Origin of the sequence: Scytonema sp. PRP1 (assembly GCF_036697665.2) — a bacterium.
GTDB lineage: Bacteria > Cyanobacteriota > Cyanobacteriia > Cyanobacteriales > Nostocaceae > Kalymmatonema > Kalymmatonema gypsitolerans.
In genome coordinates, this window is sequence record NZ_JBAHYJ020000096.1 from 173,015 (window position 1) to 230,685 (window position 57,671).

General features: G+C 42.8%; 40 protein-coding genes and 3 pseudogenes (1 of these 43 cut by a window edge). 9 read left to right on the forward strand and 34 right to left on the reverse strand.

The window, feature by feature from the left end:
* Nucleotides 1–148 precede the first annotated feature (148 nt).
* The 3 genes from V5G28_RS25720 to V5G28_RS25730 form a co-directional block, all read right to left on the reverse strand.
* Entirely contained in the window at nucleotides 149–1,570 is a 1,422-nt protein-coding gene (locus V5G28_RS25720; RefSeq protein WP_332995843.1) for a DUF2079 domain-containing protein, read from the reverse strand.
* Nucleotides 1,571–1,616: 46 nt separating this feature from the next.
* Nucleotides 1,617–2,891 carry a mannosyltransferase family protein gene (locus tag V5G28_RS25725; protein WP_332995845.1) on the reverse strand — a complete coding sequence of 425 codons (1,275 nt, stop codon included), beginning with the start codon at nucleotides 2,889–2,891 and terminating at the stop codon, nucleotides 1,617–1,619.
* A 175-nt stretch (nucleotides 2,892–3,066) separates the two neighbouring features.
* On the reverse strand, nucleotides 3,067–4,350 hold the full coding sequence (locus V5G28_RS25730) for a mannosyltransferase family protein (protein WP_332995847.1): 1,284 nt from the start codon (nucleotides 4,348–4,350) through the stop codon (nucleotides 3,067–3,069).
* A 469-nt stretch (nucleotides 4,351–4,819) separates the two neighbouring features.
* Between V5G28_RS25730 and V5G28_RS25735 the strand changes: the two genes are divergently transcribed.
* Both V5G28_RS25735 and V5G28_RS25740 read left to right on the forward strand, forming a co-directional pair.
* Nucleotides 4,820–6,016, forward strand: a complete 1,197-nt coding sequence (locus tag V5G28_RS25735; RefSeq protein ID WP_332995849.1) for a 1-deoxy-D-xylulose-5-phosphate reductoisomerase — start codon at nucleotides 4,820–4,822, stop codon at nucleotides 6,014–6,016.
* A gap of 706 nt (nucleotides 6,017–6,722) precedes the next feature.
* Nucleotides 6,723–6,920, forward strand: coding sequence for a hypothetical protein (locus V5G28_RS25740; RefSeq protein ID WP_096568094.1), 198 nt, complete (start codon nucleotides 6,723–6,725; stop codon nucleotides 6,918–6,920).
* Nucleotides 6,921–7,268: 348 nt separating this feature from the next.
* Here V5G28_RS25740 and V5G28_RS25745 read toward each other — a convergent pair whose 3' ends face one another.
* Nucleotides 7,269–7,775, reverse strand: coding sequence for an acyl-CoA thioesterase (locus V5G28_RS25745; protein WP_332995936.1), 507 nt, complete (start codon nucleotides 7,773–7,775; stop codon nucleotides 7,269–7,271).
* A gap of 614 nt (nucleotides 7,776–8,389) precedes the next feature.
* Here V5G28_RS25745 and V5G28_RS25750 point away from each other — a divergent pair.
* Nucleotides 8,390–10,480 (forward strand): CHAT domain-containing protein, encoded by a 2,091-nt coding sequence (locus V5G28_RS25750; RefSeq protein ID WP_332995852.1) that lies wholly within the window; start codon nucleotides 8,390–8,392, stop codon nucleotides 10,478–10,480.
* A 322-nt stretch (nucleotides 10,481–10,802) separates the two neighbouring features.
* Here V5G28_RS25750 and V5G28_RS25755 read toward each other — a convergent pair whose 3' ends face one another.
* From V5G28_RS25755 to V5G28_RS25765, 3 genes and pseudogenes are all read right to left on the reverse strand, one after another.
* Nucleotides 10,803–11,147, reverse strand: coding sequence for a DUF1815 family protein (locus V5G28_RS25755; RefSeq protein WP_096568111.1), 345 nt, complete (start codon nucleotides 11,145–11,147; stop codon nucleotides 10,803–10,805).
* A 957-nt stretch (nucleotides 11,148–12,104) separates the two neighbouring features.
* The gene (locus V5G28_RS25760; protein WP_332995857.1) at nucleotides 12,105–12,320 is read right to left on the reverse strand and encodes a DUF2839 domain-containing protein; all 216 of its coding nucleotides are present in this window, start codon (nucleotides 12,318–12,320) and stop codon (nucleotides 12,105–12,107) included.
* A gap of 125 nt (nucleotides 12,321–12,445) precedes the next feature.
* Nucleotides 12,446–14,029: pseudogene (locus V5G28_RS25765) on the reverse strand (ATP-dependent DNA helicase).
* A gap of 163 nt (nucleotides 14,030–14,192) precedes the next feature.
* Here V5G28_RS25765 and V5G28_RS25770 point away from each other — a divergent pair.
* Together V5G28_RS25770 and V5G28_RS25775 are read left to right on the forward strand one after the other, a co-directional pair.
* Nucleotides 14,193–15,164, forward strand: coding sequence for a M48 family metallopeptidase (locus tag V5G28_RS25770; protein ID WP_096568117.1), 972 nt, complete (start codon nucleotides 14,193–14,195; stop codon nucleotides 15,162–15,164).
* Nucleotides 15,165–15,354: 190 nt separating this feature from the next.
* Entirely contained in the window at nucleotides 15,355–15,537 is a 183-nt protein-coding gene (locus tag V5G28_RS25775) for a hypothetical protein (protein ID WP_332995862.1), read from the forward strand.
* Between the two features lie 530 nt (nucleotides 15,538–16,067).
* Here the strand turns inward: V5G28_RS25775 and V5G28_RS25780 are convergent.
* Nucleotides 16,068–16,307: a DUF2283 domain-containing protein gene (locus V5G28_RS25780; protein WP_073627430.1), complete on the reverse strand. Its 240-nt coding sequence runs from the start codon at nucleotides 16,305–16,307 to the stop codon at nucleotides 16,068–16,070.
* A gap of 311 nt (nucleotides 16,308–16,618) precedes the next feature.
* Here V5G28_RS25780 and lysS point away from each other — a divergent pair, with 311 nt between their 5' ends.
* A complete protein-coding gene (gene lysS, locus V5G28_RS25785) occupies nucleotides 16,619–18,145 on the forward strand; it encodes a lysine--tRNA ligase (protein WP_332995866.1) in 1,527 nt (508 codons plus the stop codon).
* Between the two features lie 628 nt (nucleotides 18,146–18,773).
* On the forward strand, nucleotides 18,774–19,613 hold the full coding sequence (locus V5G28_RS25790; protein ID WP_332995868.1) for a PEP-CTERM sorting domain-containing protein: 840 nt from the start codon (nucleotides 18,774–18,776) through the stop codon (nucleotides 19,611–19,613).
* Between the two features lie 476 nt (nucleotides 19,614–20,089).
* Here the strand turns inward: V5G28_RS25790 and V5G28_RS25795 are convergent, their stop codons facing one another.
* The 18 genes and pseudogenes from V5G28_RS25795 to V5G28_RS25880 all read right to left on the reverse strand — a co-directional run bounded on the left by V5G28_RS25795 (nucleotide 20,090) and on the right by V5G28_RS25880 (nucleotide 41,248).
* Complete coding sequence (locus V5G28_RS25795; RefSeq protein ID WP_332995870.1) at nucleotides 20,090–21,211, reverse strand: ABC transporter permease; 1,122 nt, start codon at nucleotides 21,209–21,211, stop codon at nucleotides 20,090–20,092.
* 67 nt (nucleotides 21,212–21,278) lie between these two features.
* A complete protein-coding gene (locus V5G28_RS25800; protein WP_332995872.1) occupies nucleotides 21,279–22,385 on the reverse strand; it encodes an ABC transporter permease in 1,107 nt (368 codons plus the stop codon).
* Nucleotides 22,386–22,430: 45 nt separating this feature from the next.
* On the reverse strand, nucleotides 22,431–24,440 hold the full coding sequence (locus V5G28_RS25805) for an ATP-binding cassette domain-containing protein (protein WP_332995875.1): 2,010 nt from the start codon (nucleotides 24,438–24,440) through the stop codon (nucleotides 22,431–22,433).
* A 5-nt stretch (nucleotides 24,441–24,445) separates the two neighbouring features.
* Nucleotides 24,446–25,813 (reverse strand): HlyD family secretion protein, encoded by a 1,368-nt coding sequence (locus V5G28_RS25810; protein ID WP_332995877.1) that lies wholly within the window; start codon nucleotides 25,811–25,813, stop codon nucleotides 24,446–24,448.
* Nucleotides 25,814–25,912: 99 nt separating this feature from the next.
* Nucleotides 25,913–26,551 carry a hypothetical protein gene (locus tag V5G28_RS25815; RefSeq protein WP_332995879.1) on the reverse strand — a complete coding sequence of 213 codons (639 nt, stop codon included), beginning with the start codon at nucleotides 26,549–26,551 and terminating at the stop codon, nucleotides 25,913–25,915.
* Nucleotides 26,552–27,077: 526 nt separating this feature from the next.
* Nucleotides 27,078–27,332 (reverse strand): hypothetical protein, encoded by a 255-nt coding sequence (locus tag V5G28_RS25820; RefSeq protein ID WP_332995881.1) that lies wholly within the window; start codon nucleotides 27,330–27,332, stop codon nucleotides 27,078–27,080.
* Between the two features lie 78 nt (nucleotides 27,333–27,410).
* Entirely contained in the window at nucleotides 27,411–27,674 is a 264-nt protein-coding gene (locus tag V5G28_RS25825) for a hypothetical protein (RefSeq protein WP_332995883.1), read from the reverse strand.
* Between the two features lie 443 nt (nucleotides 27,675–28,117).
* Nucleotides 28,118–28,369: a hypothetical protein gene (locus V5G28_RS25830; RefSeq protein WP_096568144.1), complete on the reverse strand. Its 252-nt coding sequence runs from the start codon at nucleotides 28,367–28,369 to the stop codon at nucleotides 28,118–28,120.
* Nucleotides 28,370–28,904: 535 nt separating this feature from the next.
* Nucleotides 28,905–29,195: a hypothetical protein gene (locus tag V5G28_RS25835; protein WP_096568146.1), complete on the reverse strand. Its 291-nt coding sequence runs from the start codon at nucleotides 29,193–29,195 to the stop codon at nucleotides 28,905–28,907.
* Between the two features lie 95 nt (nucleotides 29,196–29,290).
* A complete protein-coding gene (locus tag V5G28_RS25840; RefSeq protein WP_332995886.1) occupies nucleotides 29,291–29,518 on the reverse strand; it encodes a hypothetical protein in 228 nt (75 codons plus the stop codon).
* 301 nt (nucleotides 29,519–29,819) lie between these two features.
* Nucleotides 29,820–30,110: a hypothetical protein gene (locus tag V5G28_RS25845; RefSeq protein WP_332995888.1), complete on the reverse strand. Its 291-nt coding sequence runs from the start codon at nucleotides 30,108–30,110 to the stop codon at nucleotides 29,820–29,822.
* Nucleotides 30,111–30,204: 94 nt separating this feature from the next.
* On the reverse strand, nucleotides 30,205–30,435 hold the full coding sequence (locus V5G28_RS25850; protein WP_332995890.1) for a hypothetical protein: 231 nt from the start codon (nucleotides 30,433–30,435) through the stop codon (nucleotides 30,205–30,207).
* Between the two features lie 535 nt (nucleotides 30,436–30,970).
* Nucleotides 30,971–31,753: a peptidylprolyl isomerase gene (locus V5G28_RS25855; protein WP_332995892.1), complete on the reverse strand. Its 783-nt coding sequence runs from the start codon at nucleotides 31,751–31,753 to the stop codon at nucleotides 30,971–30,973.
* Between the two features lie 40 nt (nucleotides 31,754–31,793).
* A complete protein-coding gene (locus V5G28_RS25860) occupies nucleotides 31,794–33,347 on the reverse strand; it encodes an HlyD family efflux transporter periplasmic adaptor subunit (RefSeq protein WP_336231339.1) in 1,554 nt (517 codons plus the stop codon).
* Between the two features lie 93 nt (nucleotides 33,348–33,440).
* Nucleotides 33,441–36,506 (reverse strand): annotated as a pseudogene (locus tag V5G28_RS25865) (peptidase domain-containing ABC transporter).
* 1,812 nt (nucleotides 36,507–38,318) lie between these two features.
* Entirely contained in the window at nucleotides 38,319–39,050 is a 732-nt protein-coding gene (locus V5G28_RS25870; protein WP_096568160.1) for a peptidylprolyl isomerase, read from the reverse strand.
* Nucleotides 39,051–39,876: 826 nt separating this feature from the next.
* Nucleotides 39,877–40,373, reverse strand: a pseudogene (locus V5G28_RS25875) (HetP family heterocyst commitment protein).
* A 140-nt stretch (nucleotides 40,374–40,513) separates the two neighbouring features.
* Nucleotides 40,514–41,248 carry a hypothetical protein gene (locus V5G28_RS25880; protein WP_332995897.1) on the reverse strand — a complete coding sequence of 245 codons (735 nt, stop codon included), beginning with the start codon at nucleotides 41,246–41,248 and terminating at the stop codon, nucleotides 40,514–40,516.
* A 1,478-nt stretch (nucleotides 41,249–42,726) separates the two neighbouring features.
* Between V5G28_RS25880 and V5G28_RS25885 the strand changes: the two genes are divergently transcribed.
* Nucleotides 42,727–42,957 (forward strand): hypothetical protein, encoded by a 231-nt coding sequence (locus V5G28_RS25885; RefSeq protein ID WP_332995899.1) that lies wholly within the window; start codon nucleotides 42,727–42,729, stop codon nucleotides 42,955–42,957.
* Nucleotides 42,958–43,021: 64 nt separating this feature from the next.
* Here the strand turns inward: V5G28_RS25885 and V5G28_RS25890 are convergent, their stop codons facing one another.
* The 6 genes from V5G28_RS25890 to V5G28_RS25915 form a co-directional block, all read right to left on the reverse strand.
* Nucleotides 43,022–46,243 (reverse strand): cysteine peptidase family C39 domain-containing protein, encoded by a 3,222-nt coding sequence (locus tag V5G28_RS25890; protein WP_332995901.1) that lies wholly within the window; start codon nucleotides 46,241–46,243, stop codon nucleotides 43,022–43,024.
* Nucleotides 46,244–46,594: 351 nt separating this feature from the next.
* A complete protein-coding gene (locus V5G28_RS25895; RefSeq protein WP_332995938.1) occupies nucleotides 46,595–49,141 on the reverse strand; it encodes a GH116 family glycosyl hydrolase in 2,547 nt (848 codons plus the stop codon).
* A 65-nt stretch (nucleotides 49,142–49,206) separates the two neighbouring features.
* Nucleotides 49,207–49,395 (reverse strand): hypothetical protein, encoded by a 189-nt coding sequence (locus V5G28_RS25900; protein WP_073627266.1) that lies wholly within the window; start codon nucleotides 49,393–49,395, stop codon nucleotides 49,207–49,209.
* A 761-nt stretch (nucleotides 49,396–50,156) separates the two neighbouring features.
* A complete protein-coding gene (locus V5G28_RS25905; protein ID WP_332995903.1) occupies nucleotides 50,157–50,570 on the reverse strand; it encodes a hypothetical protein in 414 nt (137 codons plus the stop codon).
* Between the two features lie 388 nt (nucleotides 50,571–50,958).
* Nucleotides 50,959–51,504, reverse strand: coding sequence for a GIY-YIG nuclease family protein (locus V5G28_RS25910; protein WP_332995905.1), 546 nt, complete (start codon nucleotides 51,502–51,504; stop codon nucleotides 50,959–50,961).
* A 200-nt stretch (nucleotides 51,505–51,704) separates the two neighbouring features.
* The gene (locus tag V5G28_RS25915) at nucleotides 51,705–52,034 is read right to left on the reverse strand and encodes a hypothetical protein (protein ID WP_096568177.1); all 330 of its coding nucleotides are present in this window, start codon (nucleotides 52,032–52,034) and stop codon (nucleotides 51,705–51,707) included.
* Between the two features lie 534 nt (nucleotides 52,035–52,568).
* Between V5G28_RS25915 and V5G28_RS25920 the strand changes: the two genes are divergently transcribed.
* On the forward strand, nucleotides 52,569–53,624 hold the full coding sequence (locus tag V5G28_RS25920; protein ID WP_332995907.1) for a threonine aldolase family protein: 1,056 nt from the start codon (nucleotides 52,569–52,571) through the stop codon (nucleotides 53,622–53,624).
* 121 nt (nucleotides 53,625–53,745) lie between these two features.
* Here the strand turns inward: V5G28_RS25920 and bcsA are convergent, their stop codons facing one another.
* Nucleotides 53,746–56,343: a UDP-forming cellulose synthase catalytic subunit gene (bcsA, locus tag V5G28_RS25925; protein WP_332995909.1), complete on the reverse strand. Its 2,598-nt coding sequence runs from the start codon at nucleotides 56,341–56,343 to the stop codon at nucleotides 53,746–53,748.
* Nucleotides 56,344–56,448: 105 nt separating this feature from the next.
* Nucleotides 56,449–57,671, reverse strand: the 3' portion of a protein-coding gene (locus tag V5G28_RS25930; RefSeq protein WP_332995912.1) for a cellulose biosynthesis cyclic di-GMP-binding regulatory protein BcsB. Its footprint extends 1,156 nt past the window's final position; only the last 1,223 of its 2,379 coding nucleotides appear in the window; its start codon lies off the right edge, out of view; the stop codon is at nucleotides 56,449–56,451.

Here is a 57,671-nt window from a genome sequence, read left to right on the forward strand (position 1 = left end):
TAAATAAAATTTATAGGCTAATAAAATTTTGTATTTTAAAGATACTATGAAGTCAAGTTCAAATAAAGTTCAATAACATCGCCCTAAGTAACAAATTTGGCTTGATGATAGTGCTAGTTAACCTTTAAGCATCCCTAGCTGCTTGCTGTTAAATACTATTGCGAAAAACTTCTTTGACAAACAGATATACACCATCGCGTTGGTAACGCAGTTGAAACAACTGAGTATTGTTGAGTTGATTGACTAAGTTAGTCGCAAACTCTCGATTGCTTTGCCAGCCAGGATGAGTTACATCCAACAGTATATAATCAAACTCTGCTAAATTATGTGGTGGTGAGTAGACACTTGTCAACTTGACCACTGGTCTCTGGGTGAGATGCGGGGCAATCTCAGCAGTTGTCAAAACAGCTCCTTTTGTTTGAACGAGGGCAACTGCTTGCCGTGTGGCTTGCCAAGTATCCAATGAATCTACGTAAATAGAGGCGAAGTAGCCGTATTTAGCTAAAGCCATAAAAGCTACTAAAGACCACAGTATAATTTGTCGTTTGTTGCGTAACCATCCCCGACCCGCTGCTAGAGTAGAAATGACGGCTAACACAAGAAATGGAACGAGTGGTAGAGAATACTGGTGGATCAAGTTTTTTTGTGTTGCAAAGTCAGAGAGAAGATTGATCCCCAAAGTGGGAATAGCACCTACTAAAGGCTGTATCCCTTGTAGTGAAAGTCCCCATATCACAGGTGCTAATAAAAGCAGCAAATATTCCAGATTTCCTAATGAAAAAATTTGTCCCAACACAAGTCCTGGTTTGAGGAGTAAATTTTGAGCCATCTCTGAAAAAGAGTTTCCCAAATAAGCATATCGAGCAATATGACGTTCCACTGACGCCTCTTGACCACCAAAAAAGGGAATGACGATTTTGGTTGCAATCACAAACCAAACTATACCGCTTATTAGAGCGATCGCACCGTATCGCCGCTTCTTTTCAAATACCAGCAGCCAGACTCCCATTGCTGCAACTGTCAGAGACAAAACAGCTTTACATCCCAATGTTAGGACAATACATAAACAAAACCACCAAATGCGATTCACTCTAGCTGCTAAAACCGCCCCTAACAATGCTGGCACAGCTATCACTTCTGGGTGGAAATCAAAAAGATTAATATTATACACCAGTGGATACAGCAGGTACACCGCTGCGACTGCTATAGATTGCTGCACCGTTAGACCAGCATGACGGGCTAAATGCCATGTAGGTAAAGCACCTAACGCCAAAGCTGCTGATTGCACTGCAAACAACCAGTAAACACTGGGGTATATTTTATAAAATAAGGCTAAAAGATAAAAAATCCAAGCAGCATGGTCACCAAGAATGTGGAAACCGAGGAAAGAGGAAATGGCTGATTGCCCTTGACTAATTAAGTAAATTGCCTGATCAAAAATTCCTAAGTCATAAGCATTTGATTGAAATAGCTCATGTCTTAAACTGCTGCACGCAAATAAAATGAACGCACTCACGCCAATCATCCAAATTACAGGATTAGGCTCGATCAGTTTTTTCTGCCACTCCATTTGTTCATCTCCTTGTCCCCTTCTCCCCTAGTCCTCTACTCTCGATCTACCCTGCCCAAAGTTCTTGGGCAAATCGAATAGAGAAGCTTGCAAGTAAAATGGTAAAAAATAACAGCGTTAGGTAACCCCAACGAGGATACCGACAAAATAACATACCGAGAGCTACACTTGGAGACACAATACCGTACACGAGACGACTCAAAGAGATAGTACTTCCAGACGCTAGCAACAAACCTATACCGCAGAAGCCATAGATCACAGTGACTGGAGTCAATTGAGTGCGTAATTTCCACAACAGGTAAGCACTCCCAAAAACAGCGACAGTGTTAATCAACGGATCGCCTGCTAGTATCCACAAAAGAAAGAATAAAGCAGCAAAGCCGTAGTCCACTTTCTGTGAACCTAACTGTTTACGGAAGTGCCATAAACAATAGCCGATGCCAATAATCATTGTTAATAACAAGGGATGCAGAGGGTCTTTGATCCCGCCATGCTTCCAATTAAATGTCCCAATTGTCACTTGCATGATCATTTTCCACCAACCCTGCCAATCAAAACCAAGCGTTGGTCGCCATGCCTGTTGTGCGTGGATAAACGCCAAAGGATCGCCAAATTGAATCGTACAGTATATGCTGAAAAAAACTAGTCCAGTAGCAGCGGCAAAAGACGCAAGGTAAGCAATAGGGGGTCTGCGTTGTTTCCAAGCTGCGATCGCAAACGCCCCAATCAGTGCGATACCTGTCGGACGTGTTGCTGTTGCCATTGCACCCCAAAACGCAGTCCAGCCATACTCCTGTTTATCAAAGGCTCGCAAAGCTGCCGTACTCAATAATAGATAGAGCCCCTCGGTGTAAATTACCGCTGCAAATAACGATAATGGACACCAAGCCACCACAGCAGTGACCCACCGCGCCACACTTTCACCATATTGTTCCTTAATCCAAAAGTATAAAAAGTAAAGCGCCGCGAAAAAAGCCAGGTTGTTGATTAACGTCCCAGCCACTTCAAAAGGTAAACCCAAGTTCATCAAAACTCGGATAATTAAGGGAAACAGGGGAAAGAAGGCAAGGGTATGTGTCTTGCCATCGTTAACGAATTCATACCCAGAGGTGGCAATTATGCGGTAATGTTCACTATCCCAAGCATGAAACACCCCCCAACCAAATGTGGGAGCAATCACTCCTGGTGGTGCTGGTAGCATAGGCGCAATCAATAACATTGCAATCCAGATTAGGAGTCGGCTGGCAAGCCACATTGCTGCTGGAAACAGGAGAGCTTTTGTCCATAAAGCTTTGCTCAAAAATATCTGACCTTTAGTCATAAGTGGGGTGTAATACCGTTTCACTTTAAGGTTAGAAGATGGTGGGCAGTAGTTCTTGAGCAGTTCTTGAGCAGTTTTTTAGCAGGGGAAAAAGAATTTGTATCAGGCATTTCGTGAAATGATGTAAAGGAATATTTTTTTGAATTTTGAATGAGCGAATTTTGGATTGTTAAACTTACCCTACCCAAAGTTCTTGGGCAAATTTAAGAGCCAGCCTGCCAAGTAAAATAGCACACACGCCCAGACTTAAATATCCTTGACGAGGATGGCGAGACAAGAACACACCAAAAGCTATACTCAGTGACACAATACCGTAAGCCAGACGACCCAAGGAAATTGTACCTCCAGAGGCAAGCAGCAAACTTATGCCGCACAAGCCATACATCACAGTGACTGGAGTTAATTGAGTGCGTAAATGCCATAACATATAACCGCCGCCCAATATCACAGCCGCGTTCAGTAAGTTATAGATAAACCAATCATCTGCCAATATCAACAAAAACGAGATTAAAGTATAAAAACCGCAGACAACAGGAAAACTAAGATGCTTGCCCAAGCGCCATAAATAATAACCATAGCCGACAACAATGCCAAAAAACAGGGGATGTAAGTAGTCTTTTATCCCAAGAGACTCCCAATCAGATGTGCCTAGCGTGATTTGCAGCAGCATCTCTAACCAACCCTGCCAATAAAACCCTAATGTCGGTCGCCATCCGCGTTGTGCATGGAGAAATCCCAAAGCATCGCCAAATTGAATTGCACAGTATAAGCTAAACAGAAGTACTCCAATTGCAGTGGCAAACCCAGCAACGTAGGCAATAAAGGGTCTGCGCTGTCTGTATGCTGCTAACAAAAATCCAGGTATCAACGCTAACCCTGTGGGACGTGTTGCCGTTGCCATTGCACCCCAAACGATAGTCCACTGGTATCGCTTTTGTTCAAAGGCTCGCAAAGCCGCCGTACTCAAAAGTAAATATAGCCCCTCAGTGTAAATGACCGTCCCAAACATGGACAACGGACACCAAGCCACCACAGCTGTTGTCCAACGCGCCTCCTTTGTGCCGTAATTTTCATCTACCCAAAAGTAGATATAATAAAGCGCTGCAAAAAATGCCAGGTTGTTTATGAGCGTACCTGCTATTTCAAATGGCAACCCCAGCTTGATGAAAACCCAAATCAATAAGGGAAATAGGGGAAAAAATGCCAAATTGTGTTGTTTCCCATCATTGGCAAATTCATAACCGGATGTGGCGATCGCCCGGTAATGGACACTATCCCATGCATCAAACACCCCCCAGCCAAATTCCGGGGTAATTCCTTTTGATGGTGCTCCCAAGTGTGGAGCAATCACTAACATAGCAGCCCAGATGAGTAATCGGCTGACAAGCCAGATTGCTGCAGGGAAAACAAAGTCATTTTTCCATAAGACTTTTTTGATAAATATTTGAATTTCAGCCATAAGCTTGAGTGTTTTTCAAACTCCTCTATGCATCCATGTTCCTATGGCTGTGACCTGGTACTTTATTAGTAATATTTCGCACATACCACTCTTCCACCAACATAAGTAACCACCTGAAAACAAACATAGCTAACAAAGTTTCAACTATTGACTATCATATGACCCAAGTAATAGAGGAGCTTATTGATTCGTTGCCAACCATAGAGATAGACAAAAAGAGCGCTATTCCCCGAACTCGTCAACCGATAGTTGACATTGGTCGGGAATGCAGACTTTTTGTCCGGGCATTCATGAGGACAGTACTGCAGGAGGGTTTCCCTCCGTAGGTAACTGTCCGTCCGACGCTCCCCTACGGGTGAGACGTGGGGCTTCTGCCCGAACTAGCTAAATAATAAATTAGATACCAAGCTGCATATTTGTGCATCCCTGGCAATTTATATTAATGTAGTCTGTCAATCCTTAAACAATTGTGAAAGCAATAACTCTTCTTGGTTCCACTGGCTCTATCGGTACTCAGACTTTAGACATTGTGGCTCAATACCCCGATCAATTTCGGATTGTGGGGTTGGCATCTGGGAACAATGTAGAATTGTTGGCTTCTCAGATTCGGCAGTTTCGACCAAGCATAGCAGCTATCTGCTCTGAGGAGAAATTGCCAGCACTGAAAGAAGCAATCAAAGACCTTGCTCCCCAGCCGATTATACTGGCTGGCAAAGCGGGAGTCATAGAAGTTGCTCGCTACGGAGATGCCCAAACCGTTGTTACGGGTATCGTTGGTTGTGCTGGGTTACTACCTACCATAGCAGCCATTGAAGCTGGCAAAGATATCGCCTTGGCGAACAAGGAAACCTTAATTGCTGGGGGTCCTGTAGTTTTACCCCTTATCAAAAAACATGGTGTAAAGTTATTACCTGCTGATTCTGAACATTCTGCCATATTTCAATGCCTGCAAGGTGTTCCAGATAAAGGTTTGCGACGTATTTTACTGACTGCATCCGGTGGTGCTTTCCGTGACTGGGCAGTAGAAAAGTTAGCCGAGGTGACAGTTGCTGATGCCCTCAAACATCCCAACTGGTCAATGGGACGTAAAATTACTGTTGACTCTGCGACTTTAATGAATAAGGGGTTGGAAGTGATTGAAGCTCACTTCCTCTTTGGGTTAGATTACGAAAATATCGAGATTGTCATTCATCCCCAAAGTATTATTCACTCGCTGATTGAACTGCAAGATACCTCGGTACTCGCCCAACTCGGTTGGCCTGATATGCGCTTACCCTTACTGTATGCTTTATCTTGGCCTGAGCGCATCTACACCAATTGGGAACGCCTAGATTTAGTCAAAATTGGAAGTTTAACCTTCACGGAACCAGATCATCAAAAGTATCCTTGCATGAAATTAGCTTATGCAGCCGGTAGGGCTGGTGGTTCTATGCCAGCTGTATTAAATGCGGCTAATGAGCAAGCCGTGGCTTTGTTTTTAGAAGAAAAAATTCGGTTTTTAGATATTCCTCGGTGCATTGAATGGGTGTGCGATCGCCACGCAAACGATAACCATCCAAATCCTTCTTTAGATGATATTTTGGCTGCAGATCAATGGGCAAGACAGGAAGTTTTAAAAGCAACTGAAAAGCTGCAAACTCCTTCGCGTATAATATCTTTGCGATAAAAAGCTACTAGCAACGGTCGGTTTTTACTGCCTCTGTATTTAGCGTTCAGCACTCAGTTGAACGCTAAATTATTTTGATGCGTAATTTTTACTTGCTAGCTGAGTATAACAAGACAAACTAGCCATTCACTTGGGGATTTCCAACAAATAAATTATCCAATCTTGTGTGGGGGAGACCTCCGTTCAGACTTCTCTCCATCCCACAAGAAAAGTTGGATATTTTTTACTTTGGAAGTTTCTTATCGCTCATTTTATAGTAGAACTACCTAACGAGAGATTGGGAGTATTTCTCCTCTGAACTAATTTATTCCTGCTACAAGATTGCGTATATTATTTCTTAATACACTTTTCAAGTATCTTTTTCAACTGACTTAATATTAAAATTTCTTATTTTAAATAATAGGATAATAGGATTTTTTTTATACTTTTTGTCGTAAACAATTCCTATATACATTGTATCAAAAAACTGTAGCAAACAATCAAAATATTTTTTTTAATTATTTTTTAAAGAAGGTTTTACGGCATACTAATTTTTTCATTGTTTTATTGTATAGTGAGCGCAGAACAATTACAGGAAAAAGCCCAAGTAAAATTTTGGTTTTACTTGGGTAAAAGAGCGTTTACATCTGTAATTGTTACATTCACTAAATTTTTTCTCCTCCAATACCTTCATTGGTAAGACTATTCTAAAGGAAGCGGTGTATCTATGTTTGCGACCGTAATTGTGTCTTGGATTGTCTTCACCTTATTACTAAAAGTCGTGAAAACGACGATGAAGACTGCGTTTATTGCTGCCGTTACTATTGTTTTATTGGATGCTGCTTTTGGTATTACTCCTCAAGATATTTGGCATCAAATAATACTGGTGCCTCAAACATTGTCCCAAGTTGTTAGGGTTAGGTAATACCATTTTTTTAGTGTTAGTAGTTAGTAGTTAGTTTTGAAGAAGAACTCAGAAAGCAGAACGTAAGAATTCAGCAATGCTTTCAGTGGGGTAGCTGCAGAATTCTTGCTTCCTCAAAAAATACTACTAACTACTAATACCAATTGTTTTTAAAGATGCATAGAATGAGCCTGGATCGCCACAGAAAAGTCCTGCAGGCGGGCTTCGCGGCTCGACTGAGCTTCGCCGAACGTCCGTGAGCGCTCAGTTGAACGGTTTCCCAACAAGTGGGAACTGAGCGCAAAGCGTCTCGTGAGGGATACGGAGCTTTGTTGGTTTAAGCCCAGGGTAGGAATAACCACTAATAATCTAAGATGGTTGATTTTTTGCTCCTGAAAGTCGTGCCAAAGCATCCTTGACAGTTGTAGGCAACTGACGCATAATTTTGCCTCTTTCACGATCTACCGCGACTAAAGTCACCTTGGCAGTAACATATAACTCTTGCCTATCTAGCGATTCAATTGCATAATCCCAGTTGATGCGGACGCCAGTCACCTCAGCCATGCGCGTTTTGACTACCGCTGCCCTACCCAACTGAAGAGGACGGTGATAGCGGATCGAGAGTTCTACAACAGGCAAATCACACCCCAAAGCTACCAAATCAGCATATTCGATCCCAATAGCTCGCAAGCATTCCACTCGGGCTTCTTCCAACCAAGCTAAGTAGGAACCGTGCCAGACAATGCCTGCATAGTCCGTATGATGCGGGCTGACTCTTATAGGATATTCAAACCAATTTTCCAAGGAACTGCTTGCTGGAGTGTCAATGGCACTGGTTGGTGAAAGTTGCGGTTGTTGTGATTTTTCCTCTGACATATTAAAGTTTTTTGCAGCCAAAAATAGATTTTCCAAATCTGGAATAGCATAAAGTTAGATATTGTGTGCAATTTGTTTATTTAGCTCCCTCACCCTCGTGCCGACTAGGAGCAATGCTTGAGTGTGTCATTTTTAGAACTTACGCACTTTACAAAAAAATCGTTGTGTGGATCAATGACTCAACGTGTCAAGAGCGCGGTTGCATAATCTTGAAAAGTGTGTACGGCGTCTAAGGCTGTTTGTTCTGGCTAAGACACTTATTCGATCAGCAACTGGCTGACATTCTTTCTTATTTCTATTTCCAAGCGTGCATAAGCTGATTTTGCTCACCCTACTAAGAGTACAGCAAGGAAAGCTCAGGAAGGCTTAACTTCCATTCCACTAATCAAATCATTTTTAAAGCACATAAGTAAGATTATGTCAATATATAAATTGTAATTTTTTCTTTTACAGTCTCCCGAGTAAAAAGCGTTAAGGAAAAGGGGTCTTACACCGTGAATTTATTCATGGAGAATAAAGACTCTTTTTCCTTGTTGTTCAATCCCCTGGATTTTTTCGTGAGGATTTAATCAGCACTCAGCACTAATGAATTACAGACACAGGAAGGTTTTTTTATGCATGTTCCTAATCGGTTTTTTAGAGTTGTTTTTGTTACACTACTGATTTCTCTGAGTTCTGGAATGGCATTCCCAGGAACTCGTCTGATGACTGCAAATGCAAAGGCACAGCCAGATTCGAGAAAAACCGTTCAGGCTTTACCCCAAAACAATAACCAATCTCAGGTCACGCGGCTCAACCAAGAGGGGATCAAACTCTCTGGGCAAGGTAAATTTGCACAAGCATTGCAGATATTAGAAAAAGCGTTAGCCATGAGCCAAGAAAACGAAGAACGCTCTGTACATGCTGCAACGCTCAACAACATTGGTAGAGTTTACCAAAATCAAGGTCAATATTCGCAAGCACTCAAATATTATCTGCAAGCCTTACGCATTAACAAAGAACTCCAGCTTAACGAAAAAACTCCAGGACAGGCTCATATTGCTTTGGGCAAAACCTACAGCAATTTAGGTTACTTATTTGAGCGACTTCAAAAACCAGAGTTAGCAATTTTCTTCTACAAACATTGCGTTATCAATCGTGAGAAAGTTCGTTTGAACCCAGCAGCGTTTTCTGTACCGCAAATAGATGCCTACAACTTGACTGTTGCTCAGACATACCGCACTCTAGGTGAAGCATTACTAAAGGGCAAGCGTATCAAGGAAGCGCTAAGGATTATGGATTTGGTGAAAGTGGAAGAACTCGAAGAGTATCTCCACAACGTGCAGGGTAATCAACTAACTGTCAAAGGCATTGAGATCGTGCCACCAGAACGACAAATTAAACAGAAGTTGGATAAAACCCTGGATGATGCTGTTACCCAAGGTAAAGAACTGGTATCACTGCGCGAGATTCCTGCAGAATCGCGAACACCGCAACAGAAACAGCGGATTCAAGAATTGGTGGCGACTCAGCAAAAAATTATGGATGAATTCTATGATTTCATCTCTAGTCCCGCAGTGACGGCACAGGTAGACCAAATCAGCCGCACAGCAAGGCAGCAAAATTTGGATTTAGAAAGTCTCAATGCGATTCGGGATAATTTGGCACGATTGCCAGAAAAATCTGTACTTCTGTATCCCCTTGTTTTAAAAGACAGTTTGGAATTAATCCTGGTCACTCCAGAATCTCCGCCTATTCATCGCACTGTCGCTGTCAAACGAGAAAAGTTATACCAGACAATTGCGGCTTTTCGCCAAGGTTTAGAAAATCGCACTACAGAAGATGTCAAAACACCCGCAAGGCAGTTGTACGATTGGCTGATTAAACCGATAGAAAACGACCTTAAGCAAGCAGGTACACAAACCCTGATTTATGCACCAGATGACCAGTTGCGCTACATTCCTCTAGCTGCTTTGTATGATGGCAAACAGTGGCTTGTGCAACGCTTTGGTGTCCATCATATCACCGCAGCCAGCTTGACTAACTTTAACACCCCAAGGAAATCTAATGTGCGCATTTTAGCTGCTGCTTTTACCAAAGGTACTTATAACGTTAAAGTAGCTAATCGTCAGCTGACGTTTTCTGGGTTACCATTTGCGCAACGGGAAGTGGAAACTTTAGCCGCTAGTGTCCCAGGAACAACGAAAATTTTAGATGATGCTTTTACCCTCAAAACGACTGTGCCGCAAATGGACGATCATACAATTGTTCATCTAGCAACTCATGCGGCGTTTGTCGTTGGTAAGCCGGAAGATTCTTTTATCTTGTTTGGGAATGGCGATCGCGCTAGCCTCAGAGATGTCGCTACCTGGTCTTTACCTCGTGTTGATTTAGTTGTGTTGAGTGCTTGCGAAACTGGCTTAGGAGGAAAGCTAGGTAACGGTGAAGAAATTCTCGGCTTTGGTTACCAGATTCAAAAAACTGGTGCCCAGTCTGCTATTGCTTCGTTGTGGGCTGTAGATGATGGCGGTACGCAGTCTTTAATGAGTTCTTTTTATGCCTTGCTACCCTCAGGCAAGTTGACAAAAGCTCAAGCTTTACGACAGGCGCAAATTGCTTTGATTACAGGAAATTTTCCTGTAGCTGTTCAACAGCAAGGCATCGGTAGTAGCCTCAGTCACCCTTACTATTGGGCACCGTTTATTTTGATTGGAAATGGTTTGTAAGTCTTTTCGCTTACTTGCTGATTTGAATTGACACTAAAAATGACAATTATCAAGATGCTTTGGATACTTACCAGATACTAGTACTGAGCGGCGGAAATAAAGCTACCATATCCTACAAGCTGCTTTGCGTCTACACAAAGGAAGCCGAAAGTTTGCGCTCTCTCGCATTTTGAATGCGTTAATTCCAAGGTAGCGGTACTAGGCAGCAATGCTAATGAGCTTTGAAATAAGGTATTCAAGTTATGAGTTTCGAGTTAATGAGTTACTAGTTAGGATTTCTTAACTTTTAACTTTTAACTCTGAACTCCTAACTTTTTAATCTCTAACACCGCTTGGCTAAGGTTTTATTACCTACATTGTTTTGCATGGGATGCTTGACTATATTGGCAAGTTCCTGTAGCTGATTAACTGCCTCTGCACCCTCTAACTTCATTAATTCGCGATCATCCCGCATTTCCGTCCAAGTGATCCCGTAATCGGACACTAAAAACCGAATGAGATGATTTTCTCCCAGGCTAACCATAAACGAAGCACTATTCATTTGGTCGCCGCAGGTATAGCAGGAGGCAGGATATCCACGCCTCTCCAGGACGATTGCTAAAGCTTGCAAGTTCATTACTAAGTCCTGGACAAATTGCCGATGTTGTTGTGCGAGTCTCAGAAACACTTTTTCCCTCCAAACACCACAGTCATTTGAGTTGCTTTTATATTTTCTTTAGATTTTCCTACCAACTGGTATTGTAAACTATTCATTACAATTCATAGATACATATATATTCATGAATTGGCTACCAAACTTAGGGTAGTCGATATAGTTTTTGCGTGTCGTATCAAAATATTCAGTTTGCAGACCTAAAATATCGGACAGGATTGCTAGCCTTTATATTGTCTTTACATTCACTCAGAGTAGATGGTAATTTTAAAGCAATCCGATTTAAGGGTAACTCATATTCGGCACAAGTCAACTCCCGAAAATACCGAATATTGTATTTTTCTTGGCTACTTTTAGGTTAACTTGCCACCCTTCCTTGCTCCCAGGAAGCTGGACTTCTTTTCAGAATCTTTAACTATGTATATATCTTGTCAAATTTGTGTCAACCGCTAAGCAGTGCAAAAATTTTGAGGTATATACACCAACTTCTCTAGGCGATATGGCGAAACTGGTAGATGACCATGTGTAGATTGAAATTCTCGATTGGGATAAGTAACTGGTTTGACAGTGACTATCTATACAGGAAAATTCCCTAATCCACAATTTCAAGTGTAAACCCAAATCGTTTGACTTAACACTGACGATAACTAAACTCAAGATAACCATGTTGCCATTTAGGCAGATATTTTTTTGACTTCTTTTAGTTATCGATTTATACTTAGTTGAATAACGGCTTAAAAGAATTAGGCATACGCTTTTTCAATAGTCTCAACCCTCAAAAGTACGAAAAAGCGTTGGTAACAATAGGTTTTTTACATACAATAGGATCGAATAGAATTATTTCACCAAGTATACTTTATATACTAGATTCGATAGAACGAATAGTAAATAAATTAACAAAGAAGAAACTAAGACAGCCTGGGGTAAGTACCCAGGCTGTCTGTTGTGTAGGGAAATTATCTAAGCTTGGGTTTAGACAACTTGCCACCAACCGAAGGCTGGACCAATGAAACGAACTGTCACCCAAGCTACAACCAACCCGCCAATACCAACCCAGGTCAGACGGGTTGACAATTCTACAAGTTTTTCTGCTTGGGTTTTGGTAATAGGAACCCATGGCAAGATGCGAGTTGTATCTTGACCGTATTTTTCTCCCAATGTGGCTTTACGACGCTTTGCTTCACCCATAGTGTTAAAAATGAATCTCTGCTAAGGGTGATGATAGCGCTTGGTTGGAAGCGAGTGCTAGAAAATATGCAAAACTCAAAATTGTGAATTCCTGGCTTGCGCAAGAAGGCAAGCAGGGAAGAACCTCAAGCGGAATCCTCTTCTGTTGCAGAGGAAAACAGATTGGGATCGAGGTAGTTAATGCGTGCCAAGGGACTGAGGGCAGCCAAAATTTGAGCACCGTAGCTACGGTTAATCACACGGTTATCAAGCAAAGCAACGATCCCTTTACTTTCTCGCAATGGGGCTACAGCCCGTTGCAATTCATTCAAAGCAGTTGGCAACAAGTACAAACGGAACCAATCTTGATGCAAGCGCTTGTAGTGCGCCACTCGCCCTGCTACTACGGGATTTTCTAGAGATGGCAGAGGTAAAGTCGCGATCGCCAGAAGTTGGGGAGCAGGCAAAACCTTTTGATGCTCACGCCAAAATTCCCAACCGGTCACCAAAATCCCATTTCATCCAAACAAGTTTTTTCCACCTGCACCCGTGATCCAAACTCGGAGGCAAAGATTTGCCCCCACTTGAGCTTTCAGCGGCACATCTCCCACAAGGACAACTGTCAATCCTGATGCTGTAGCGCTGAGGCACACCAGTGTCATAAGTTTGTGAATAAATGCTGATTGAAACTCTGGAGTGTTGGGTAGGGGTAACTGGTAGGGTATATACAATTGAATCGCTTCTGTTTGGGTATCTGAGGAAAACTTTAGGCAGGTTAACTCATCTTCCAACCCTAAGCGATGACGGAACAGGGGAGCTTCAGTTTCCGGTTCTAAGGCACTGCCAACAAACACCACAGGCTGGCGCTGCCAAATTGGCGATAGTATTTCTCCTAATTCAATGGGAGCACAGTGCAAAGAAAATAATCCTTGACGACGGGCAATCGTTGTCCAAAGTAGGGATGAGGGGGATGGCGGGGATGAGGGGGATGGGGGGGATAAGGGAGAAATTTGGTTTCTGTGTTGAAATTGCTGCCAGAAGTTTTTCCAGCTATCAGGTAAGCTGGATATTTCTAAAGCCGAATACAGACGGGTCAAAATTTCTTCTTCTGCCAGAGAAATGAGATAACATTCGTAGGGATTTGCAGGGCGCTTGAACAGTTCGTGTGTGAGTTGCGCCCGTGCAGAGCGAATGACCTCAGCTATCGTTGGGCAAGCAAGCATAAGTTGATCCCAATCATGTGCTTCCAAGCTCATAGTCAGCTCTTGACGCACCCAGTCTTCTAAATCGTCCACTCCATCAATAATTGTGGGAATGCCACTCGGGAAATGCTCACAAGAACTCAGCTGCGCTTTTAACCAAGCTTGGGGAGAGACTAGGAGCAGTCCTTGGAATTCACCACCAGGCCAAGCGTCACCTGTTCTAATTGGTTTATTAACTTGTAGCCACTGCTGTAGGCGGGGTATTTCCACTTTCGCAAGTCGTTGCTGTACGGTTTGTGGGGCAACAATAATCACAGGACCGTGCCACATCAACGCCGAGGCAACAAAGCTGGTACGATACCGCCCTTGATAGCCGCAAGCCGCCCCGACTTGAATCAGGGCGCTACGTCCTAGCCGCAAGGCGCGAGCTACCAACCGTGCCATCGTCAAATGATGTGGCCACGAAGGGAAACCCGCCTGCGATCGCAGGAAGTTATGTAGTGACAAATGAACTTCTGCTTCAATCACACGCTTTTAATCCCATACAAAGTGATTTTTTAGTTGCTTTTAGCCCCATTACTATTATGTTGTTACTTTCAGGAGTGAGTTGTGATGTGTTAGTTGTTGGTTGTTATATTAACTACTAACTACTAACTCCTAACTCCTAACTAGTAACCAAATACCCCTAATTATGCCAACTTACAAAGGAATCTCCAGCGAAGCCTTCAGGCATCCTCTGGATCGCCAAGCAGAACTTGCCTTACGCAGTTTACCCGGATTTGATTTTGTCGCCCGTAAATTTGTGGAATTTTTCGTAGAACGCCCTCAGTTAATTTATTTAATGGGCAACACCATCCAAGTCGGGCCACGCCAATATTCCACTATTTACCAGATGTTTCGGGAATGTGTGCGGGATTTGGATATTTATCCAGAACCTGCACTATTTGTTGAGCAAAATCCCCTAGCAAATAGCTATGCGCTGGGGCAAGAGCATCCTTATATAGTCATAAATACAGGGGTATTGGACTTGCTAAACGAAGCCGAAATTAGGGCGGTGCTAGCCCATGAGCTGGGGCATATTAAATGTGGTCATACTATTTTAATTCAAATGGCGATATGGGCAATGAGTGCTGCTTCTGCGATCGGGGATCTAACCTTCGGCATAGGTAATTTTGTCACTCAAGGTTTAATTTACGCTTTTTATGAATGGCGGCGTAAAGCCGAGTTATCAGCAGACCGCGCCGCGTTGTTGGTGATGGATGACTTAAACCCCGTGATGACTTCTATGATGAAAGTCTCGGGAGGTAGTATCAAATATGCCAACGAATGCAGTTTACAAGAGTTTATCCGTCAGTCAGAAGAGTACCAGGCACTCGATGCAGATGGGCTCAATCAAATATACAAATTCTTAATTTACAACGGCGGTCGTGGCACGATGCTCAGTCATCCTTTCGCCGTGGAACGTATACACTACCTGCGGCAGTGGGCAGAATCAGAAGAATATCAGCAAATCAAGAGAGGAAATTATCAGCGAGCAACCGCTGCGGGAGCAGTCAATGTAGAAGCGCAGACTGCCCAAAATCAAGAAGTGGAAACTTTGCGCCGCCAAATTGAAGAATTGCAAAAGGAAATGGATCGCATTAAAAGGTCTAAGTCAGAGTAGGGTTAGGTAAATTATCCTCAATTGTGGGGTGGGCAGGAAAGCCCGCCCTGAATACAAAGGACGGGTGGGGACACCCATCCCACAAGAAAATTTGGGATATTTTTTTATTTGGAAGTCCCTAAGAAGTAGATTTTTCCAGATAGCCTGAAAAGTCACCAACAGGACTTATATCATGTGCGGCTAATTAGTTATGATTCCCACGTTGACTGCACCCCACACGCCAGTCGCCTCTGTCGGGAAAGCCGTCATTCGCGCTGGCTCCCCTTTATCCCCTCCCCTCCGGGTATGCCTAGTACATGACGGCGGAAATAAAGCTACCATTACAAATCAGCAAAAGAGTTACGGTATAAGTCTTTTGACTTTTGGCTTTTGACTTTTGACTTCCGCCCTGCGGTACTAGTGGGTACGGCCACGGCTATCGCCTGTACCGTGCGTCCTCCGGAGGAGGCACGGCACGCCAAGGGCGAACGCCAGTTGCCTGCTGTCGGGAAACAAGGACTGCAGCACTGGTCTCACCGCAAGCGGGGAACTCGGGTCCCCTCTGGGGATTAGGGGCAGGGAGCCTAAGCGCAGATGATTGCGGGGTGGGGTTCTTCAGGAATGATAAGTAATCAACCGAACCTGATATTACGTATGCATTATGAAGAAAGGAAGCGCAATTACAAGTTTTAGGGGCTTGCAATTCAAAAAATCTCCAATTTGTAGTCATGCACCGAATATTGGTGGGTTACGGTGCTGCGGCAAGTCCTGTATGTAAAAGACCAACTGTCCAGCGCCTAACCCACCCTACATAATGGATAATTTATTTTTGGTACTTCATATTGCGGTACGAATTTATGAAATCCAGTACTTGGTAGCTAAACAACCAAAAATAATACGGATTGATGCAGGAAATCCCCAAGATTATGCAGTAGGCGCAAAGTGAAAATCTGCTATCAGTGGCAGTTCCAAAAGCGGTTTCTCGGATAACCTTTTGGAAAAGAACAAAATTTCTAGATTTTCAATTTCACCTGTAGTAGGGTTGAGACGAGCAATCACACCATACTCAATTTCTGCTGGTTCTTGCTCTGGGTATGGAGGAAGCTTGTTGATGTACAGGGTGTCAGCAGAGCGATCGTATTCAAACTGTAATTTTGCGTGCATAAAATTTCTCTTGCTGCATTTTCTTGGTGATGTCAGCTGCCTTGAGCTTATGTTGCTGTTTATAGCAGTTGGCACTAACGTAACTTTGTACGCTCTACAACAGTCAACCTGCTTTGTGATGATAAAATCTCAAAAATCAACAGGCGCGGTGATTCGCCTGTAAGCTCGTTTGCTGTCGAATATAAGAGCGAAAATGAAAAGAGTTAGAATTGAGCATTGAGAATTCAGCTTCAGAATTTGAATCTCCGTCTGAAAAGACGCAAAGAGGTCAAATACAATAATGAAGTCTTGCCCTATTTAGTTCGTCAATCATGTCGGAAGAAGATATTCGTGCTACGCGGCTGGAAAAAGTAGAACAGCTGAGGCAACTAGGGATGAACCCTTATGCCTATCATTGGGAATCAACCCATCACGCCGCTGAATTACAGGAAAAATTTGCCGATTGCAAGAGCGGTGAAGAAGTTGATCTGGAAGTCACTGTGGCTGGGCGCGTTATGGCGCGTCGCGTTTTCGGTAAACTGGCTTTCTTCACTTTGGAAGATGAAACCGGCACAATTCAGCTTTATTTAGAGAAAAACCGCATTCAAGAAAGCATGGCAGATGTTGATGCTGATGCTTTCAACCACTTGAAGCAACTTACAGATGTCGGCGACATCTTGGGAGCTAAGGGGACAATCAAACGGACTGAAAAGGGCGAGCTATCTGTCTTTGTAAAAAAATACACTATTTTAACTAAATCCCTGTTGCCCTTACCTGATAAATGGCATGGGTTGACGGATGTTGCTAAGCGGTACCGTCAGCGTTACGTTGACTTGATAGTAAACCCTGAAGTCCGGCAAACTTTCCGGCGTCGCGCTCTCATTACGGCTGGTATTCGTCGGTATTTGGAACAACGTGATTTTATTGAAATTGAAACTCCTGTTTTACAAGGAGAAGCGGGGGGTGCAGATGCGCGTCCGTTCATCACGTACCACAACACTTTGGAGATGGAGTTGTATCTGCGAATTGCGACAGAACTCCATCTCAAGCGTTTGATTGTAGGTGGGTTTGAAAAGGTGTTTGAATTGGGACGGATTTTCCGCAATGAGGGAATTTCCACCCGTCACAACCCCGAATTTACCACAATTGAAGTTTACCAAGCTTATGCCGATTACAACGACATGATGGCGCTGACGGAGGGCATTATTACCACTGTCGCTCAAGAAGTTCTCGGCACGCTGCAAATTACGTACCAAGGCACACCAGTGGATTTGACTCCCCCTTGGCGACGTGTGACAATGCACGATTTGGTGAAGGAATACACAGGTTTGGATTTCAACTCGTTCCAAACTTTAGAAGAGGCAAAAGCAGCGAGTAAAAATGCTGGTTTGGAAGGTGTAGAAGATTGCCCTTCAATTGGTAAGCTGCTGAATGAAGCGTTTGAGCAAAAGGTGGAGGAAAAGTTAATTCAGCCGATCTTTGTGATCGACTACCCAGTAGAAATCTCACCACTGGCAAAACCCCACCGTTCCAAGCCTGGTATAGTGGAACGATTCGAGTTATTTGTCGTTGGGCGGGAAACTGCCAACAGCTTCTCAGAGTTGACTGATCCTATCGACCAGCGTCAACGTTTGGAAGCACAAGCCGCCCGCAAAGCTGCTGGTGATTTGGAAGCGCAAGGGGTAGATGAGGATTTCTTGACGGCGTTGGAATATGGAATGCCTCCCACTGGCGGTTTAGGCATTGGAATTGACAGGTTGGTGATGTTGTTAACAGACTGTGCGAGTATTCGCGATGCGATCGCATTCCCATTACTCAAACCTGAAAAATCCGAATCATCCCCAGAATCAGCTACATAGCTATACGGTGCGTTAGGCTTTGCCGTGACGCACCTTCAAAACATCGGTTGATTGGTTTTGTTGTTGCTATTTCTAAATTCAGTGTTCTGGCGTTGCATACACCACAGCTAGGGGCACTTAGCCTTGCTGTGCCCCTACAAACGCCTGTATGGCACTTATACCAAGTTGCGTTCATGCATACCTTGTCTGGGTTGTCCCAACAACTGCCTGATATGTTTGAACGCAACTCCGTATCTATTGAATACGGCAATATATATGTATTTATCGCAACTTTAATAATACTTAGGCTTTACAGTTTTAACATCAAATCTCTACAAAATTTGATAGTAGCTTACATGAAATTTATAAAAGCCGCTCTTTCAAGGCATTAGTATAATTACGTAAGTTTAAATTAATCACACGGGGTGTCAGCGTAATACTACCAATTTGATTGGTTGCTGTCTTTTGGGTGCAAAGACGGATAAACCCATGATTTGTGATTAAACAAAAAACTTGTTACCACCAGTGCAAGGAGGGCTTGTGGATTTAACAAGCCCTTGAGTTCACTGTGCCAATTTTCATACTTGCCTAACGTTAGGTTTGGCAAGCGTTTCAAGCTAAGAATCAAAAATTTACAAAAGAGGATTGTATGAAGCGACACTCAGGGCTTATCAACCGAATTTTGCTACTGGCTACTCCGGTAATGGCAAGCTCTATGTTAGTAGCGTTACCCAGTCAGGCTGCTACTTTTGGATCTTCTGAGGCAACATTTAATATTGAGAACTTTAATCGCAATCCATTGGGTATTAGGACTATTACTGATACTGTGACTAACGCGATTAGTACAGATGGTCAAGTTAATGCTAATGCCGATGCCAATGCCAATTTTGAAGTCGATCCAAACCCTGCCTTGACATTTGCCTCCAATTCATCTATTAGCAAAGCTCAAGGTCAGGGTGTTAGCTATATTGGAGAGGGGCAAAGCTTTGCAGGGGTTATCGGTTACGACTTTTTAGTACAACCTGGCGAAACATTTTCTTTTGATTTCAATGGGTTATTGGATCTCAAAACATCCATTGACAATCCAACAGCGGAAAATGCTACTGCTAATGGACTCCTAAAATTTGATTTATACGACAGCGAAAGTAACAGCCTTTTAGACTCTTTTACCATTGCCGGAAATTTAGCGACTCCAGGTAACAATGATGCTCTTGAACTTAAACAGAGCAGTAGCATCACCCTAGATCCTGCTCAGTCTTCCTACAATACATCTTTTGGCGGAACGCAAGAAATTGCTCAAGCTGATGTCAAGGGTAAGTATTCCCGTACTTTTGATAAGTCAACTTATCTGACTCTAGTTGAAACTAAAACGAATCAAGTAAGAGTTCAAGCACCCGAGCCATCAACAGTCCTTAGTTTACTCTTTGGTTGTGGGATACTTGGCATGACTGGGAAACGCAAACGCAAAGCAGCTATTTCAGGCTGCTGATTGGTAAGCCAGGAAAACGCTGAGACTTGAAGACAGGTTGCTTCCTTAGCGCTTCATTTTCCATAGACAAAAATCGACAACCCTACACTGGGCTATCACAAAATTACTCAAAATTGCCAGCCTTGTCGTCAGCGCCTTCTAGCTCCTGCTTGTTGTCAATAAAGCTATTTTATTGAAAGGCGCTGACGATCGCCTCACAAGGGATGCGCTCGCCGCCAAACCCATAACTGGTAAAGGCTTGGTTCTTAGAGCTTTCCAAAGGTCCAGGGGCGTCTACTCGTAAGACTCAATATCTGGGTGTATTTTTGCCCTTGGGTTTGCCCAAGGGCAATTGCGATCGCCGTCAAAGTATTTGGATCTGTTAAACGCCTTTAACTCCAATCTTGCATCGCTACCAAAAACCGGGTTGCTTGCAATTCCTTAAAAGCAGAAACCCGGTTTTTAAAGTCCTGTTGAGAATGGTGCAAGATGTAAATTTAACTTAATTGATTGCGAAACTTGCTAAGACTAATAGTTAATAACACAACAGCAATACTAAGCAATGCCAAAATATGCATCCACAACACATCTAAACCAACCCCTTTAAGTAAAATGCCTCGAACAATGGCAATGTAATGACGTAAGGGATTGAGTAGAGACAGGACTTGAAAAAAGGGGGGCATAGCTTCGATAGGGGCAAGCACTCCAGAAGTCTGCAATATCGGCATATTGACGAAAAATGACATGAGTACCACCTGTTGTTGCGAGCTTGAAAACATCGCCAACATAATACCTATACTAATCCCAACAAGCAAATATATAATCGACAGTCCAAAAAATAGTAGAAAATTTCCACGTAACGGTAAACCAAAGACCAATTGTCCTAAAGCCAAAGCTAGCAGAATATCTCCCATGAGCAAAAACGCTAAAGGCAAAATTTTGGCAAGCAAAATTTCCCAGTTTGCCGCTGGTGTCATGAGTAATTGCTCCAAAGTTCCGCTATCCTTCTCCCGCACAACAGTGACTGCTGAAACTAATGTTCCAACCAGCGTTAACACTAAACCCATGACTCCCGGCACAAAAAACCAGCTACTTATTAGTCCTGGATTATAGAGAAACACCACTTGGGGTGATACTGGAGGATTAAGCTGGGTTTGCCCAAAGTTACGATTATAATTTTGAATAATCTGAGTCATGTAGCCACTCGCAATGCCTGCTGCGTTTGCATCCACTCCATCAATGAATACTTGAATCTCAGCTTCTTTTTTTGCCAGCTTTTTGGGGAATTCTGGTGGAATGATCACCCCCAGATTCAGTTTGCCTTCTTCTACTTGACGGCTCAAGTCTTTCTCAGTTGTTGGTACAGATTCTATGGTAAAAATGCCATTAGAAGTCATTGCCTGAAGCAGTTCCCGACTAGCACTTACATTCGCATAATCAATAACACCCAATTTCAAATTATGTACATCCGGATTAAGCGCAAATCCATAAAGCAATAATTGCATCGTTGGTGGCACAATCAGCAGAATTATTAACTGCTTATCTCGCAAAATTTGATTGATTTCTTTGCGAAGTAATGCCCAAAATGAACTATTAAAGAGTCGTACCAAAAAAAACATATTGGTTAGTAGTTCGTAGTTAGTGGTTAGTAAAACAATCAGGAACTAACAATTAGCAACTAACAGTTTAAGAAGGCAATTGCATCCGACTTAAAACACTACGCGTTATATTAAAAAACACCAATCCAAAAACAATTAGCATGACTAAATCAAACCAAACTCCTGCCCATCCCGTACCCCGTACAAATGCATCACGAGTGATATCTATGAAATAGCGGGCGGGAACTATGTTAGGCATAATTGACAGGGGAAAGGGAATGTTGCTAAGCGGATAAATAAAACCAGACAGTAATAGGGAGGTAACAAAACCGATAACAGAGACGCTTTGTACAGCAGCATTTTGGTTACTGCTTCGTACCCCAAATAGCAAACCAAACAAAACACTGTCTGTGAGAAAAAGGAAGGTTCCTAGTAATAAGGTGGTAGAATCGCCTACTAAGCGAACCTGGAAAATTAGCGACCCTAGCCCCATGACTACGAATGCTTGAAGGATAGCTATCAGCAGGTAAGCCAGTCCTTTACCAAGTAATAGTTCAGTTGCACTTATACTAGAAGCGTAAACTTGTAATATGGTGCCTTTCTCCTTTTCCCTCACCATTGAGATCGCTGTCAGTAAAGACGGAAAAATCCACAAGACCACAGCATAAACTCCCGGTACAATATACAGGGACTCTAACCGACCGGGGTTAAACCATAAACGAATTCGAGGTGTGACGCTGCTCTTAAATGTCATGAGTCCTTGCTCTTGCATAAAAAAATTCGTCACTCTTTGAATGCTGTTTTTTATGACACGAGCATTATTGACATCCGTAGCATCAATCAGTACTTGCACCGTAGCATTTCTACCAGCTTGCACATCTCGGCTGAATTGAGGAGGGATAATGACTGCTACCTTAGCAATGCCACGGTCGATCGCATCCCGCACCGGATCGTCTCCTAACCATTGGGTGGGCATAAACTGATTTGTGGCATATAGTCGCTCAATATAGCTACTGCTAATGTTTGTACGGTTAAAATCTTGCACGATTAACGGAATATTTTTACTTTCTAAGCGAATCGCAAACCCAAAAATGAGTAACGTCATAAATGGCAGTAGAAATGCCAACGCTAATGTCAGGCGATCGCGGTGAAACTGTACTAGTTCTTTGGTAAACTGAGCAAAAATCCGTTTCATAAATATAAACAAATATAAAAAAATATAAAAAAATATAAAAAAATTCTAGTTTTGCGCTCGTTGTACTATACCGATGAAAGCGTCTTCTAGGGAGAAAGAAATGGGGCGGACACGGTAAATGGTGATTTTGGCAGATTCTATAAGCTTTAGTAGTCGAGGAAGTTCTTGCTCGGGTTCGTCAAGGACAACGTGTAAGCTATCGGCAAAAATGGAGACACGCCAAGGGTCAAGGTGTTGTTTGAGCAGATCGGCAGCAGCTTGGTTTTGGTTGACAATAATCTCCATGAGTTGTCCTGGTTGACTGGCTTTAATCGAACTCGGAGAACCGGAAATGACGGTTTCTCCCGCAACCATAAAACTCATGCGGTTACACTGTTCAGCTTCTTCAAGGTAGTGGGTGGTCACCAAAATAGCCGTACCGTTGCGGGCAAAGTCATTAATCAGCTTCCAAAACTGGCGGCGTGCAAGCGGATCTACTCCTGATGTTGGCTCATCAAGGAATAAAATATTTGGTTCGTGCATTACCGAAGCACCAAAAGCAACTCGCTGCTTCCAACCACCCGGTAGCTGCCCGGTAAGCATATTTTCCTGTCCCTCTAACCCACAAATGGCAATCACCCAATCAATTTTCTCCCGGCGTAGCTTGCGAGGTACACCATAAACACCACTATAAAACTCCAGATTTTGCAAAATGGTTAGGTCATCGTAAAGGGTGAATTTCTGGCTCATGTAGCCAATACGCCGCCGCAAGTCAGCACTACGAAGATTGCTTGTTTCGCCCCCAAGGGAAATGACACCACCACTGGCTTTAAGCAATCCACACAACATTTTGATTGTGGTGGTTTTGCCAGATCCATTGGCACCTAAAAGTCCGAAGATTTCGCCGTAGCCCACCTCAAGGTTGACGCTTTTGACTGCTTGAAAATTGCCAAAAAAGCGGTTGAGGTTGTGAGCGTAGATGGCAATGGATGAGGAACTAGGGTTAGTTTCCCTATCGCCTTCTGTTACGGTTAACCTGTAGTTCTCCACTTTCCATTGCTTGCTTGTTGCCTTAGCTCTTGGAAATGGAAAAAATTGCCTTGCTAACCCCTGTTGCCGTAAATGGGTAACGAAGACGTTTTCTAATGTGGGGCTGCTACACTCAATACTAAAGTATGATAATTGTTCCTGTTGCAGCAGTTCATGCACCTGTGTACGACCATTAGTCACATCCTTGACAAGGACATCAAGGCGATCGCCAAATGTTTGTACATCCACAATGTTTGCTTGTTGGGTCTGTAATAGGACTTGCTCGGCTAATTGCAGGTTTGACGTACGAACTTCTAGGCGATGTAAGGCTAAACTGGAGCGTAAGGAAGTGGGAGTACCAATCTTTTGAATTTGACCTTCATACATCAAAGCTACACGATGGCAGCGCTCTGCTTCATCCAAGTAGGGTGTAGCAACGACGATAGTCATACCTTCTGCTGATAGTTGGGCTAGCACATCCCAGAACTCTCGCCGTGAAACCGGGTCAACACCTGTGGTGGGTTCATCCAGTAACAAGACTTGGGGCTGTGAAATTAAAACACAGCAAAGTGCTAGTTTTTGTTTCATACCGCCTGAGAGTTGTCCAGCCTGCCTTTGGGCAAACTGCTCCAGGTTCATCAAGCGTAGCAATTGATTGCGACGTGTCCAAAACAAATCATCCGGCACTTGCCGCAAGCCTGCTGCATAACGTAAATTTTCATTAATATTGAGATCCAAGTACAGAGAAAACTGCTGCGTCAGATATCCCGTCATAGCGCGAGCATCCCGTGCAAGCTGACCAAATACCTGCACTTCTCCCGCTGTGGGTTCCATCACCCCACCTAGAATGTGAAACGTTGTGGTTTTCCCTGCACCATCAGGACCAATCAGCCCAAACATCTCACCCTGCTGCACTGTCAAATCAATCCCCCGCACTGCGGCTAAACGACCATAGTGCTTGTGCAAGCCTCGAATATAGACAGCCTCAGCGGAGAGACTAAGGGTTTGAGGTAAAATTTGAGTGCCACTTGTGACTTTGTGGTTCATTGATATTACCCTTCACCCTTCAATAGAATTTCTGCATCAGCTGGCATCCCAATCTTGGCACAGGGTAAATCTACACCAACGTAGGGTTGTTGAGGGTTAAAGCAGCTCGCTGGGTTTTCAACACTCATGCGAATACCGACGACTTGCTTGACCCTATCCTTCTGAAAATAGATATTCTCAGGTGTAAACGAGGCTTGCGGATCGATGGCAATCACTTTACCTTTGAGGGGTTTGTTAGGCGCAGAATCTAACAAGATTTTAGCTACCTGTCCTTGGCGCACTTTGCCAATATCCCCTTCAGGAATAAAACCTCTCAAATAAATCGTATGGGGGTCAATCACCGTCAGAATTTTCGTTTGACTATCCACCACTGCACCTGGTTCTACACTGCGGACAGTTACCACACCGTCTAGAGGACTGACAACATTCAGGTCTTTCTTGGAATCTTCAATTTGGATCATGATTTGTTGCTTTGAAGCCAAGGCACCTTTAACCTTTGCCTGAGCAGATTTCACTCGCGCCAAAGCAGATTTCATTTGAGCATAGGTTTGAGCACGCTTTCTCTTTAACGCTTCTAACTGCGCATTCCTAATACCAGGGTTGAAACCCGTTGATTGCGCTTGGACAAGTCCCGCTTGGGCAGCGCTTAACTGCTCAGAACTAGCATTTACTGCTGCCTGTCGTGCCTGTAAAGTTGCTATTGCAGTATCGAAGGTAGTTTGTGTTTGGTCAAATTGCTGTTGGTTAATTGCTCCATCATTGAGCAATGTAGCGTAGCGATCGCGATTTATTTTAGCTAGTTTGACTTCCGCTGCTGCCTGTTTGAGTACTGCCTGTGCTTGCACCAGTTGTGCCCTAGCTGCCGCAGCGTTAGATCGTGCTTGATTAATCCGACCTACCGCATCACCTCGGGACTGCTCTAAATTAAGTTGTGCTTCAAGAATTTGGCTGTTGACTTGTTCTATTTCACCTTGTACCCGCTCTACATCTGAACGAGCCTCTTGTTCATCAGATTGAGCAGAGGCAACCTGTGCCTGTGCAGATTGCAGTTGTCCTTGCAGCAGTTGGTCGTTGCTGTTATCTAACTCAATTAACTTTTGACCCTTTTTAACCGCTGCCCCTTCGCGTACTGCAATCGACTCAATTCGTCCCGAATGCTTTACGCTAATCTCAGTCTCATAACCTTCAATCCGTCCACTTACCTTGAGTATATCTGCTCTAGATTGCGGCTGTAAGCTCCAAAATACATAACCAACACCAGCTAAAATCGTCACCGTTGCCAACATCAAAGGAACCGCTTTGGTACGATGCTGCTTTGTTGGTAGCAGTGGAGCAGGAATACTTTCTGTATATTTCGGGGCAGTCTGAGTCATACTATTACCCTTGATTACTAATTTATGGATTGGATTCCCGTCTTGCAGCAAGCCTTAAACGAAAGTTTGGGCTTTATAGAGACGCGAAATTATCCCTAATTAATACAACACAATCTGTGTTGCCAACAGAGCAAACATAAATATAAAATCAACTGCCGAACCAACTAGAGAACCAAAAATCTTTGTAGGTAAAGCATTGCCAAAAAACATTACCAGTGTTCCCACAAACATCCAGGGCCATTGGATTTCACGCCAAATGTAGAATCCCGCCACACCAACTAACAAGGCGATTAAAATTGTCAAAATTGGCACTTGACTCTTTTTAGGTTTATATCGCAAACTGCCAGCAAAAGTTATTGGTGCTAGTTCCAACTGCTTACAATTAGTCACCAATCCCAATCCAATCAAACCAAATGCGATCGTCCAGCAACCAGAGAACACAATCGGTTGACTTGCCCACACCACACCAGCAGCACTGGCTAGTTTAACAGCCACTACTACCAATAATGGAATTAATAAATCATGTAATAAGAAGCGCAGACGATTAAGTAATTTTAGGCAAACACCTTCATTAATCAAACGACCTAGCGAAATGATGAGATTGTCATAGGTCATTCCAGCTACTACTAACATCAGCAACAATATGTTGGCATGGTGTGAGTGTTGCCATAAACTAATGCTCCATGTAGCTAAGACCAAATTAGCTACCGTATAGAGTGGATATAAGATAGCCCCCATAATTCAATTCCTGGTATTTTTACAAAACCAAAGCTCAGCTTGCAACGCTAACTTCTCTATCTTCTTATTAGGTTCAGCAAAATCAACTGATGCACCTAACAAGGTAGATGTGAACTAATGATTATTCTGTTGAAAAAGCATTTTTTTTACTTTATCATCACCTAACTTCCAATCTTGTAAAGAAATAAGTATTTTTTATTTTTAGATGACTATATAAGAAATTCATTCCAATCTTGAATTATCATCAAAAACCGGATTTAATGCGATTCATTTAACCTAAAACCCTGACTTTTTTGTTCAAAAACCTAATTTTTCAGGTCAGGATGAAAATGGTACAAGATGTGAGCCGGACTAGGACAAACGCATCTAAATAAAAATGTCAAAGCTTTGACTGAAATGAACATACACTTGCATCGCGTCATTAGCGACATTACAAGCACGACGTAAAAAAATGAAGGGCTAGAGCCAACTCTTAACTCCAGCCCTAAATATGCAGTTTTAGGTAATGCCTAAAGTATTAAGTTGTCTAAGAGGGTGAAGTAAAAGCCTTGGTTTCTGTTCCAAACGTTACCAAGAAATTTCCTAGTGTACCACTAAGGTCACTGAAACTCTTTGTAGCGACACCGGTTGATCCACCATTAGAAAAACCTACGCCGACTCCTGAAGTTGATCCAACAGCTTGAATACCAGGTGTATCCCCACCATGAACAGCCTCCAAATCTGTAGCTGATACTTCTTCAAGCAAGCTAGATTGTAATTCAGCGATTTTGATATTAGCCATAATTTCCTCTTTGAGTTTTCTTGGTAGTACGTTGACGTATCTTATTTACTATCCTTCTAAAATTTTCCCTGATGATTTTTAAGAAGGGAAAGACTGTGAGAAAGCACCAGCAAAAAGAGAAGCAGTGACAGTTGGTGATTCAGCCCCTCCATTTAAGCTAGCAACTGATTGAGTACCGTTTTGAATGCTTCCCGGCCCAATAGTAACACCTGTGCTAAGAGAAGATCCAATTGTAGTAAATTGGAAATCACTACCTCCTCCATTAACTAACCGTAAATCGGCATCAGAGACTTTCTCAAATTGGCTTTTAGGCTGCAATTCAGCTATTTTTAACTTAGCCATAAATCCTTTCTATTCAAAAGATATTAATTGAAACTTGAACTGCGTTAGTTCAATAATTTAACTATAAACAATTTAGATAATTTTTCAATAGTTTTTTTCTTAATTTTTGTAAAAATAATTCTTTATATTTTTACTAAAAAACAACAATTTAGGTAGATTATAACGCTACCTAAATTGTTGTTTTATTTATTAATTATCAGAATACTTAATAGGAAAATTATAAACAGGTTCAAGGTAATCCATATTTGCAGGAATTATCTTGAACACCAGCATTTTTCACATTATTAATAATCTAAAAACACTTAAACATAAAGTGCCAATAAACCGAATTATTATCCTATTTGACTATACATTTGAAGTGTGTTTGCATTTGCAAACACACTCTAACGGTCAGAGCAGTTATGCTAAGTTTTACTGCTTGACTTGGGAAAAGCCATTTGAGGCTAACGTGGTGTTATTGTTCCTTGAATCAAAGTTCCACCATTTACCTGAACATTAGGAAAAGATCCTGTAATTGAAGCAAAACTGGCGTTATTAGCTTCTATGGCGTTACGTCCGGTATAGTCGGCAATAAGTAACGTTCCAGTTGTAGATAATAAAATTACACCACCATCGCCTCCAACTAAGCTTTTAGCTCTCATATCATTTAGAGACTCTAAATAACTCTGCTGGTAGTCCAAATCACGAATTTCCACTATATTCTCCTTTGGTTTACGTCCTATTTAGGATTTTTATCTGAGTACAATCTACTGATTAAAACCATGAGCTTTGTCGTGGCTTCTAGGTCATAGATTTTGAACTAAGTGGTCTTTATGGAGATCGCCCATAAAGGCTACTTAAAATGTGGTTACACAAGCTTTAGGAGGCTGTTGCAGATGTAGAGGAAAAGAGACCAATAAATCCATCAACAGCAGCAGCACCAGCAGAAGCGGCACTAGCGCTACCACCAGTAACTACAATATTGGCACTAGTCAAACCAGTGGTAATAACTGAGAAGTTTGAATCAAAACCGATACTGTTAGCAGCATCAAACTAACCTTTAAGCCAACTTCAAGACTTCCTCCTTGTACTTGGCTAAAATCGGAGACTTTACTTTCACAAAAGCTGAGATGCTTCGGTTACACAAATCAAGCCTGCAGAGGCAGACTTCGTTTGTGTAGCTGAGAAATTTATTCCCTTGGTGCTATTGATGCAAGAAGCCTATTGAATTAAAACCTGCTTACACAAGCTTTAGACTGTAGCTTGAGCTTGTGTAAAGGTAGAGGCAAAATTAGTTCCATCAGAAGTAGCACCAGATATTGCACCAGCTGTTGCGCCAGCAGTACCACCAGAAATACTAGCTACTATGTCGGCGTTGGGGCTGGTGGGGCTACCAATAATGGACCAGAATGCAGAATTGCGCGTAGAATTAGCAGCTTGAAAGCTGGCTGAAAAAGAGGCTACGGCTCCCCCTTGCACTTGATTACTATCAGCAAGTGCGCTTTCACAAAAGCTGAGGTCATGAATTGTTAACTGACTCATTGTGCTCCCCCATTGGAATAGTAGGTCGCCGAAAGCTTTTTAACAGCTTTCAGCGATTTTTCTAGCCTGAATTAGGCTGATTGGCAAAGTTCTGCCTACGCTGCACCTGCTCGCGAGCTAGAGCCTGAGGAAGCACTATTACGTGTTCTGAAGGAGAAGAAGTCAAAGAACTCACTAGCACTGGCAAAAGTGTTAGTAGATGTGCCGGCAAAGTTATCACCAGAAGCGAATGCATTAGCATCTGCAGTAGCAGTTGCTATTCCACCTACTACGCTATTTTCTTCAGCAGCAACTTCCATGTGAGAGATATCAGAAATAATCATGGTATTGTCCTGGGAATTACTTGTTGTTTCTCGTTTTGTCTTTGCAACCAAAGTTTGTTTTTTTGGTTTATACCAATTCTCCATGAAAATCAGCTTTCTGCGACCCCCCTGTAGCCCCCCTTGGTAAGGGGGGACGCCGTTCGCGTAGCGTGCCGAAGGCATAGGCGGGGGTAATTATTAAGCTCATCGTTACAAAGAATTGGTATTAGTTTTAAGGCTTAAAAAGCTATTGAATAGAACCACAGGCTTTATCGGGGCTTGTAGTCAATAGCTTTTTAATCAAAACTAGTTTACACAAGCTTTAGACTCTAGCTTGAACTTGTGTAAAGGTAGAGGCAAAATTAGTTCCATCAGAAGTAGCACCAGCTGTTGCACCTGCTGTTACGCCAGCAGTACCACCAGAAATACTAGCTACTATGTCGGCGTTGGGGCTGGTGGGGCTACCAATAATGGACCAGAATGCAGAATTGCGCGTAGAATTAGCAGTTTGAAAGCTTGTTGAAAAAGAGGCTACGGCTCCCCCTTGCACTTGATTACTATCAGCAAGTGCGCTTTCACAAAAGCTGAGGTCATGAATTATTAATTGACTCATTGTGCCCCCTATTGGAATACTAGACCGCCGAAAGCTTTTTAGCAGCTTTCAGCGATTTTTCTAGCCTGAATTACGCTGGTTGCCAAAGCTCTGCCTACGCTGCACCTGCGCTAGAGCTAGAGCTTGAGTTAGCACTAAAACGTGAGCTGAAGAAGGGGAACGTGGTAAAGAACTGACTAGCACTGGCTGAAGTGTTAGTAGATGAGCCGGCAAAGTTATCACCAGAAGCGAATGCATTAGCATCTGCAGTAGCAGTTGCTATTCCACCTACTACGCTCTTTTCTTCAGTAGCAACTTCGATGTGAGAGATATCAGAAATAATCATGGTCTTATCCTGGGAATTACTTGTTGTTTCTCGTTCTGTCTTTGCAACCAAACTTTTTGGGGTTACGTATATCACTATAACATTCTATTTTTAGAAAACCATATTTTTTATATTTAATTTATTTATTTTTGTTTTGCAATTTTGGGTAATCATGTCAGCTATTTTTATTATTTTAATAATAGTATCAATAAAAAAAATACAAATATTTAAGCTTTTTTTATAGTTAAAAAAGCCCAAATATTTATGCTTTAATTCCTAGCTTAAGGCTCACATAAAACTTTTTGAAACTATTTAAATATTCACACAAAATTCATATAATTAACCTCCTTTTCGTCAACAGGTTAGTAAAAATAAGGTTGAAAAATTCTTGATCCTCTAAATACAAAAATCCTTTTTAGCAATACTCAGCCTGACCTAATCAGTTATCAGTTATCCTTTTTTACAAAAAATGGTTGAATCTAACCCAATTTACTTTTATGTAAATCAACAAAACTTAAAATCTCCTAACATCATGGAGACTAACTGAAAACTGAACTTAAGCCTGCACCAACACATCCTCTGATGCTTGAGGATGAGTATCGGAATCAAGCAGAGTCAATATCTCCAGTGTTTCAAATTGTTGCTGTAGCCACCCAGAAAACAATTGTTGCTGGATTGCAGAGTGCAACTCCTCATCTAATTTGGGTTGAATGATTTCTTCAACCCAAATTAGATGGACTCCTTTTGGAGTCACAATTGGCTTGAGTATTTCTGGTGGACTGGCTGCAAATACCGCTGCAGCAATATCCGGTCGAAAATCGCTGCGCCGTCGGGTTCCTTGATATCCACCAGCACGACGGAGTTCTGGCTGTTGAATGTATTGGCGGGCGATTTCTTGGAAACTAATTTCCCCTTCTTGCAGCGCATAAAAAAGTTCCAATGCCAAGTCTCTATCTTCTAAGATGACCTCGTAAGTGACAGCAGCAATATAATCAAGTTGGTGTTCGTAAAAGAACTGTTCGACCTTATTAGCAAATAGATGGTGCGCCAACTTTTGAGAAAGTACGTTGTTGTGGGCTAATTCTTCAAAATCATCCAGAGACAGATGATGTTTTTTCAGCCATGTCCAGGTGTCTTGAGCTTTAACAAGTTTCTTAGCAACCCGCAGTTTATCTCCTTCTTGCTGTAGTTCTTCTGGTGTGACTGTAATACCTGCCTCTTGTGCTGCTTTAGTCATAATTTTTTGAAAAGCGATCGCCTGCACAACTCCAGGTATTTGGCACGAGAGTTTGATGTGATTAATAATGTCTTCACGGAAAATCGGCAAACCTTTTGACATGCGGCAATTCCTCCAAAGATTTTAGAGTTTGGATTTTTGACTAAAGGTCTAACCCGCTTTTTTGCAGTTTCTTAAACGGGTCTAAGATGTAATCAATCAAACGACGCTGACGGACAATCACCTCAGCAGTGGCTGTCTGTCCAGGAGTTAATGCGATACGTTTGTCGCCGTTCTGGATATATGCCTGATTCAAAGCGATTTCTAACTCAAAACTTTCTATGTTGCCTTGAGGTGTTTGAGTAACTTTAGAGTCTGGAGAAATCCTATTCACTTTTCCAGCCACAATGCCATACTCCTGGAAAGGATAGGCATCAAACTTGACTTTGACCGGCATACCCACTTTTAAGAAGCCGCTTTCCTGATTAGGCATACTAGCCTTGAGTACTAAGCCAGCACCTTGAGGTGCAATTTGGGCAACTCTCTGACCAGGTTGTAGGACGGCTCCTGGTTTGGTTATGGGCAACTCAAAAATGACACCGTTAACAGGCGATCGCACGACTCGTTGTCTTAACTGAATCTTTAAGGATGTGATCTGGCTTCCAGTCTGAGCAATTTCCGATTGCAGTTCTTTGATTTGTGTTTGCAGTTCTTTGAGTTGTTCGTCAGCTTTGAGTTGTGCGAGTTGACCTGTGTGAATCAGGCTTTGATAGTTACGTTGTTCTTCTTGTAAGCGCAGTTCAGCTTGCTGGATTTCTGAGTTAGCCTGATGAATCGTCTTCTGGTAAGTGCTTTGTTGCTCTTTAAGCCTCGACTCAGCTTGAGAAATATCAGACTGAGCTTGTACAAGGCGTTCAGAGTCTTCTTTTGCCGACTGTTGGACTTCCTTGAAGCGGTCAAGTGACATGATACCGTCTTCATAAGCCTGTTGATAACGTGGAACTTTTTCTTGAGAAGCTTGCAGACGAACGGATGCTAACGAATGAGCAGCCTTGCTAGACTCAAGGGCTTGCTGCATCTGGTTAACTTTAGCCAGTTTTTCCTCTTTGTTTAAGTTATAGACAGCTTTAAGAGCATCCAGATTCTGTCGCGCCTGCTGTACTTGAGACTGTTTTGCCAATTGTTGAGCTTGGTTTTGTTGCTGCTGAGTACTCAGACCAAGCGTCAATTGATTTTTAAGTACCTCTAAGGACTCGCGCCGATTCTGTAGCCCGTCGAGCTTTGTCATAATTTGGTTGAGTTCAGTTCTTAAGACATCTGACTCTAATTCCAGCAGAAGCTGACCTGCCTTTACGGTTTCGCCTTCTTTGACCCTAACAACAGTGACGCCCCCGCCCACTGGACTATCTAATTTTTGAGTAGCACCTTTCGGTTCAATACGCCCTTTAGCGCTCCCTGTCTCATCAACTTTGGAGAGCATTGTCCAAGGTAAGACAATCCCTGCAAAGGCCACCAACACGTAGAGCAAAGAGCGCGTCCAGACTTTCGGTAAAGCATCTAGCAGTTCTTCGGTACCAAAAAACCAATCTTTTTCCTCACTTGTCGCGTTGATCGCTTTGTCAGTATTTTCCGTAATTATAGTGTCATCTTTATTTAGATACTCATCCGGCTCGCTTCTGGCAAGCGCAGATTGTGAATGACGAGATGGCTGTGGCATAGTATCACCTGAAATCGAGAGGTGGAGGGAGTAGGGGAAGATAAGGGGACAAGGGACAAACTTGTAACCTGTACCCTATAACCGACTCCCAACTCAACCAGCTTGGGGAAGTTGTTGCTGGTTGAGGTAGTAGTAATGTCCTTTTTTGGCAATTAATTCGTCGTGTGTTCCGCTTTCTATCAAGACACCTCGGTCTAACACCAGAATCAAGTCGGCATTCCGCACGGTGGAAAGGCGATGGGCAATAATTAGACTGGTGCGTCCTTTGAGAATGGTTTTCAGATTGTTTTGAATAATACGTTCTGATTCAGCATCCAGGTTGCTGGTAGCTTCATCAAATATTAAAAATCGGGGATTCCCTAGCAATGCGCGAGCGATCGCCAGACGTTGGCGTTGTCCGCCAGAAAGCATTCCACCACCTTCACCAATTTCGGTTTCGTAACCCATTGGCAGTTGCTGAATAAATTCATCTGCCCCAGCCATACGTGCTGCCTCGATAATCTGTTCTAGTGAGGCTTCTGGATGAGCGATGCTGATGTTTTCTCGAATCGTACCGCCAAACAGGAAAGTGTCTTGGTCTACCACACCAACTTGTTGTCGGAGTGATTTTAGGGACACACCGGTCACATCATGACCATCGATTAAGAGTTTGCCCTCTGTCGGGGGATATAAACCCAAAATTAACTTTGACAAAGTCGTCTTTCCAGAACCGCTGCGCCCGACCACTGCGACTGTTTGTTCGGGCTGGATTTCAAAGCTGAGATTTTCCAGGACGTTATTCTCGCTTTCTGGGTGATAGCGGAAAGTCAGATTCTCAAAGCGAATTCTCCCTTGAAGGCGACGTAGAGGCTTGCGGGGTTTATTTTGCAAGTCTTCTTCTGGTTCTGCGTCTAGGACATCGTTAATCCGTTCGACAGAAATGACGATTTCTTGGAATTGATTCCAGACCACCGAGAGTCGCTTGAAGGGCTGAGCACATTGCCCAATAACATATTAAAAGCCACAAGTTGTCCGATGGTCAGTTCATTATGAATGACCAACCATGCTCCGTACCACAGTAATCCTGTATTGATTAAAGTTTCAATACTTGCACTGATAATTTGCAGGCGGTTGGCAATAACTTGAGCCGTAAAACTTTTTTTGATTAATTTGTTTAAAAGTTCCTCCCAACGCCAGCGTACTGTTTGTTCAATCGCCATTGAGCGTACAGAGCGAATACCTGTCAGGGATTGAATGAGATAGCTGTTTTCTTCAGCACCAGCATTAAAAATTTCTCTGGAGATGCGACGTAAGATACTTGTGGAAAACAGTGCGAGCAAGAAAAATGGTGGCACAATCATCAAGCCCAGTAATGCCATGCGCCAGTTGTACCAGAACATCAATCCTACATAAACCACCACTGTTAGCAAATCCAGAATGACTGACAGTGTCTCGCCAGTCAGGAAGCGCTGTACTTTCTGGTTTTCTTGGATACGAGAGACAATATCGCCGACGTAGCGGGACTCGAAGAACGATAAGGGTAAGCGCAAGGTATGTTTGATAAAACCCACTAGCAGTGCAACACTGACACGGTTAGCAGTGTGAGCCAAAAGATATTGCCGCACCCCATTGACAGCAATACTGAACAAGCCAAAAATGAGCAACCCCAAAGCGACAGCGTTTAATGTGGGTACTGCCTTGCACTATGACTCGGTCTAACAGCAACTGAGTAAAGAGTGGCGTGACTAGTCCAAAAACCTGAATCAGTACCGAAGCAATAAATACTTCCAGCAGTACCTTGGAGTGAGGTTTGACTATCTCAAAAAACTGCCAAAATGATGCACTTGCTTCTTCAGCCTCTTTAAGTAAGGCTGTGGGTTGCAACAGCAATGCATATCCAGTCCACTTAGCATTGAACTGAGCATGGGTTAGGCTCAGTTGACCGATCGCGGGATCACAGACAATCACCCTCTTAGGCGTGATTTCATAGACGACAATGTAGTGTTTGCCTTCCCAGTGGGCGATCGCTGGTAAAGGTTGTTGAGCAAATTTGTCAAGACTGGCTTTGACTGGACGGGTAGCAAAGCCCATGCTTTCGGCAGCAGCGGCTAAAGCACGCAGTGATGCACCAGAGCGGTTAACGTTGGTTAACTCCCGCAGTCGATTGACACTCAAGCGCTTGCCCCAGTAGCGTGCAATCATCACCAAACAGGCAGCACCACAGTCAGCGGCGCTTTGTTGTGCCATGAAGGGATAACTCTTACTCCACTGTCCCCACAGTTGCGCCACTTTTACCTTCGGGCTGGGAAAGTAGGGACGTGATTTTTTTGGCTTTTGTGTTGACGTCGAGGAGCGTTGGGGAAAGGGTATGACGTTTCCAGAACTGGCTATTCTTTCTGGTTTTGACTTACTAGGACGTGGCTTTTGGTCTTTAATGACGGGTGGACGTTCTTGGGGATCAACGAATTGTGCCAATTGCTGCCAGTGTTCACTAGCTGTCTGCCATTGAGAATCCTGGAGAATGTAGGCGATCGTTGGTTGTGTCGCTTGCCAAATACCCTGTTGTGGGTGGGCAACAATTTTCCCCGGTGTCAGGTGACCCTGAGTATGCCGCAGTTCCCCTTTGTGCAGCAGCCATAGTTTGCCATCTGGTGGTGCGGATATTTCCTCATTGGTGTCCAGGGTGTGCTGTTCAAATAGCGATAAGGCTTTGAGTATCCCTGGTACATCCGATGGCTGGCACTCGGCTTGTGAGTTTTGGCGATATATCATCAGCAAATCCCACAATTGTGCTTTTTTCCACAAATAAGTGCGGATATTGGGATATTTCTCCATCAATCCTTGCAGTATCTCTTGTTTGAGATAGCAAAGCTTGACGTTACTTGATGCTTTGGCGGCGTATGGCACAAAGTCTTGTTGTGCAAACAGTGTTGCTTCCCCAAACGAGGAGCCAGAACCGAGAGTTGTGATTAAGTTCTCCGCACTATCCAACAATCTGACTTGGCCAGAAACAATCACATATATTCCGGGACTATCACCTGAAACCCAGAACTGCTTTGTGGGTGCTGGCTCCACGATTTGTGCTTGTGTAAACCACTCAGCCAGTTCCTGTTGTGATGTCTCACCCAAAGCTGTGGTGAGTTGTTGATATAGCTGCTGTTGCGAAATCACGGATGGCATTACCTTTCCTCCACCGAAACAATTCGTCTTTGGTCTGAACTTGATGTGATGACCAATGGAAATTAGTTTTCGGTTGCATTACCAGTTGCGGATAGTAATGCTCGCGTCCGTAACAACCGCCCCAAAAGCTTGCTGCTGACGAAGTTGCGGCTTTATAAATGCTTGTGTTTGACCTGATCGGTATGACATAATTGTTACCAGTCGCCGTTATATACGAATTGTGGTCATATGAGTCCGCTACAGCTGTCGCAAGTTCCGGAGCAGAGGATTGACAGCTGTATATTTAATTAGCCCTGGGAAGCTAATTAAGTGAGTATATGATGTGCTGCTAACCCTGGAAGTCGCCCTCCTAGTTTTATGGGGTTTAGGGGGGTTATTCCTGGGTTGAGCGACTTCTTGGTTCCCTTATCTGAGCAAGTTTATGGGGTAAACCTGAATCAATACGGTCGTCCAAGAGTTGCAGACACATCAAATTATTTTTTGTTTCTCTCATAAATCAAGAAGCTGTACATACGCATCGGCTAGCAAAAATCCGCAAAATCTTGTTAGCGAACGAATTATGCATCTTTGAGTAGATAGGCGAAAAAGCATGGTGGCTGTGTCCCTGATAAACAACAGTATCTTGCTAATTACTAGTTATATATTATACATGCTATTTACATTCCCACTGGTATTGCAGATAGGAAGTATGAAATAGGGTGGTTCTGATTTGAACCCTTATTGATTTATCGGAGGTTGGCTAGGGATTTTACGCAGCTTCTCAAGAAATTTATATTTCTTTACATCCTTTTCCGATTCAGCAACGCCCTCCTAGTAGTTTCAAGAGGTTACTTCAAGTCTGCTGCAAAAAAATCACTGTATCGTAACCTCTATCAAAATTTGATAGAGACCTAAGAACTCATGGGGAAATAGCGGCGTCGAGTCACGAATTCTGAGGGTTTGACTGAACTCTGTCGAAAGGATTACCAGCTAATCTCAAAATGATTGAACTAATTAACCCTTTTAAAAAAAGTTTAAATCCTGCTTTAAGGCTGGATTGTTAAAAGTCAGTTAACACAGGCTAGATCACTACGTATACCTGTTAACTAGCTACAGCTAGTTCTTTTTATTAATCCAGGAGATTGCTATATGAGTAAAGTTTCCTAAGATACCACTCCAATATTTAATGTCACATGATCCTCTTATAGAGTACCAAATCCATTAAGTAGTAAATTCTCATACCTTTTGTCAAGGCTTTTTAATAAAATATTCATTTTTTCCTCATTTTTCATGAAAACTTTACAATAAGTTTATTGAGAAAATAAATTTTATTTAATTTATGTTGAAAGCCTAGTTAGAAAAAATATAAATCATATATATATGTTTTTTATATGTATTAAGTTTTTTTTATGTGAAAGCGATAAGTCAAGTGAACACTACTGTACATAAATCTGTAAAGAAGAAAAAAAATTACCACCAATTTGAGTCGGTGATATATAAGTATATTTTATATATAAATTGAAGTATGAATTAATGTTAAAAATGTATTCGTGCTGACAGCGTGAGTATCTGCCCAAAAAAGTAATATGCTCCTAAGCGAGTTACCTTGTTTACCTAAAACTAGTGTTAGGAGAAAACGAATACTTCCATTGGGTGCTTTTTTACGATGGACACAAGTCGAAGTCGGGCGTTAGGGCAACATAATATCATCCGGGAATGCATTAAAATTTGTTAACGAAGCTATAGTTGCTTGAAGAAGTACGAATCAATCTACTTCTAGGCAAAGCATTTGCTTAAGGAGGTATAGAAAAGCTATCATTGCTCTATCCTTTGTTAAGAGAGAAGCATATGGTCTAGCTCAGTAGCTAGCCAGTGTTTAAACATCCTATTCAAAATTTCTTCATAACTTTGAGCTGTTAACTCTGCTGGGATAAACTCTTCAACCATCAAAAGATGAAAACCTTGCTCGGTTTTAAGAGGACCCATCAACTGATTTTGTGGTGTACTAAAGACAACAGCAGCTATCTTAGGCTCTAACACCCAACGATAGATTTTTCCTTCGTAACCACACTTGTGTCTGCGATCGCTATCAATATCATGAAGGTGAGCAGCATCATAAAAACTGATTTCACCTTCCTCAATTTGATAATAAAGTTCTTGAGCAAGTTTTTCATTGGCAACAACAATTTGATACAAAATAACTTGCTCAAATTCCAAACGATTTTGGGCAAAAAACTTTTCTACATCTTGAGCAAACAGCACCTCAGCTAACTTTTGTGCCAGCAGATGATTCTGAACTCCCACTTCCCAGTCGTGCGGAGTAATAAACTGCTCTGCCAACCATAAGAGCGTATCCGTAGCCTTTTCCAAACCCCTTTCGCGACGCTGGCGGTTAGCTTCAGCCTCAATTTCTTCTGCTGTTACAGTTATTCCTCTTTCCCTTGCAGTCTGACTTATCACTCTTTGATACAAAATTCTCTCGCATACTTCCTTATAACTCATTTCACTTTTAAGGAAGCTGATAATTTCTTCAGTTTCAATAACTATTTTTGAAAAATCCTTCATTGGAAGTTATGGACGTCTACACTGTCTCTCAATCCAACTTATAAAAAGTTCAATACTTATACCCTTTCTCTATGAAGTTGAGCTTAATTCAACTGAACTGTAGTCCCGAAGGCGGAGGGGGAATTATTAAGCGCATTGTTACAGATGATTGGTATTATACCATCACTCTTAACATCAGGTTGATTATCATTTCAGTAGTTTTTAAAACAAAAACTGGAAGCCTATTTGTTGTTTTAGCTTCCAGTGATTTCTGCATAAATTGCAACTTTACTAAGCACTCATCATCCTATTTTGGGAGGACTAGGATGACAACCATTAAGAGAGAAGCTGCATAGCTATAAGTATTACCAGCCAAGATAACAGTTTAGCGTTGCTTTTTCATTTTCCACACTGAAAGTTCTGGAGAGCGTTGCTGCAACCTACACCGATTAGATAGCAGCCGTGGAAGTTTGGATTGGGGGAACAGACCGCTCCAATTTCTCTTTGCTCAGACTTTCAGGGAAAAAAACCACCATAAGCAACGTTGGGTCTGTCAGTCTATCTGTAGGAGTTTTGTACTCTAGTGGGTACTGACTGCTTCAGCAAGCATCCCAATATGTTTTACACTCAAAAATAATTATTTATAGTCATTTCTTCTCTCCTTTAGAATGAACTTTAATCATCATTTTTTGATGTTATTAATAATTTATACAAAATTGTTAGTATAAAATTGCCATTTTGGCAGGTTTTAAAGAAAAAATAAAAAAAAATCTAAAAAATAAAAAATTGCCATGCTGTAGGTATGAAATCAGCATGGCAGGCACTAAGCAACAAAATCAACTGTCTATCAGTATCTATTGACTCCAAGGAGTTTGTAATGAAATTCACAGAATTTTAAGGAAAAATATTGATTTTTTCTGGAGCCATTTCAGGATTGGTAGATTCATATTCGTGAACTTGTGTTGTTAACCACTGTTCCAAATTCCCACCACGAATTTCTGTTTTTTTCTTGCCAACTACCTCAAGATAAGCTAAATCTTTAATTTTACTCAGGCACCTTGCTGGTGTCACATGGCTTTCAGACCTTTTGTCGGAGGGTAGCTTAGCAATTTTGATATTGTCGTTTTGCTGTTGATTTGACCTGCTAACGTGGGTATTCTCTTTGAGCAGCCGATTGTAGGTGCGGTAGGGAATGTAATGTAGAGGATTGTAGCCAGCAAAACGTAGCATGAGAACACAAGCCCAGGAATACTTACCAGCAAGAATTGCTTCAACGACTTGGTCAAATTGTTCGGAAGGAAGTTTTTTATCTAGGTTTCTAGTACCCGAAATCTGTTGATTCATAGTGTTCATATTCTGGTGGTGAATGAGTTTATGAGTTTTTTAGGTTGTTTGTAGCCCAATTGACCGTATATCAATTGTTCTCTGTATACAAAGTGTGGAAATTGCTTCAAGGAAAATTTCACCGATTCGACGGTGGGGAACTATTTTGCAGTGGCTGTTTGATCTGCTTTTAATTTGATGATTTTTCTCTTATTTGTGATATTTTTACCAACCAATCCAACTTTAAATCGATGTATCTGGCCCAATGTCTTAAGGGGTTTAGCAGTTGGAAAAATAGATACGGCTGTTTTTGAACTCGTACTGAAATCCCGCTTTACAGATGTATGGAGATGAGTTGACACTTTTTGAGCTTGCAAGTGAGTCATTCCCTTCGCCAATTGCTGAATTTGCCTTGGCTTTAGTCGTTCTGATGGCTGTACTGGCATTTTTGCGTGTGGTTCGAGCGTGTCTAATGCTCCTAAACCAGCTTGTTTTTCTTGAGCCTTAAGTGAGGCGCTCCTTTGAGCCAGCATCCGAGTCCGAGCCATCAAATCTTTGATTTGCTTGAACTGCATTTGGTCAGTTGCTAAATATTGCGTTTGCACTTCAACTTCTGTACCCAAGAGTGCGCTGTCTAATTCTGCGACGACTTCACTCATTTTCAACTGTTGAGCGTCTTCTACCCCAGTATTAACGACTTTGCCCAAATGTTGTAGCTGAAGTTTCTCAAGCTCGCTTAATGCTACAAATTTGCCTCGAACTTGATTGACCTGTTCAATCTTTCCTGTCCACGCCCAAACGACTACAACCGTAAAAAAGCTATGCTCTTGGGCGTGACTAGATGAGCAAGGGTTAAAGGTAGTTGCTCGAGCAACGCCTGTAAGGATGTAGACCAATACCCTGTATTCTTAGAGGCTGTTTCAGGGTTTGTAACTGTGGGGGTATGTGTATCTGTAGATGCTTTTGGTAAACCAGCTTTTATTGAAGCTACATGACTTTCGTAGATGAAAGCCTTTTCAGAAACCAAATCACAGTAGGAATACAAGTTCTGAAAATTCATCGCTGAATTCTCTGCTTGGCTTGAGGTTTCGATTGCATTTAACCTGATGATACTGTTCATGCTCCGTCCTGATGATCCCAAACCTGACTTTCTATTCAAGTCTTTTTGCTGCTAAGCCGGAATGATGTTATCTCGCTATGAAATGCAGCAGTTCATTTGTAAAAAAGCAATGTATACAGACGGACACGATACAAGTGAGGATAATGAGTCTTAGGAGTTTTCTTTGAATACCGCTCAGTTGCTGGTGACTAATCGTCTGTAACTTTTGCTCAGCGTTGCCACAGGCCTAAATTTACTTTCTCTGTGTCATATGTCTGAAATGAAAAAGTCTTTGCCTGGCTTTGAGTAGATGCTTTTGTGTTTGATTCAAATTTCACTTACTCCTAATTTAATGTCTTTTTTTTTGGTAGATTTATATTCCAAATTTATACCAAATAATTAGGAGCTATTAAGTAAAATCGCATACTTTTTAGGGTTGTAGAGAAAAATTGCTCATCCCTAATCGTTATTAACCACATTCGTATTTATACTATTTTTTTTGGTAAATGTCATCTACTTAATTTGGATTTTTTCAAGGAATTTTACTGAAGTGTTTTTATATTTACTTAAGTATTATCCCGTTTACGTTTTGTCCCTTACTTGTTAAATATTGAGGGGTTACACCCCTCATCCATAATTGCTCTAGAGGTTTTATATTCCCAAGGCATATGGATTTTTTTACTGTTACTTAATATCCTACTACTTTAAAAATATATCAGCAGAAGTAGCATTTAGACAATCATTACTAAAGTCAAATCATAATAATCCTTTTTACAATTTCCGGAAAATGTCTTCTTTTCGTTATATGAGTTAATCTGCACACCAAGTAAGGCTTTGCTTTTCGTATGTGATTGCAAATTTACAATGAATCTGTTATGGATTTGGCAGAAGAATCAATTCATTCAATACTGGTATGAGGTTGTTTCATGACCTTGATGTGGTATAATTTCAAAGATTTTCCAAGTATGGTGTCTTGGATATTACAAAACACTTGTTCAGGGTTTTTAACAAAGCAAAAGTAGCAGGTTGCAACTGTGCATAATTATTTACTTTATTAGGAGAAAAAAGAAAGATTGCCCAGGATGTTCCTAACTAGATTTAGTAAATATTTGCGCCTCCGCTCAAATCTAACTGACACAGAGCAGTAGAGGTATAAGGGGTATAAGGGTGTCGGGTATGAGCCTCTACACCCTTATGCTCTGTGTTCTCGAGTACTGTGGAATATTGCAACTTTGTATAAGGTCAGGACTTACGCATGCATTATGAAGAAACGAAGTGCGTAGACACGAAGTGGTGTGTCGTTGGGCGTTGCAAGAGCGTGTGCGTAAGCGCAAAGCGCAGGGTCCGCCAACAAAGCAGCGTGTCCGTGCCTCCCTTAGGAGGAGCAACGCTTACGGCGATCGCGAGTGCGTGCGTGCGCTCAGCCGTGCCGCACCGCGAGGGACTCAGCACTCAGCGCGATCGCGATCGCGTAGGCTAGGATCCAAAGGACACGTTCACGCGTAGCGTCTGCGACAGGAGAAGAGAAGAAATAGGAGTTTCACCAGAGTTTTTGCGCAAGTCCTAAAGGTTATAGATGCAATTGCTGCTGGATCAAGTAGTTATAAAGACCGCCAATCGTCATTAATTCTTGGTGGGTACCATGCTCTACGAGGCTACCTTGGTCTAAAACAAGAATGCAGTCAGCATGGCGAACAGTAGAAAGATGATGGGCAATGATAAAGGTGGTGCGAGCTTCACTAGGAGCAGCAACACTGACGCGACTAAACCGAGCTATGTTTTCTAGAAATTGAGGCTCAGATTCTGTATCTAGTGAACTGGTGGCTTCATCCAAAATCAAAATTCGTGGGTTTCTCAGAAGGACACGAGCAATTGCTATTCTTTGTCGCTGTCCACTCGAAAGCGTTATTCCCCCTTTTCCGATTCGGGTGTTGTACTCCAGAGGTAGCGATTGGATAAAGGTGTGTGCTTCTGCTAGTTGGGCAGCGGCTATAACTTGCTCTAGGGTATATTCCGAGCTATAAAGCGTGATGTTTTCTAAAATAGTTCCGGAAAACAAAAAACACTCTTGTGGTACCACGCCCAACTGACTTCGTAATGATTGAGGTGAAATATGAGCAATATCATGTCCATCAATCAAAATACGTCCGGTGTTGGGACGATATAAACCAGCAAGCAAGTTCACTAGAGTGCTTTTCTCTGAACCGCTAGAACCGACAATACCAATGGTTTGCCCTGCTTTGATTCTGAAGGAAACATTTTGCAGGGTGTTGCGTTGTTCATATTGACTAAAACGGAAAGTGACATTTTCAATACAAACATCACCGCGAATTCGGGGTAACACCAGTAGTGGTTTTTGAGGATTTTCTTCTGGCTGGGCAGTTAAGACATCGTTGAGTCGTTCCATAGAGATGAGCACTTCTTGGAACTCATCCCACAACCCTAGCAACCCTAAAACAGGGTTGATTGCACTGCCGATAAGCATATGAAAAGCGACAAATTGACCAACCGACATCTGTTGGTGAATTACCAAGGTTGTTCCATACCACAGCACTGCTGTGTTCCTAAAGTGATTGATTACGCTCTTTGTCAGTTGGAACTTATGAGCCAGTTTTTGAGAGTGAAACCGCGCTTCCAGCATATCCGTGAAGCGCTGCTCCCAATACCAACGCAATCCTTGCTCAGATCCTGCTGTTTTGATTGTGGAAATACCAGTTACTATTTCAACCAATGAAGAGTTTTGTGCTGCTGATTTCTTATAGGTTTCCCGCGAGGCTGTTTTGAGAGATGGACTGACTCCCAAAGTCAAAACTACGATGGGTACAAGCAACACCAACACCAACAGAGTGAGTTGCAAGTTGTAATAAGCCATCAATCCCAGGTAGACAAGGGCGATCGCACCATCCAACACAGTAGTGATAGTTTGACGAGTAAGAAATAGTTGGATTTTTCGGTTTTCCTGAACGCGGGTGATAATATCCTCTACTTGACGGGATGCAAAAAAGTGCAACGGTAATCGCAGCGTGTGACTCATAAAACTACCCATCAATGTTGTGTCGATGCGGTTGGAAAAGTAGTTCAGTAAGTATTGACGTACTGTTGTTAAGGCAATACGCCAGATACCAAAGATGAAGAAGCTAACAGCAAGGACATTGAGAGTCGCTAGGCTTTTTTGTGGCATGACTTGGTCGAGAAGCACCTGAGCATATATAGGTGTTGCCAAGCCAAATACCTGCAGCAGCACTGAGGCGAGAATGATTTGCCCCAGTAAAATACGGTGTTGCCAAAAAAGCTGCCAAAAACCCAAAAGGGAAATTTTTTCGTCTTTGAACGCCTTGAAGCGTTCGGTAGGGGATAAGCAAAGAGCATATTGTGTCCAATTCTCTTCAAACTCTTGGCGAGTGAGCGATCGCTTCCCAATAGCCGGATCACAAATCAACACGCGATCGCCTTTGACTTGCCAAACGACAACATAGTGAATTCCTTGCCAATGAGCAATCCAGGGACGCTTTTGCAACTCCAACGCATTCAAAGAACCCCGCACTGGTAGTGCTTGATATCCCAAATTTTGGGCTGCATCTGCTAAGTCTGAAAGCGATGCACCGAGACGGTCTGTCTGAGCTAAATTCCGCAACGTGTTCAGACTAAAACGTTTACCCCAGTAGCGGCTAATCATCGCCAAACACGCCGCGCCACAATCTGATGAACTCTGTTGTTGGATGAAGGGTATTCCTCGCCATAACCGCGTTATTGAGGGGTGGGGAGGAATTCCTTCTTGAGAAAAGTGAATATCTGCTATGGTTTCAGCAGCTTTTGAACTCTCTAACTCTGGGTTGAGCGCAGGTGGGACTGTGGGTAGAGATTTTTCAATTTTGTTCGCGTAGCGTGTCCGCAGGACATATTTTGAATTTTGAATTTTGAATTGATCCGTCCCCTTATCCTCTTCCTCGCACTGAGTAGGAGATAACTCCGGGGCGATTGCAAAGGTGCCACTGCCGGAGGCAATCGCCCCGAAAGACTCCCAATGTTCTACGCTTAGCTGGTAGACTTGCAAGTCCGTTTCAGCGCTCCAAGCTGGTAACAGCGTCTGAGGATATCCCCAGCTATTTCCTAAGCGTGGTGGCTTTTCTGCTTCTTGGCTACAGATTTTTCCACTCATCAGCCAAAAGCGCCCTTCTTTAGGGGGAGTCACTTCGCTCAAAGATGAGCCAGCATCTATCTTTTTTTGTACTAAGTAAGGTAGGAATTGCCGCAGAGCATAACTTTTTTGCCAGGATAACTCAGTGCAAGTTTTAAAGAAAATTAACGCTTGACGCTCAAAAACGACTTGCTGTAAATGGTTTTGCAAATTAGGTATTCGCTCTAGCCAAGACACGAGGTTAGAAATGGTAACTTGCGCCACACAACCATCACTAGCTGCAATTGCCCGATATGGTAAAGGTTGATTGCAGAATAAATGGTCTGCTCCAAAAGTTTGCTGAGCTAAAAGCAACTGAGTTGATACTTCTTTTCCAACGGTTGCGTCAAACCCAAGCAGTCGCACTCGACCTTGACAAACTAAGTAAAGAACATTGTTCGTGTCTTGGCTTTTTCTACCTGGATTGTAGGTAGTTAAATCGTCACCTAGCTGAAACTCACGCACAACCCAAACTTTACTAAAATCTGATACTAGACTCGTATCCTCGACAACTAGCCTCAAAAAGTTGAGGATACTAGGGCTTGCTGTGGGACAGTGCTGTTTACTTGTGGAATTCTGCTCTGTCTGAGCTCTTAACGACGAAAAAGAGTTCATCGTTTATCAGTGGGTTTACAAAAATTTTGAATTGAAATAAACTGGTTTCTTGGATTGTCAATAGTGAACATTTCTTTTTTTTGAATTACTAGTTGTTTGTGTGTCTAAAACTAGCAGTATTTAGATTGTTCAACAAAAAATTCCTTACCCTGAGTTTTAGAAACTCAGGGCTTTTCGATATATTCTATGATTAGTCTCAAATATTATTTCTGTAGTTAGCCGCTCAAGTCCGGAAAATCGACGAAAGAAATATTATATGACAGATAAAAACGACTTGAGCTATTAGGTGCAGAATCTTAATTTTACATAACAGATAACGAACAGTTGTAAGTTACGTTTGGAGTTTATCGATTATCCGATGCGTGTTGGCACTCGGGGAGTCGGGGAAGATGACTCATCACTCATCACCAAATAAATTGCCCAAATTGCCATAGCCCGGAGGTAAGTACTGGCGCGGAAAGTCCCCACAGCAGTGATGGCTTCAGGTGTGCGGAATTGTAGCCCATTGTCATAAACTTGCTGGACTACAGCATCTGCCATTCTAAAAGCCTCATCCTTCATTCCCATTTGGATAAGAAAAGCAGCTAAGCCAAAATTTATCCCTGTCCAAATTTCCAAAGGATGAGTTGCGTTGGGGTTTTCGGGTGAACCGTCAGGACGAACACCGTTAGCCGCACCAAACTTGCCATTGTAAAACTTGAGGAAGCAAGCATCGTAAATTGTTTTTAAGGCAGAGAGGGCGCACTCAACAGGTACAATATCTGGCAAGCCCAACAGACGAGCATAAAATTGCCCACATAGTTGGTCTGCCATCACCACATCAGATCCACTCTGACTGTCCAACCGATAGTATTGCCCATTCCAGAGTTTTTCTTGGTAAATAGGGCGAGACTGTGCAAGCCAAGTTTCATAGATGGATTTTTGAACCGCCAAGCCTGCCCTCGAGCGTTCGCGTAGCGTGTCCGAAGGACTCAGCGAAGGGACGCCAAGATCGCCAAGAAGAACCTTGCTGTTTTGGTGGTTATTTAGTAAAACATTACAAATCGCGATCGCCGCCTCCAACGCCGCTAACCACAACCCACCACAATATGCACTGACTCCCAGCAAGCGCCAGTCGTCAAAAGTTTGATCAGGCGCACCAGAATTTTCCGGAATGCCATCCTCATCTTTATCAAACGTCTTGAGGTAGTCTAGAGTTTGCACAATAGCGTTCCAACACTCTGCAAGGAATTCCACATCATCAGCACCTGTTAGCAGAAAGTCTCGGTATACTTGCAACACAAAATCACAACCTAAATCTTTCCACAGGTTGCAATCTTGATAACTTGTATAATTTGTTTTTTCCCAAACGTGTTCGTTGGGTGCGCCTAAGTCGTGAGGCGTTGCACCCGCAGCTTTACGAACTGCCATTGGGCTTTCCGCACTTATCGTGTAATAGTAGCCAATAACACGAGGAGTATCGTCACTCTTAGGTATTGCCCGTGCAAAGGCACGAATCACCGCCTTTTCCAGTTCTGGAAACAGCATCAACAGGGCAAAAGAACCGTAAAGCCGCACATCCAAACTTTCATACCAGCGGTAATCTAAGCACTCTAGTACGGCGAACTGACCAACTGAGTCACGCTTTGTTGCCGCACTCCAGAGAGTTCCACCACTGGTGAGGTCATAAAGCTCATTAAACAAAGCCATTTTGAACCAGTCAGGTAAGTCTTGGCGATCAAGAATCGGCTGTTGCCAAGATTGAATCTGCTGTTGCCAAGTTTGGTATTGAGCTAAAGCAGAGGATGCGATCGCCCAAGCATTCTTACCACTTCGACCAAAAAAGTCGGTATATCTGCGGTAATATGTAATCTGGGATGCAAATTCTGTAACAGGAAAATCCCAAGCAAGCGCAAAGGGGATTTCGAGAGTTTCGCCTGGTTGGAGAGTGAAACGCAGAGCAAGAGCTACCCCTACCTGTTCGCCCTCGCAAGAAGGAGTATCATCGACGTAATTGGGCAAAGAGCCATCTTGGGCAAAGCTTTGCCACAGATCATCACCCGTACCTATAGGATTCCACCGGGTATGGTAAAATAACTCCACTTTGGGATTTTTCCGTGTGGCAATACACCACTGTCCCTCCCCTTCCTGCACTGGTTCAGTGACACCAACCCGACCCAACTCAAAGCCAATAAATTCAGTATTTTCAACTATCAAGTTAAAATTACCTTTGCTTTCGCCTAAGCGCGGTTGGTATTCATAAACTGGACTACCATCATCGCGCAAGCGAACCTCAGGAGATTTTAGAGCATTGGTGAACCAGCCCACCATATTTTCCCAAGTGAGCATGATGCTAAGAGCGATCGGTGCATCAGTAGGGTTGTGTGCAGTCCATACAAACACTGCTACTGGGTAGCTCGTTTCTTGATAATTTCCCGCCCAAATAGGAGAGAACTGCTCGCAGGTTAAGTTTGCTTGAAAGACTCCTTCATAAACAAACCAGCTGCGAGGGTACAGGGCGTGATAAGTTCCCGTCAAAAATTGGGATGATGAAGTGAGGTTTTTCTGCCCACTTCCACTTGCTGGATACCACTGCCATGATGTCAGGCTGCCATCTTCAGGAGGTTGAGTACACAAAGCATATGCTTGCGAGGATGAGCCAAATGATTCAAACACACTGAATTGACAGGCGGGGATGTTTTGGAAAATATGTTCACCGCCATCAATGTGCCACAAATTAAAGTCTCCTCGCGAGGAACGACCAATACAACCTGCACCAAAGCCGCCTAAAGGCATTCCGTGCCAAGGACCATCATCAATATTGCTGGTATAGCGGACTGTGTAGGGTTTGTCCCAGCCTAAACCGATGGGACGACTCCAAGTGCAAGAGGGAATGACGGAAGATGGCAGTTTTGTCATCATTTAATTATACAAGGTTCAGTGTATCCGTTCCTACATTCGTAACTGATACTTAAATTTCTAGATTAATCTTGATCCATGTCAACAATGACTTGTAAATCAGCTTCTGGCATCAATCGCCGTAATATAGCAAGATGACCATCCGCATCGCTGCGACTGCGGAATCGATTAATCACAGTTCGTTCAGTGGGTGAGAACCAACGCACAACAGCCCAAGGTGCAAGTGCAGTACGGTATGTTTTAGTTTGTCGCATTAATCAGAAAACCTCGCTTTTATAACCACCACAGCAGTTGACATTGCAATCAATAGATTGATGTCTGTTTTTTTGATAGATAATAGTCAGCAGATGCTTATGACTAAACATCAGCTTAATGTCTGCGTTCTGCGGTAACAAGACGCAGCGCATTTCCCAAAGCTTCACTCTGCTCGCACACTTCATAGTTGCGTGAGGCAAGCGGTTAAAATATGGCTCTAAGGCAAATATCTATGAGAGGCGTTAGCTGGTAATGCCTGCCTTACGATTATCTTTCAACTCACACGAAGAAGTGTTAATAATTTTGTATGTGAGTACATCATCTGAACACTTCTGTGTTAATATATCTATGATCAATTAACTCAAATCACCAGATAAAAACAGATAAAAACTTTGAGGGGAAAGCCTTGATGTTACTCATGGAGAGTTGAGTCGTCGGTTTCATCCAAGTTTTCATATTGTCGGTGATTGGGAAACTAAGAAGAAAGTCCCGGCACTTTGATCATTCAAGTATGTTTGCTCGTGATCTAAAAATTTCCCTGACAACGCTTAACTTAGCTACTTGAGCTTTTCTTTGTAAATGTTAAAGGCATTTCTTACGAGCCAGTATCAAAGCGACGCTTCATAGCAAACCGCTCTGCTTAGATGTCTGCATCAAACCAAATAGAACCTTAAACCAACCAGAAAGCTACTGAGTGGCTGGCGATATACAACAGATGATTATGTAACCATTTGCAAACACAAACGCTCCGATGAACTTCTTAAATTGATTGTAGACCCAAATTGTTTGTACAAGAGAGAGGGGTTTCAACCCACATTTGTATCTGCAAAAATTCCACAACCAATGCTGAAGCACTTGAATGACCTGTAAAGGTGGCTCGGATAGCTGCTAGATTTTGTTTGACGCTTTGCCAAGCAGACAATATTATTCCCGCTTGCTTTGAGTGCAAACCATGTGGAGTGGAAATTTGCTGATTTTCCAGTCGAGGGGATGATGTTTGCTCTTTGCTAGAAATAGCGCTGACCTTAATTGCAAAACCACAATCCCAGATAGATGCTTTCTTGCTCAAGTGTTGATTAGCTAATGCCAATATCTTTGGGCAGAATCTTCCGCTGCCGCGTTCATCACTGATGCTCACACGATGCTCCCCGATTATCTGAATTCGCTTAACCACATTTACATCCCTAAAAAAGAAGAACAGGAAAAAAGGAAGTTAATCAAAAAACTAACATTCGTACTAGTGAAATTCTGTACTAGTTAAAGCTCTCAAAGAAAGCCCCAGGTGAGAAACCTGGGGAGGATGCAAACCACGAAGGCATAACGATGAGCGCTTTCAGGGCGCGTGCAGTACTAGACCCAGTCGTTAGCTGGGAAGAGGAGGTTTTAGCCTTGTGATGTGTGCTTTTTGGTGCAATAACCTATTAACAGATAACATACTCCTTAGAAAATGAATAGAGTTGCCAAAATGCCAAATTAAGGGATACGGGGCGTAAATAAAAATGTGGGTAATGACCCCTACACCCCATACCTCTAAATTCGGTTACAGTAAATGTGCAGCGGTCTTATTTCAAATCCAGTAAACCGTTTTCTTTCAACTTAGGATTGAAGCGAATTTGTGTTTGTAAACCACGTACTTCTAAAACTGCTATGATTTCAGCCTCGACTCGCCTTGCCACATTTTTAATGATTTTGATTTGCGCCATTTCATCATTTACAGGATTGTGATAATTTGCCTGTTCTTCAGCCGTCATGACGACTTTGACATCTATTGGCTGTGTCCATCTGTCCTTGCTATCTGCATTTCCAGCAGGCACACTGCCATTTTCGGCAATCCAAGCATGCTCGATGTTTTCTAACACCGTACGGCTGGGACGTTCAATTGTTTGAGCTTTCACCCAATAGCAGTATTGTGGTTGACGTACTAAATGCTGCTTAAGGCTAAGATAAACATCACGGGAATATCCTACAAATTGCAGGACTTTTTCTTGGTCAAAAATTGCATATACCCCAATTTTTCCCTGTAATTGTTCGGGTAACTGACCGTTGTCGTCAATGAATGGAATGTATTCCAAACTTGCTAAAGTAGGAATATTACTTTCTGTGGTCATAACTTAAATTCACAAGCAGGAGTTTTGATAATTTTGAGGAAATTGTTAGTTGTTAGTCGTGATGTATGCTAACGAGATCTAACTAAGTAGAGCTTTGCATAAATTCATAGCGAAAACTTGAACGAAGACTATGTGTACCTTTGCGTTTACCTCGGCTACCTGGTGCGTTTAAAAACGTTACGAATTAATGAAATGCTGTACTAAGAACTAACAAACTTTCGATAAATGGCACAAAGGCGACTGGGTTTGAAAATCTTCGCCTGGAACATGAAATTTGGCGGAACATTAATGATGGCGTACTCATCAGAATCATAATACTTTTCAAATTCCGCTGGCATACCTTTAGGAGTTTGCGAACTGTAAGGAACAGGTTGAAAAAGTAATTCTGTCCATTCAAGCTTTTCACACTTCAAGTGTTGACAAAGTTGGTTTAAGAAAGAAACACCTGTCAATAGTTTGAATAATGTTTCTTTGGCTTGTGGTTCCAGAGTAAAACTCGCATCGAAATTTTCAACGATTTTTAAAGGCATTTGACTTGCAATGATTGGTTAAGAACTGAGAGATCATAGGGCATTGGAGACATTTTAATACGTCGTTAGCCTTCAATAAAAAACCACGAGCAGACAAACAAAGTTGCTACCTAGGGACTGGGGACTGGGGACTAGCGAGCAGCGAATAAAAAACCACGAGCAGACAAACAAAGTTGCTCACACAGCCTAACACTTAGGAAATCCAGCCTCTGTCTCATATCCTAAGTCCTATTTTGAGAGTCAAAAACCATATTGATGAATACTTTTAGCCAGTTTTAACCGACTCGAACCACTATCTCTGCAACTGATTCCGGGGCGATGCCTCTTTGGGTTGTTCCTTAGCGATCGCATGGAGTGCTTGCCAAGGAGCGATCGCCTTCTAAGTAGCGTAGCCTATGGGCAAGACTTACGGCAGTGTGTTTCCTTGCAATTGAGAAGTCGAATGATCAGCCTGCCACTTTGTGTGAACTTAGCTACCATGTGGAGTATCTAGTTTTGCGAGGATTTCTCTCGTAACTTTCTGTAATCAAAGTAATGAACTTCTGTAGCGACAACGTTGTGGGTGTATCCCCAGAAATCATGGCAGCGCTTTTGGCAACAAGTCATGGGGTTGTGATGCCCTATGGAAATGATGATTGTACCCAGCGCTTGAATTCCCTGTTCTCAGAATTATTTGAAAAAGACGTTTTAGTCTTTCCTGTAGCTACGGGTACTGCTGCCAACGCCCTTGCTCTGTCAGTGATGACACCTCCTTTCGGGGCAATTTACTGTCATCACCAATCCCATATACATACTGATGAGTGCGGTGCCCCAGAATTTTTTACAGGGGGAGCAAAACTAGTGACGCTACCAGGAGAGCATGGAAAAACTGACGCAATTGATTTAGCCGCAGCACTCGCTCAGGCTGGTGCAGGTGTTGTACATCATGTTCAACCCGCTGCTGTTAGTTTATCTCAGGCAACTGAAGCCGGAACTGTTTATAGCATTGATGAAGTTTCCCAAATCGCTGAGGTGACTCACGCTCATGGGTTGAACCTGCACATGGATGGTGCGCGGTTTGCTAACGCTGTGGTTAGCTTGGGATGCTCTCCTGCTGACATCACCTGGCGTGCTGGGGTGGATGTGCTGTCTTTTGGAGCGACTAAGAACGGTGCTATGGCTGCAGAGGCAGTCATATTTTTCAATCGAGATTTAGCTCAGACATTCCGATATCGCCTAAAACGTAGTGGGCATCTATTCTCAAAAATGCAGTTTTTGTCCGTGCAGCTAGAAGCCTACATCAAAAATGATTTGTGGCTAAAGAATGCTACCCATGCCAACAACATGGCAAGGCAGCTAGCTCAAAAGTTGACAATGTTGCCAGGAGTGACGCTTTGCAATCCAGTTGAGGCAAACGAGATATTTATTCAAATGCCTCAACAAGTGATTGTAGGTCTTTTAAGTGATGGCTTTAAATTCTACCGCTGGGATGGAGAAGATTCCGCAACAGTGCGGTTAGTTACTGCCTTCAACACTCAAGAGGAAGATGTGGCAGCGTTTTTAGAAGCTGCTCAGGCACATTCTACTCGTCATTTGTCATTAATCGCTTAGCTAGCACCGACAGAAGCTTAAAGAAGCAAGGGACACAGAAGAATTGCTTACTTTTCTAGTGAACTACCGAATTCAACAGCGATTTCTCACCGATAAACTCGCGGCTTCAGAATAACCGATTCTACAACACCTGCAAAAGCTGCTTGATTTTGGGACTTTGGCGTTGCTTGAATTGTGTTGGAAAATTCAAATCAACAATAATCTTGCCATTAGTCTCTTCTTTCGCCCCAGAAATTTCAGCAAGCAACTTACTCGGTGATGGGTTCCCCTCCTCTCGACTCAAAAGCAAACCAACCAGTGGTTTAAGACTGCGCATCTTGTGCAAGTCCTCTTGTCCAAGCACTCTGTCACCTGATTTAGCTTTTTTGCCCGATATTTCCAGCCGTAAACCTGTTACTCCAAGTTCCGTAGCAATTGCAGGGAAGAAATGACCATCCCAGTACAGTTCGCCGACGGCATTCACCTGTTTACGTACCTGTTTACGGGCAGTGGGTTTGATGTCTCGAAAAGAGCGAGTCAGACTCGTGGCAAGGAACCCAAGCGAATGGAATGGTTGATCTGAGTTTTGCCGCTTTTGGGAATACCATTCTCGCACATCAGAATACGAAACCAGGATTAAGTTATCGATTTGCGAGCGGCTGGGATTGACAAAGTCAATTGCCAAAAGCGTTTTCGTATCACTTACAGGCGAGAGTCGCACAACCCGCGCTGTTAGAGAGACGCGAGCAGTAGAGTCTCCCATAATCTCAACATCGATCTCATCTGGTAAATTGGGCAAAGATTCCAAAGAAACCAACGCCCCAGTTTCTGAAATGTTGACTGTTGTCCCCTGGAATGTCTGATTGGCAGTAGAAATAACAACTCTGAGGTGTCGCTGCAAACGGTGGGCGGCACGCACCTGTGGCTGCTCAAACCCCACTAACAATGCCGCTATCAGCAGAATCAAATTAAAACCTGACCATAAAGTGTTAACCAAGACCGCTTGCCAATCTTCTGGACGAAGCAGCAACCAGTAGGGAACGGCAAATAAGGAAGTGAAAACGAGTGCCGCCACGACCATAAGACCACGCATTGACCGCCAGTCAAAAGTACGTTTAGCAATGTTCACTCCTTTATCAGTGACGTTAAACGAACCAAGTCTGGGGTTAAGCAGCGCCAACATAGTCACCCACCCCGATTGGAAAGCCATCACAAATTCAAAAATTTCGTTCCAAAAAGAAAAACGGACGTTTTTGTAGATCAGGTGGTTGGTAAATAGGGCGAGCAGAATGTGAGGTACAGCGTAAGCCAGAGTTTCCAAACCTAAGCCTCGGATGGGGTTAATACCAAACAATAAGAACAGAGTCGGAACAATTGCATAAATCAGCCGAGGATATCCATACAAGAAGTGCGAAGTTGCACTGAAATAACAAATCCGTTGAGGAATCGTCAGTTTCAGCCTTGGATTAAACAACGGGTTTTCCAGCCGCAAAATCTGCGCCATACCCCTTGCCCAACGGACTTGTTGACCCATATAGGAAGAAAACGTGTCTGGCGCTAAACCAGCCACCATGATTTTGTCGTAATAGACGGACTTGTAACCGCGAGAGTGCAACCGTAGTGCTGTGTGGCAATCCTCTGTTACAGTTTCGACTGCAATTCCCCCAACTTCCAAAGCGTGGGATTTGCGAATAATAGCCGCTGAACCGCAGAAAAAGGCTGCATTCCAAAAATCATTGCCTTTTTGGAGCACTTTATAAAACAGTTCATTACCCGCAGGGATTCTACCGGCTGTGAGCAAATTGCGCTCGAAGGGGTCGGGGTTATAGAACCAGTGGGGGGTTTGGACAAACGATACCTTTGGGTCAAAGAAAAAGCCCACTGTATCTAGCAGAAATTGGCGCGATGGGATGTGGTCGCAGTCCAAAATCAAAACCAAGTCGCCATCAGTTTTGTGAAAAGCGTTGTTGATATTACCCGCCTTGGCGTGGTTGTTGTTGTCCCGCGTCATGTGGATGCAGCCAATTTCCTCACACATTTGCCGTATCTGTTCGCGTCTTCTTCGGAAACTTTCTCGGCGCGGGTCGTTTTCTTTATACCTTTCTGGACGACCATCATCCAAAATATAAACCGTTTTTTTCCCAGGAGCATAATCGCAAGCTATTGCTGCTAACGCCGTCTTACGAACAATCTCAACGTCTTCGTTAAAGGTGGGGATGTAAATATCAACATTAAACCATTCTTCTTGAGGAATTGTCCCAAGATCAACTGGCTGACGCTCTTTGATTCTTAGGGTTTGAAAGTATGCCAGTGCCAAGGTGAGAACAGCGTATAGTTCGGCACCGTACAGCAGTAAGCAAGCAATGCTGTTGATCCAGCCATCAAAGTTAAGAGTGTAGCTTGTGCGGTAGTATAAATACCGCAGTGTTGTTACTAAACTTAGCCACACCATAAACAGATGATAATACTGGCTGATTTCACTAGAAGACTCTTGCTCCTCGGCTTCCATAATGAATTGACCGATTATCACTAGAAGCAAGGCAATGACTGCTTGCTGCCATATTCGTAACGGGGTAATAATCAGTGGAACTGACAGCAGCAGTAGCAGCAAGACAAGCCACTTAAACTGTTTCCGACCCAAATTTTGTAAAGCACGGTCAAAAAATCGGGGCGTGGTATCAGTGAGCCATCTACTTAAGCTGAAACGCCCTCTTGGAGGAGAATTTAATGAAGAAGACATTTTTGATTTGGGATTTTAGATTTTAGAATTGGGATTTTAACCGCAGAAAAACGCAGATAATCATCTGTTATAGTGCCGTGTTTTTGCTTAGATAGTTAGTAAAAATTAATTTCTATCAGCAACAGCAAGGCGCTTGAGATACAACTGGACAATACCATAAAGTAAAAGTGAGACACCTAAAATACCGATAGGTAGCAGTAGCCAGTTTTCTTGTAGGAAGCGTGTTATCTTACTCAATAAGTTGGTATTTTCCACACGATTCCTAGCACCAGTGCGGAAAAACTCTAGTTGATAAGCGTCTGGTTCGTAGGCAACTGGATTGTTCTGATCACTGCCTATCAGGACTGTGTCCTGTTTCAATTGGAAGAACAATGGATCTCGATTTAGCACTTGTCGCACTCGCTCTAAACCTGTTTGTGTCTGAGCTGTTAAAGCCAGAATGGTGCGTTCGTTGCTCCAAGGAGAGATAATTTGCTTAATCAAACCTTGTGAATCTTGTGGAGTTTGAATTCTACCTTGAGCTGATACGCGGGAGAATGCTTGGCTTAAATTAAAACCAGCAGATTTAAAGACTTCTGGGAAAGGAAACTTATCTCGCGTACCAATTCCTACAAGATGCTCATTCTTACGAACTGAATCAGGAATTGATTCTGGCGTATAAACCTGGAGTTTAACGGACTCTGCTTGACTCAGCCGTCCTAAGCGTTCGCTAAACGCAAGTAAAGTCAGGATATCTGTGCTAGATGGGTTTTGTGGTAAGGCGATCGCCGTTTTAGATAAGTCTTGAGGTGCAGCAAACGGAAAACCAAATTGCAACAAATTCAAATCTGGCAGCTGTACGGAAGCTTCCCGTTTTAAATCGAAGCTAGTGTCAGCATGAAGTGTACCTATTAATTGTTCGTCTGCTGCGCTAATACACTTTTGCTTATCAAATGGTTCTTTGGAATTCATTCGGAAGTATATCTGGAGTTGAGAGTTGGGGCGAATCAAGTGCGGTGGTAAATCAACTCTCAAGGTTTGGCGAGTTTCTCCAGAATCTGAGGTGAAACGTGCGCCACCGATATATCTGCCGTCGAGTAACACTTCCACAGCAGAAGTTCTCGGGTTCATCTGCGCAGCATAGCTGTAAACTAAGTTCATGGAACTGCCACGCACAAATCTATCGTCAGGTAAGGCGTGTAAATCAATTTCAATTGGCGGTGCTGCTGAACCACGTACAGTCACATCACCAAATGGCTCACCATTGAGCGAGCTTTTCAGTTCAGTCAGTCTAAAAGTATTTTCCTCTGGAATATAACGAGGCCATTCTCGAGGTCCCGGTGGTGCCA

Bases quoted from the DNA above. Each gene is read 5' to 3' on its own strand.
- V5G28_RS25720 (WP_332995843.1), bottom strand. From the start codon at position 1,570: ATGGAGTGGCAGAAAAAACTGATCGAGCCTAATCCTGTAATTTGGATG.
- V5G28_RS25725 (WP_332995845.1), bottom strand. From the start codon at position 2,891: ATGACTAAAGGTCAGATATTTTTGAGCAAAGCTTTATGGACAAAAGCT.
- V5G28_RS25730 (WP_332995847.1), bottom strand. From the start codon at position 4,350: ATGGCTGAAATTCAAATATTTATCAAAAAAGTCTTATGGAAAAATGAC.
- V5G28_RS25740 (WP_096568094.1), top strand. From the start codon at position 6,723: ATGTTTGCGACCGTAATTGTGTCTTGGATTGTCTTCACCTTATTACTA.
- V5G28_RS25745 (WP_332995936.1), bottom strand. From the start codon at position 7,775: ATGTCAGAGGAAAAATCACAACAACCGCAACTTTCACCAACCAGTGCC.
- V5G28_RS25750 (WP_332995852.1), top strand. From the start codon at position 8,390: ATGCATGTTCCTAATCGGTTTTTTAGAGTTGTTTTTGTTACACTACTG.
- V5G28_RS25760 (WP_332995857.1), bottom strand. From the start codon at position 12,320: ATGGGTGAAGCAAAGCGTCGTAAAGCCACATTGGGAGAAAAATACGGT.
- V5G28_RS25770 (WP_096568117.1), top strand. From the start codon at position 14,193: ATGCCAACTTACAAAGGAATCTCCAGCGAAGCCTTCAGGCATCCTCTG.
- V5G28_RS25775 (WP_332995862.1), top strand. From the start codon at position 15,355: ATGATTCCCACGTTGACTGCACCCCACACGCCAGTCGCCTCTGTCGGG.
- V5G28_RS25780 (WP_073627430.1), bottom strand. From the start codon at position 16,307: ATGCACGCAAAATTACAGTTTGAATACGATCGCTCTGCTGACACCCTG.
- lysS (WP_332995866.1), top strand. From the start codon at position 16,619: ATGTCGGAAGAAGATATTCGTGCTACGCGGCTGGAAAAAGTAGAACAG.
- V5G28_RS25790 (WP_332995868.1), top strand. From the start codon at position 18,774: ATGAAGCGACACTCAGGGCTTATCAACCGAATTTTGCTACTGGCTACT.
- V5G28_RS25795 (WP_332995870.1), bottom strand. From the start codon at position 21,211: ATGTTTTTTTTGGTACGACTCTTTAATAGTTCATTTTGGGCATTACTT.
- V5G28_RS25800 (WP_332995872.1), bottom strand. From the start codon at position 22,385: ATGAAACGGATTTTTGCTCAGTTTACCAAAGAACTAGTACAGTTTCAC.
- V5G28_RS25805 (WP_332995875.1), bottom strand. From the start codon at position 24,440: ATGAACCACAAAGTCACAAGTGGCACTCAAATTTTACCTCAAACCCTT.
- V5G28_RS25810 (WP_332995877.1), bottom strand. From the start codon at position 25,813: ATGACTCAGACTGCCCCGAAATATACAGAAAGTATTCCTGCTCCACTG.
- V5G28_RS25815 (WP_332995879.1), bottom strand. From the start codon at position 26,551: ATGGGGGCTATCTTATATCCACTCTATACGGTAGCTAATTTGGTCTTA.
- V5G28_RS25820 (WP_332995881.1), bottom strand. From the start codon at position 27,332: ATGGCTAATATCAAAATCGCTGAATTACAATCTAGCTTGCTTGAAGAA.
- V5G28_RS25825 (WP_332995883.1), bottom strand. From the start codon at position 27,674: ATGGCTAAGTTAAAAATAGCTGAATTGCAGCCTAAAAGCCAATTTGAG.
- V5G28_RS25835 (WP_096568146.1), bottom strand. From the start codon at position 29,195: ATGAGTCAGTTAACAATTCATGACCTCAGCTTTTGTGAAAGCGCACTT.
- V5G28_RS25840 (WP_332995886.1), bottom strand. From the start codon at position 29,518: ATGATTATTTCTGATATCTCTCACATGGAAGTTGCTGCTGAAGAAAAT.
- V5G28_RS25845 (WP_332995888.1), bottom strand. From the start codon at position 30,110: ATGAGTCAATTAATAATTCATGACCTCAGCTTTTGTGAAAGCGCACTT.
- V5G28_RS25850 (WP_332995890.1), bottom strand. From the start codon at position 30,435: ATGATTATTTCTGATATCTCTCACATCGAAGTTGCTACTGAAGAAAAG.
- V5G28_RS25855 (WP_332995892.1), bottom strand. From the start codon at position 31,753: ATGTCAAAAGGTTTGCCGATTTTCCGTGAAGACATTATTAATCACATC.
- V5G28_RS25860 (WP_336231339.1), bottom strand. From the start codon at position 33,347: ATGCCACAGCCATCTCGTCATTCACAATCTGCGCTTGCCAGAAGCGAG.
- V5G28_RS25870 (WP_096568160.1), bottom strand. From the start codon at position 39,050: ATGAAGGATTTTTCAAAAATAGTTATTGAAACTGAAGAAATTATCAGC.
- V5G28_RS25890 (WP_332995901.1), bottom strand. From the start codon at position 46,243: ATGAACTCTTTTTCGTCGTTAAGAGCTCAGACAGAGCAGAATTCCACA.
- V5G28_RS25895 (WP_332995938.1), bottom strand. From the start codon at position 49,141: ATGACAAAACTGCCATCTTCCGTCATTCCCTCTTGCACTTGGAGTCGT.
- V5G28_RS25900 (WP_073627266.1), bottom strand. From the start codon at position 49,395: ATGCGACAAACTAAAACATACCGTACTGCACTTGCACCTTGGGCTGTT.
- V5G28_RS25910 (WP_332995905.1), bottom strand. From the start codon at position 51,504: ATGACCACAGAAAGTAATATTCCTACTTTAGCAAGTTTGGAATACATT.
- V5G28_RS25915 (WP_096568177.1), bottom strand. From the start codon at position 52,034: ATGCCTTTAAAAATCGTTGAAAATTTCGATGCGAGTTTTACTCTGGAA.
- V5G28_RS25920 (WP_332995907.1), top strand. From the start codon at position 52,569: ATGAACTTCTGTAGCGACAACGTTGTGGGTGTATCCCCAGAAATCATG.
- bcsA (WP_332995909.1), bottom strand. From the start codon at position 56,343: ATGTCTTCTTCATTAAATTCTCCTCCAAGAGGGCGTTTCAGCTTAAGT.